The 54,843-nt window shown below is 44.7% G+C and carries 55 protein-coding genes and 1 pseudogene (1 of these 56 cut by a window edge); 28 read left to right on the top strand and 28 right to left on the bottom strand.

What is annotated here, in order from left to right; translation table 11 throughout:
• Nucleotides 1-163 precede the first annotated feature (163 nt).
• Both ACGTNI_RS05720 and ACGTNI_RS05715 read right to left on the bottom strand, forming a co-directional pair.
• Nucleotides 164-535, bottom strand: coding sequence for a YbaN family protein (locus ACGTNI_RS05720; RefSeq protein ID WP_394460662.1), 372 nt, complete (start codon nt 533-535; stop codon nt 164-166).
• Between the two features lie 44 nt (nt 536-579).
• Nucleotides 580-1,929 carry a dipeptidase gene (locus ACGTNI_RS05715; RefSeq protein WP_394460660.1) on the bottom strand — a complete coding sequence of 450 codons (1,350 nt, stop codon included), beginning with the start codon at nt 1,927-1,929 and terminating at the stop codon, nt 580-582.
• 189 nt (nt 1,930-2,118) lie between these two features.
• Here ACGTNI_RS05715 and ACGTNI_RS05710 point away from each other — a divergent pair, with 189 nt between their 5' ends.
• The 5 genes from ACGTNI_RS05710 to ACGTNI_RS05690 all read left to right on the top strand — a co-directional run bounded on the left by ACGTNI_RS05710 (nt 2,119) and on the right by ACGTNI_RS05690 (nt 6,403).
• Nucleotides 2,119-2,766, top strand: a complete 648-nt coding sequence (locus ACGTNI_RS05710; RefSeq protein ID WP_394460658.1) for a YdhK family protein — start codon at nt 2,119-2,121, stop codon at nt 2,764-2,766.
• 134 nt (nt 2,767-2,900) lie between these two features.
• On the top strand, nt 2,901-4,022 hold the full coding sequence (locus tag ACGTNI_RS05705; RefSeq protein ID WP_394460656.1) for a M14 family metallopeptidase: 1,122 nt from the start codon (nt 2,901-2,903) through the stop codon (nt 4,020-4,022).
• 113 nt (nt 4,023-4,135) lie between these two features.
• The gene (locus ACGTNI_RS05700; RefSeq protein ID WP_394460654.1) at nt 4,136-5,458 is read left to right on the top strand and encodes an APC family permease; all 1,323 of its coding nucleotides are present in this window, start codon (nt 4,136-4,138) and stop codon (nt 5,456-5,458) included.
• Nucleotides 5,459-5,518: 60 nt separating this feature from the next.
• A complete protein-coding gene (locus tag ACGTNI_RS05695) occupies nt 5,519-5,869 on the top strand; it encodes a DoxX family protein (protein WP_394460651.1) in 351 nt (116 codons plus the stop codon).
• A gap of 228 nt (nt 5,870-6,097) precedes the next feature.
• Nucleotides 6,098-6,403 carry a MerR family transcriptional regulator gene (locus tag ACGTNI_RS05690; protein ID WP_394460649.1) on the top strand — a complete coding sequence of 102 codons (306 nt, stop codon included), beginning with the start codon at nt 6,098-6,100 and terminating at the stop codon, nt 6,401-6,403.
• 221 nt (nt 6,404-6,624) lie between these two features.
• Here ACGTNI_RS05690 and ACGTNI_RS05685 read toward each other — a convergent pair whose 3' ends face one another.
• The 4 genes from ACGTNI_RS05685 to ACGTNI_RS05670 all read right to left on the bottom strand — a co-directional run bounded on the left by ACGTNI_RS05685 (nt 6,625) and on the right by ACGTNI_RS05670 (nt 11,997).
• Nucleotides 6,625-7,791, bottom strand: a complete 1,167-nt coding sequence (locus tag ACGTNI_RS05685) for a lactate 2-monooxygenase (protein WP_394460647.1) — start codon at nt 7,789-7,791, stop codon at nt 6,625-6,627.
• Nucleotides 7,792-8,016: 225 nt separating this feature from the next.
• Nucleotides 8,017-9,939, bottom strand: a complete 1,923-nt coding sequence (locus ACGTNI_RS05680) for an endonuclease MutS2 (RefSeq protein WP_394460645.1) — start codon at nt 9,937-9,939, stop codon at nt 8,017-8,019.
• Between the two features lie 416 nt (nt 9,940-10,355).
• Nucleotides 10,356-10,550, bottom strand: a complete 195-nt coding sequence (locus ACGTNI_RS05675; RefSeq protein WP_394460643.1) for a DUF378 domain-containing protein — start codon at nt 10,548-10,550, stop codon at nt 10,356-10,358.
• 355 nt (nt 10,551-10,905) lie between these two features.
• On the bottom strand, nt 10,906-11,997 hold the full coding sequence (locus ACGTNI_RS05670) for an NAD(P)/FAD-dependent oxidoreductase (RefSeq protein WP_394460641.1): 1,092 nt from the start codon (nt 11,995-11,997) through the stop codon (nt 10,906-10,908).
• A 205-nt stretch (nt 11,998-12,202) separates the two neighbouring features.
• Here ACGTNI_RS05670 and ACGTNI_RS05665 point away from each other — a divergent pair, with 205 nt between their 5' ends.
• From ACGTNI_RS05665 to ACGTNI_RS05650, 4 genes are all read left to right on the top strand, one after another.
• On the top strand, nt 12,203-12,526 hold the full coding sequence (locus tag ACGTNI_RS05665; protein WP_394460639.1) for a DMT family transporter: 324 nt from the start codon (nt 12,203-12,205) through the stop codon (nt 12,524-12,526).
• A gap of 18 nt (nt 12,527-12,544) precedes the next feature.
• The gene (locus ACGTNI_RS05660; RefSeq protein WP_394460637.1) at nt 12,545-12,892 is read left to right on the top strand and encodes a DMT family transporter; all 348 of its coding nucleotides are present in this window, start codon (nt 12,545-12,547) and stop codon (nt 12,890-12,892) included.
• Between the two features lie 76 nt (nt 12,893-12,968).
• Nucleotides 12,969-13,169: a hypothetical protein gene (locus ACGTNI_RS05655; protein WP_394460635.1), complete on the top strand. Its 201-nt coding sequence runs from the start codon at nt 12,969-12,971 to the stop codon at nt 13,167-13,169.
• The gene (locus ACGTNI_RS05650; protein WP_394460633.1) at nt 13,166-13,291 is read left to right on the top strand and encodes a DUF6254 family protein; all 126 of its coding nucleotides are present in this window, start codon (nt 13,166-13,168) and stop codon (nt 13,289-13,291) included. Before ACGTNI_RS05655 ends, ACGTNI_RS05650 begins: the two co-directional genes overlap by 4 nt.
• 490 nt (nt 13,292-13,781) lie before the next feature.
• Here the strand turns inward: ACGTNI_RS05650 and ACGTNI_RS05645 are convergent, their stop codons facing one another.
• Nucleotides 13,782-15,035: an MFS transporter gene (locus ACGTNI_RS05645; protein ID WP_394460631.1), complete on the bottom strand. Its 1,254-nt coding sequence runs from the start codon at nt 15,033-15,035 to the stop codon at nt 13,782-13,784.
• Nucleotides 15,036-15,272: 237 nt separating this feature from the next.
• Here ACGTNI_RS05645 and ACGTNI_RS05640 point away from each other — a divergent pair, with 237 nt between their 5' ends.
• Complete coding sequence (locus ACGTNI_RS05640; RefSeq protein WP_394460629.1) at nt 15,273-16,163, top strand: fructose bisphosphate aldolase; 891 nt, start codon at nt 15,273-15,275, stop codon at nt 16,161-16,163.
• A 173-nt stretch (nt 16,164-16,336) separates the two neighbouring features.
• Here ACGTNI_RS05640 and ppsA read toward each other — a convergent pair whose 3' ends face one another.
• On the bottom strand, nt 16,337-18,694 hold the full coding sequence (ppsA, locus tag ACGTNI_RS05635; RefSeq protein ID WP_394460627.1) for a phosphoenolpyruvate synthase: 2,358 nt from the start codon (nt 18,692-18,694) through the stop codon (nt 16,337-16,339).
• Nucleotides 18,695-18,907: 213 nt separating this feature from the next.
• Between ppsA and ACGTNI_RS05630 the strand changes: the two genes are divergently transcribed.
• Nucleotides 18,908-19,477: a biotin transporter BioY gene (locus tag ACGTNI_RS05630; protein ID WP_394460625.1), complete on the top strand. Its 570-nt coding sequence runs from the start codon at nt 18,908-18,910 to the stop codon at nt 19,475-19,477.
• Nucleotides 19,478-19,625: 148 nt separating this feature from the next.
• On the opposite strand, the gene ACGTNI_RS05625 is transcribed toward ACGTNI_RS05630, so the two are convergent.
• The 4 genes from ACGTNI_RS05625 to ACGTNI_RS05610 form a co-directional block, all read right to left on the bottom strand.
• Complete coding sequence (locus tag ACGTNI_RS05625) at nt 19,626-19,895, bottom strand: OsmC family protein (RefSeq protein WP_082411970.1); 270 nt, start codon at nt 19,893-19,895, stop codon at nt 19,626-19,628.
• Entirely contained in the window at nt 19,896-20,090 is a 195-nt protein-coding gene (locus ACGTNI_RS05620; protein WP_394460623.1) for a hypothetical protein, read from the bottom strand.
• Nucleotides 20,091-20,280: 190 nt separating this feature from the next.
• Nucleotides 20,281-20,874: a hypothetical protein gene (locus ACGTNI_RS05615; RefSeq protein ID WP_394460621.1), complete on the bottom strand. Its 594-nt coding sequence runs from the start codon at nt 20,872-20,874 to the stop codon at nt 20,281-20,283.
• Between the two features lie 75 nt (nt 20,875-20,949).
• Nucleotides 20,950-22,188: a GNAT family N-acetyltransferase gene (locus ACGTNI_RS05610; protein WP_394460619.1), complete on the bottom strand. Its 1,239-nt coding sequence runs from the start codon at nt 22,186-22,188 to the stop codon at nt 20,950-20,952.
• Between the two features lie 179 nt (nt 22,189-22,367).
• Between ACGTNI_RS05610 and ACGTNI_RS05605 the strand changes: the two genes are divergently transcribed.
• Nucleotides 22,368-24,302: a DNA/RNA helicase domain-containing protein gene (locus ACGTNI_RS05605; protein WP_394460617.1), complete on the top strand. Its 1,935-nt coding sequence runs from the start codon at nt 22,368-22,370 to the stop codon at nt 24,300-24,302.
• Between the two features lie 63 nt (nt 24,303-24,365).
• Here the strand turns inward: ACGTNI_RS05605 and ACGTNI_RS05600 are convergent, their stop codons facing one another.
• Together ACGTNI_RS05600 and ACGTNI_RS05595 are read right to left on the bottom strand one after the other, a co-directional pair.
• Nucleotides 24,366-24,833 carry a hypothetical protein gene (locus ACGTNI_RS05600; protein ID WP_394460615.1) on the bottom strand — a complete coding sequence of 156 codons (468 nt, stop codon included), beginning with the start codon at nt 24,831-24,833 and terminating at the stop codon, nt 24,366-24,368.
• The gene (locus ACGTNI_RS05595) at nt 24,830-25,039 is read right to left on the bottom strand and encodes a helix-turn-helix transcriptional regulator (protein WP_085506754.1); all 210 of its coding nucleotides are present in this window, start codon (nt 25,037-25,039) and stop codon (nt 24,830-24,832) included. The genes ACGTNI_RS05600 and ACGTNI_RS05595 overlap by 4 nt, the downstream gene beginning before the upstream one ends.
• Nucleotides 25,040-25,216: 177 nt before the next feature.
• Here ACGTNI_RS05595 and ACGTNI_RS05590 point away from each other — a divergent pair, with 177 nt between their 5' ends.
• The 6 genes from ACGTNI_RS05590 to ACGTNI_RS05565 all read left to right on the top strand — a co-directional run bounded on the left by ACGTNI_RS05590 (nt 25,217) and on the right by ACGTNI_RS05565 (nt 30,372).
• Entirely contained in the window at nt 25,217-26,389 is a 1,173-nt protein-coding gene (locus ACGTNI_RS05590) for a thermonuclease family protein (RefSeq protein ID WP_394460613.1), read from the top strand.
• A gap of 95 nt (nt 26,390-26,484) precedes the next feature.
• Nucleotides 26,485-27,198, top strand: a complete 714-nt coding sequence (locus ACGTNI_RS05585) for an alpha/beta fold hydrolase (protein WP_394460611.1) — start codon at nt 26,485-26,487, stop codon at nt 27,196-27,198.
• A gap of 31 nt (nt 27,199-27,229) precedes the next feature.
• Nucleotides 27,230-27,484, top strand: a complete 255-nt coding sequence (locus ACGTNI_RS05580; RefSeq protein ID WP_394460609.1) for a hypothetical protein — start codon at nt 27,230-27,232, stop codon at nt 27,482-27,484.
• A gap of 301 nt (nt 27,485-27,785) precedes the next feature.
• Nucleotides 27,786-28,397 carry an NAD(P)H:quinone oxidoreductase type IV gene (gene wrbA / locus ACGTNI_RS05575; protein WP_394460606.1) on the top strand — a complete coding sequence of 204 codons (612 nt, stop codon included), beginning with the start codon at nt 27,786-27,788 and terminating at the stop codon, nt 28,395-28,397.
• Nucleotides 28,398-28,543: 146 nt separating this feature from the next.
• Nucleotides 28,544-29,314 (top strand): SDR family NAD(P)-dependent oxidoreductase, encoded by a 771-nt coding sequence (locus ACGTNI_RS05570; RefSeq protein ID WP_394460604.1) that lies wholly within the window; start codon nt 28,544-28,546, stop codon nt 29,312-29,314.
• Nucleotides 29,315-29,781: 467 nt separating this feature from the next.
• Nucleotides 29,782-30,372 (top strand): hypothetical protein, encoded by a 591-nt coding sequence (locus tag ACGTNI_RS05565; protein ID WP_394460602.1) that lies wholly within the window; start codon nt 29,782-29,784, stop codon nt 30,370-30,372.
• 179 nt (nt 30,373-30,551) lie between these two features.
• Here ACGTNI_RS05565 and ACGTNI_RS05560 read toward each other — a convergent pair whose 3' ends face one another.
• The 4 genes from ACGTNI_RS05560 to ACGTNI_RS05545 form a co-directional block, all read right to left on the bottom strand.
• The gene (locus ACGTNI_RS05560; RefSeq protein WP_394460600.1) at nt 30,552-31,541 is read right to left on the bottom strand and encodes a LacI family DNA-binding transcriptional regulator; all 990 of its coding nucleotides are present in this window, start codon (nt 31,539-31,541) and stop codon (nt 30,552-30,554) included.
• 67 nt (nt 31,542-31,608) lie between these two features.
• On the bottom strand, nt 31,609-32,439 hold the full coding sequence (locus tag ACGTNI_RS05555) for a carbohydrate ABC transporter permease (protein WP_394460598.1): 831 nt from the start codon (nt 32,437-32,439) through the stop codon (nt 31,609-31,611).
• Nucleotides 32,440-32,457: 18 nt separating this feature from the next.
• Nucleotides 32,458-33,345, bottom strand: coding sequence for a carbohydrate ABC transporter permease (locus ACGTNI_RS05550; protein ID WP_394460596.1), 888 nt, complete (start codon nt 33,343-33,345; stop codon nt 32,458-32,460).
• An 82-nt stretch (nt 33,346-33,427) separates the two neighbouring features.
• Entirely contained in the window at nt 33,428-34,657 is a 1,230-nt protein-coding gene (locus ACGTNI_RS05545) for a sugar ABC transporter substrate-binding protein (protein WP_394460594.1), read from the bottom strand.
• Nucleotides 34,658-34,883: 226 nt separating this feature from the next.
• On the opposite strand from ACGTNI_RS05545, the gene bglX reads away from it, so the two are divergent.
• Nucleotides 34,884-37,046, top strand: coding sequence for a beta-glucosidase BglX (gene bglX / locus ACGTNI_RS05540; RefSeq protein WP_394460592.1), 2,163 nt, complete (start codon nt 34,884-34,886; stop codon nt 37,044-37,046).
• Between the two features lie 222 nt (nt 37,047-37,268).
• A pseudogene (locus tag ACGTNI_RS05535) lies at nt 37,269-37,713 on the top strand (VOC family protein).
• Nucleotides 37,714-37,770: 57 nt separating this feature from the next.
• Here ACGTNI_RS05535 and ACGTNI_RS05530 read toward each other — a convergent pair.
• Nucleotides 37,771-38,397, bottom strand: coding sequence for an NUDIX hydrolase (locus ACGTNI_RS05530; RefSeq protein WP_394460590.1), 627 nt, complete (start codon nt 38,395-38,397; stop codon nt 37,771-37,773).
• Between the two features lie 337 nt (nt 38,398-38,734).
• Between ACGTNI_RS05530 and ACGTNI_RS05525 the strand changes: the two genes are divergently transcribed.
• The gene (locus ACGTNI_RS05525; protein ID WP_394460588.1) at nt 38,735-40,033 is read left to right on the top strand and encodes an MFS transporter; all 1,299 of its coding nucleotides are present in this window, start codon (nt 38,735-38,737) and stop codon (nt 40,031-40,033) included.
• A gap of 118 nt (nt 40,034-40,151) precedes the next feature.
• The gene (locus ACGTNI_RS05520) at nt 40,152-40,793 is read left to right on the top strand and encodes an acetylglutamate kinase (protein ID WP_394460586.1); all 642 of its coding nucleotides are present in this window, start codon (nt 40,152-40,154) and stop codon (nt 40,791-40,793) included.
• A 29-nt stretch (nt 40,794-40,822) separates the two neighbouring features.
• Here ACGTNI_RS05520 and ACGTNI_RS05515 read toward each other — a convergent pair whose 3' ends face one another.
• Entirely contained in the window at nt 40,823-41,011 is a 189-nt protein-coding gene (locus tag ACGTNI_RS05515; protein ID WP_394460584.1) for a hypothetical protein, read from the bottom strand.
• A gap of 122 nt (nt 41,012-41,133) precedes the next feature.
• Nucleotides 41,134-41,754, bottom strand: coding sequence for a DUF3298 and DUF4163 domain-containing protein (locus ACGTNI_RS05510; RefSeq protein WP_394460582.1), 621 nt, complete (start codon nt 41,752-41,754; stop codon nt 41,134-41,136).
• 196 nt (nt 41,755-41,950) lie between these two features.
• Here ACGTNI_RS05510 and ACGTNI_RS05505 point away from each other — a divergent pair, with 196 nt between their 5' ends.
• On the top strand, nt 41,951-42,439 hold the full coding sequence (locus tag ACGTNI_RS05505) for a hypothetical protein (protein WP_394460580.1): 489 nt from the start codon (nt 41,951-41,953) through the stop codon (nt 42,437-42,439).
• Nucleotides 42,440-42,486: 47 nt separating this feature from the next.
• Here ACGTNI_RS05505 and ACGTNI_RS05500 read toward each other — a convergent pair whose 3' ends face one another.
• Nucleotides 42,487-44,880: a S8 family serine peptidase gene (locus ACGTNI_RS05500; protein WP_394460578.1), complete on the bottom strand. Its 2,394-nt coding sequence runs from the start codon at nt 44,878-44,880 to the stop codon at nt 42,487-42,489.
• 442 nt (nt 44,881-45,322) lie between these two features.
• Between ACGTNI_RS05500 and ACGTNI_RS05495 the strand changes: the two genes are divergently transcribed.
• Nucleotides 45,323-45,778, top strand: a complete 456-nt coding sequence (locus ACGTNI_RS05495) for a staygreen family protein (RefSeq protein WP_394460576.1) — start codon at nt 45,323-45,325, stop codon at nt 45,776-45,778.
• Here the strand turns inward: ACGTNI_RS05495 and ACGTNI_RS05490 are convergent.
• From ACGTNI_RS05490 to ACGTNI_RS05480, 3 genes are all read right to left on the bottom strand, one after another.
• Nucleotides 45,720-46,016, bottom strand: a complete 297-nt coding sequence (locus ACGTNI_RS05490) for a hypothetical protein (protein WP_394460574.1) — start codon at nt 46,014-46,016, stop codon at nt 45,720-45,722. The two genes, ACGTNI_RS05495 and ACGTNI_RS05490, sit on opposite strands and share 59 nt — an antisense overlap.
• A 324-nt stretch (nt 46,017-46,340) precedes the next feature.
• Entirely contained in the window at nt 46,341-46,466 is a 126-nt protein-coding gene (locus ACGTNI_RS05485) for a hypothetical protein (RefSeq protein ID WP_394460571.1), read from the bottom strand.
• 69 nt (nt 46,467-46,535) lie between these two features.
• On the bottom strand, nt 46,536-48,044 hold the full coding sequence (locus tag ACGTNI_RS05480) for a malate:quinone oxidoreductase (protein ID WP_394460569.1): 1,509 nt from the start codon (nt 48,042-48,044) through the stop codon (nt 46,536-46,538).
• Nucleotides 48,045-48,357: 313 nt separating this feature from the next.
• Here ACGTNI_RS05480 and modA point away from each other — a divergent pair, with 313 nt between their 5' ends.
• The 4 genes from modA to ACGTNI_RS05460 are packed head-to-tail and all read left to right on the top strand — an operon-like array spanning nt 48,358 to nt 51,554.
• Nucleotides 48,358-49,137: a molybdate ABC transporter substrate-binding protein gene (modA, locus tag ACGTNI_RS05475; RefSeq protein ID WP_394460567.1), complete on the top strand. Its 780-nt coding sequence runs from the start codon at nt 48,358-48,360 to the stop codon at nt 49,135-49,137.
• The gene (gene modB, locus ACGTNI_RS05470; protein ID WP_394460565.1) at nt 49,138-49,821 is read left to right on the top strand and encodes a molybdate ABC transporter permease subunit; all 684 of its coding nucleotides are present in this window, start codon (nt 49,138-49,140) and stop codon (nt 49,819-49,821) included.
• Nucleotides 49,818-50,888: a sulfate/molybdate ABC transporter ATP-binding protein gene (locus ACGTNI_RS05465; RefSeq protein WP_394460563.1), complete on the top strand. Its 1,071-nt coding sequence runs from the start codon at nt 49,818-49,820 to the stop codon at nt 50,886-50,888. The genes modB and ACGTNI_RS05465 overlap by 4 nt, the downstream gene beginning before the upstream one ends.
• Before the next feature lie 45 nt (nt 50,889-50,933).
• Nucleotides 50,934-51,554: a nuclease-related domain-containing protein gene (locus ACGTNI_RS05460; RefSeq protein WP_394460561.1), complete on the top strand. Its 621-nt coding sequence runs from the start codon at nt 50,934-50,936 to the stop codon at nt 51,552-51,554.
• Nucleotides 51,555-52,220: 666 nt separating this feature from the next.
• Here the strand turns inward: ACGTNI_RS05460 and rlmH are convergent.
• From rlmH to ACGTNI_RS05445, 3 genes are all read right to left on the bottom strand, one after another.
• Nucleotides 52,221-52,700: a 23S rRNA (pseudouridine(1915)-N(3))-methyltransferase RlmH gene (rlmH, locus tag ACGTNI_RS05455; RefSeq protein WP_394460559.1), complete on the bottom strand. Its 480-nt coding sequence runs from the start codon at nt 52,698-52,700 to the stop codon at nt 52,221-52,223.
• A 160-nt stretch (nt 52,701-52,860) separates the two neighbouring features.
• Nucleotides 52,861-54,114: a S8 family serine peptidase gene (locus ACGTNI_RS05450; RefSeq protein ID WP_394460557.1), complete on the bottom strand. Its 1,254-nt coding sequence runs from the start codon at nt 54,112-54,114 to the stop codon at nt 52,861-52,863.
• Between the two features lie 143 nt (nt 54,115-54,257).
• Nucleotides 54,258-54,843, bottom strand: partial view of a S8 family peptidase gene (locus tag ACGTNI_RS05445; protein ID WP_394460555.1) — the 3' end only. 665 nt of this gene lie beyond the right edge of the window; only the last 586 of its 1,251 coding nucleotides appear in the window; its start codon lies beyond the right edge, outside the window; it ends in the stop codon at nt 54,258-54,260.

Below are 54,843 nucleotides of genomic sequence, written 5' to 3'. Positions count from 1 at the left end.
GGAGATTTGCCTCCAGCTTCCTTCAGATTCCAGGTCGTCCCAGACACCCTTGCCTTCAGCTAACGGTTACAATGACCTTCACCGCTCGGGACTTGAACCCTAAAGCGTGCGCACATGCCGGGCACACACAAAAAACAAACGTAAACAGCAACGTTTACGTTTGTTATCTCAATGTTTTGAATGACAGCATCACATAAGTGAAAAAGGCTCCAATCAGAATCATCAATATCCGGATCACCCAGAGATCGACGAAAAAGAAGGCGGAAGAAAGCATCGATACCCACAAAACAGTCACCCCGATAACTTTTGCTTTCAGCGGGATGCCTCGTTTTTCACGGAAATCACGAATATACTTGCCGAACCATTTATTGGTGATCAGCCAGTGATACAGCCGGTCGGAGCTCCGGACAAAACAGGCGGCCGACAGCAATAAAAATGGTGTCGTTGGCAACAGCGGAAGTACAATGCCGAGAATGCCAAGGAACAGGGTAATAAATCCGGAAACGATGAGAGTGATACGTAAAATCATATGCATGGCTACGACACGCCTTTAGAAGAGATTCTGTATTAGTACAGTGATTAGAAAGATTGCAGGTATTCGCAGATCGTCTCGATCCCTTTTTCAAAATTGTCGAGGTGGAAATGTTCATTCGGCGCATGGAGGTTTTCCGTTGGGAGACCAAATCCCATCAGGACAACCGGCGCTTCCAACACCCGGGCGAAAACTTCGACGATCGGAATCGAACCGCCTTCTTTCGGGAACAGCGGACGGATGCCATACACTTTTTCATAGGCATCGGCTGCTTTTTGAATCATCGGATTTTGGGAATCAAGGGCTACCGGCTTCGCCTGGATGAACTGCTTGGTCGATATTTTGGCACCAGCGGGTTTGTGTTCCTCCAGGTGCTCTTCAATTAATTCGTATACGCGTTGCGGATCCTGGTCACCGACAAGCCGGCAGCTGATTTTGGCACTCGCTTCTTTAGGAATAATCGTTTTGATGCCTTCCCCTTGATAACCCCCGGTCACCCCGTTGATCTCCAGTGTCGGGCGGATGCCGGTTTGTTCATGGAAGGTGAACCCGGACTCACCGAATAATGCATCAAGACCCAATTCCTGCTTCATCTGTTCTTCGTCAAAAGGAATTTCCGCTACTTCTTTCCGCAGTTGCTCTGTCGGTTCCGGCACCCCTTCATAAAAGCCTTCGACCGAAATTTTCCCATCTGCTTCATGGAGGGAATCAAGCAAGCGTACCAGCGCATGTACAGCATTAGGAACCGCTCCTCCGTAAGCACCGGAGTGAAGATCAGAATTGGCGGTCTTCACCTCGACTTCCATAGCAAGCGCACCGCGCAGGGAAGTACAAATCGCAGGCTGACCTTTTTCTATAAAGGATGTATCCGAAACGAGTACAGCATCAGCAGCAAGCTTATCCGCATTTGCGTCGATGAATGGACCGAGGTTCGGGCTCGCGATCTCCTCCTCCCCTTCAATACAGAATTTCACATTCACCGGGAAGGTGCCATTCTCTTTTTTCAATAGTTCCAACGCTTTGATGTGCAGGAACAGCTGGCCTTTATCATCAGTCGCCCCGCGTGCAAAAATTTTGCCATCACGAATCACCGGCTCGAACGGCGGCGTCTCCCATAATTCTAATGGTTCAGGTGGCTGGACATCATAGTGGCCGTAGATGAGAACCGTCGGACGCCCCTCTGCATGGAGCCAGTCGCCATAAACGATTGGATGCCCGTCTGTTTCAATGATTTCGACATGCTCCATGCCGATATTTTTAAGTGCACCTGCTACCCATTCGGCCCCTTTTTTCACATCGTCCTTATGAGCTTCAACCGCAGAGACACTCGGAATTTTTAAAAACTCTTCCAGTTCATGCAAAAATGCTTCTTTATGTAACTGTACCTTCTCCTTCACTGTATAACCTCCTTGCGTTATCATTAATCCCATTATAAGCAATGCTTGATATGCCATTCCACTTTTTCCCCCTAAAGATGGCCTATTCCTGATGGGAAAATGGTTGGAATTAAAATAAAATCAGCATCTTTTTCTGAAAATAAGGGAATGCCACCATGATGTAAAGATAAAAAAGGAGGACAAAAAAGGATGAAAAATTATACTGGGTTATCGATGATGTTTCTATCTCTTTTTCTGCTGCTGGCAGCTTGTGGAGGAGACGAATCCAATAATAATGATTCCACTAATGAAGAAACGACTCAGGAAGAACAGACGGAGGGCGATTCTTCTAAGGAGAATGGCCAACCAGAAGATGATGATAATTCAACGCAGGGAGGTCATGGCGGACACCATATGTCCAGTGATGGAGATGTTCCGGAAGAGTTGAAAGTTGCAGAAGACCCTGCCTTTAATGAAGGAGATACCGTCATTATCGAAGCGGAACATTCAGAAGGCGGAGAAACGATGATGAAAGGAGCTGAAGCAACGGTAACAGGAGCTTTTAACACGACGGCTTATGCCGTATCTTTCACTCCCACGGATGGCGGCGAACCGGTAACGAATCATAAATGGGTTATCCATGAGGAATTGGAAGATCCGGGTGAAGCTCCTCTAGAAGAAGGAACGGAGGTTACACTAAATGCGGATCATATGGAAGGCATGAATGGCGCCAAGGCTACAATTGATACAGCTGAAGACACAACTGTCTACATGCTCGACTTCACCACTGTCCATGGTGATCAGGAAGTGACCGACCATAAATGGGTCACCGAAGATGAATTGAGTGCTGCTGAGTAATCAAAGGGAGCAGCGTTACTATATAACACGCTCGGATATAATCTGAGCGTGTTTTCATGCTTGATAGACAAATAGTTTGATATCCCTCAAATGTGGAATGAATAAAGAAAAACGCCTGAAAGGATGGAAAGCGTATGAGCGAACCTTTACACTATTTCCCGAAAAGCTATGAAGAATCCCGCGCTGCATTCCGCAGCCATCTCGATAAAATTAAAGAAAAGTGGCCGGAAGCTGAACTGATTAGCGAAACCATCAGCGCCGGAGAAGATAATACCATCGATATGATCTATGCGAATGCCCGCAAATCCAAGGAAAAGGTGCTTTTTTTCACCTCCGGTGAGCACGGGATTGAGGGATATGCCGGGGCAGCGGTCATTAACTTATTTGTAGATGAGTATTTGGAGCAAATGGACCCTGACACGACGGGTATCTGCGTGATTCATGGACTCAACCCCTGGGGAATGCGGAACTTCCGCCGCGTTAACGAAAACAACGTCGACTTGAACCGTAACCAACTCTATGATGAGGGTTCCGTCCCCGAAGACGTCAACAAATATTATGAAAAAGAAAGTGAACTCTTTTTACCAAACGGAGCAATCACCGATCTAACAAGAGATAAAAATGAGCTGCACGCCCAGCTGACAAAAGCATTAGCCAAGGAAGGCTACAGTGCCATCAAAGAAGCGAAGGGCATGGGGCAGTTCGAATTTGAAAAAGGCGTCTATTACGGCGGAAATAAAGAAGAAGAATCGGCAGTCTTCCTAAAAAAGATGCAGCACAGGTTATTGTCGGAGTACTCAAAAGTCATTCACATGGACTGGCATACCGCACTCGGTCCGACCAATGAAATTACGATGGTCGCTTCAGAACTAGAAGAACGCGATGAAGATGAACTGAAATCCTTCTATGGCATGAAAAATATCCAGAAGTTCACACCGAAAAAAGTAAAAGGGGATTCCACCAATCATTTTCATAAACTCAGGAAAGAAGAATATCCAGACACGAAGCTTTTCTCTGCACTATTCGAATTCGGCACCTTTGGCGAAGGGAAAAAAGCAGAATTACGGGAGTTTACGACGATCGTTCTCGAAAATCGGCTATACTGGGAAGGTGCCGAAAAAGAAGAAGACCGGCAGTGGATCCTTGATGAGTTCAAAGCGATGTTCTATCCACAAGAGCAAGAGTGGCGGGAAGCTGTTTTAAAAGAGGGCCGCTTCGGCATCGAAGCAGTTTTGAAAAAGGAAGAGATTATCTAACAGACAGAGCTGGCGCCAGCTCTGTTTTTTTGTATGTGCATAAAATCTGCATATTTTCCGGGTAAGCATCTTAAACAGGCGAATCCTAACAGTAACATTCGGAGGTGTTATCCATGTCTGATTATAGAGATAACAGCTTATCCTTGATTGGTACGGTAGGCCTCGGCACAGGTGTCATGATCAGTGCCGGGATTTTTGCACTGCTCGGTCAGGTGGCCGAACTTTCCGGCTCCTGGTTTCCCCTCATTTTTATCATAGGGGGCATCGTTACAGGTTTCAGCGCTTATTCTTATGTGAAAATGAGCACGGAATTTCCATCGGCCGGCGGTATTGGCATGTTTTTAGTAAAAGCGTACGGGAAAGGAACGTTGACAGCTGCCGCTGCTTTGCTGATGGCTTTTTCCATGGTGATCAACCAAAGCCTGGTGGCAAGGACGTTCGGGACTTACACGCTGCAATTATTCGGCATCGACGCGTCAAGTTTTCTTGTCCCGTTGTTGGGTGTTGGGTTACTGACGTTTGCTTTCCTGGTCAATATATCAGGGAATGAATTCATTCAGACGTTTACTTCGATCGTGTCTCTACTAAAAATTGTCGGGCTTGCGATTTTTGCGATTGGCGGTCTATGGGTTGCCGGTTTTTCTTTCTCCCCCGCTGAGGGTGGAGGGGAGACCCCGCAGACGACCATCGTCACCATCATCGCTTCAGTCGCATTGACCATTCTGTCGTTCAAAGGGTTTACGACGATTACCAATAGTGGATCAGAAATCGTCAATCCGAAGAAAAACATTGGCCGGGCGATTATCATTTCGATACTAATCAGTCTGGTTATTTACTTGCTATTAGCCTGGGCGGTGTCGAGCAATCTTCCACTCCACCGGATCATTGAAGCGAAAGATTACGCTCTGGCTGAAGCAGCACGACCTGCTTTCGGCAGTCTCGGGTTATGGTTTACAGTTATTATCGCCATTATCGCTACCATTTCCGGTATCATAGCGAGCGTATTTGCCGTTTCCCGTATGTTGGCGATGTTGACAGATATGAAGCTTATCCCGCATAAGCATTTCGGGATGCCTGGAAGAATTCAGAAACACACGCTTGTCTATACGATTGTCTTTGCGATGGTACTGACGATATTTTTCGACCTAAGCAGGATCGCATCGATGGGAGCTATCCTTTATCTCGTTATGGATATGATTGTTCACTGGGGCGTGTACAAGCATTTACGAGAAAAAGTGAATGCCAGCACAGGGGTTGTTTTAACCGCGCTAATTCTTGATGCAATTGTGTTAGGCGCCTTTTTGTGGGTGAAATTGACAACAGACCTGCTGGTTGTTGCCGTTTCTGTTGGGTTTATCATACTAATCTTTATTGGGGAAAGGTGGTTCCTTAACAATGCCGCTCCCGAGGAAGAGGGTACCGGCCACGACCATTAAACAAATGTCTGTCATTGTCTGTCCCCCGTTTGCATAGTCTCTTACAAAGGGGGACAGGCGATGACGACAATGAAACTGATCCGTTATTTAGTTGCTTTTGTATTCCTGATATCCGCATTGATGAAGCTGCTGAACTCAGAGATGGGGAGTGTGTTTATAAACCTTGGACTGCCGAGCCCTCTCCAATTGATGTACGCGGTTGCTACGGCAGAATTAATTGCCGGAATTCTATTGATTATGGGAAGATATATTAAATACGCAGCGATGGTTTTACTGTTCATCATTACTGCCGCCATTATATTGACCAAAATCCCCGCTTTGCATGGCGGGTTTGTACATGCTTTGTTCAGTGCCAGGCTGGATGTTCTCCTGTTGGGTTTACTGGTTATCCTTTACCGCAATCATCCATAAGAACAACCTTAAGTCCCTCTCCAGGGACTTTTTTTATGTAGCAAATTAAAGTTTGTGAGATTTTCTTACAATAACGATGATATAATTACTATTATCCTCTACAATCAACATATTAAAAAGGTATACCAGCATACACAAACCCTATAAACCTCGCATATAATAGAATATGTAAACTTTCCTTACATGAAATGGAACAGAAATGATTACGGTTTGGGGGTGTCATTCGCTTTGACTTCTTATAAAGATAAAAAAGTAATAACGATCGGTGTTGTCCATGAGCTCACCGGGCTATCGGAACGACAAATCCGCTATTACGAAGAACGCGGGCTGGTCTTCCCTGATCGCAGCAAAAAAGGGACGAGAAAATATTCCTTCAACGACGTGGAACTGCTGATGGATATTGCCAACAAGCGCGAAGAAGGCGTACAGACATATGAAATCAGACAGGATATGAAAAAAGAAGAGAAAAAACGCCAGGTACGCGAAGAAATGCTCCGCGGCCAGTTGAATGCCCACTTTAACATGCGTAAGTAATTACAAAAGCGCAAGCGCCTTGCTCACCCCCGACAAGCTTAAGACAAGACTCGGCGTGACGGTCTTTGTCACAGAGAGGATTGACTTAAGACCTCGAGGGGGTAGGCGCTGGAGCTGGATGTAACCCACCACGTAAAGTTAAAAAAAATGTTTTATAATTTCCTAGACATTAAGAAGAAGGCTGACACAAAACAGTCCTGCCATTTTGTATCAGCCTTCGGTTAGTCTGCTTTTTTGAGGATGGACGAGTCCATTTCCCGCACTGAACTCTCCCCTGTCAAAGCCAGGGTGATGTCCAAATCTGCAATCATATTCTGCAGCACTTCTTTTACGCCTTGCTGTCCCGCCGCTGCCAAACCATACATACACGGCCTTCCTACAAGAACGGCTTTCGCTCCTAAGGCCATCGCTTTGATAATGTCAGAACCTCGCCTGATGCCACTGTCCATCAGGACGGGAATCTTATCCTGGATAACTCCGCAGACTCCAGGCAATGCATCCAGCGCTCCTATTGCCCCGTCTACCTGGCGGCCGCCATGGTTGGATACAATGACGCCATCCGCTCCATATTCTAACGCCTGTTTCGCATCATCCGGATGCAAAATCCCTTTTAGAATAATTGGCAGGTTTGTATTCGCCTTCAAAAAGGCAATATCCTCCCACGTTAAGCCAGCGTTGCCGAACACCTGTGTCCAGAGCATGATGGCGGCTTCCGGGTCTTCTTTTGGATGTTTCTCCAGCTTGGAACAAAATGCCGGATCCGTAAAATAATTTCCGACCCCTTCTCCTAATAAAAACGGCAGGTATACATTTTTCAAATCCTTTTCCCGCCAGGCCATCATAGGCGTATCCAGTGTCACAACGATGGCCGAGTATCCGGAAGCTTCGGCTCGTTTCAAAAAGCTGGCCGCGATATCCGGGTCATTGCTCCAGTATAATTGAAACCACCGCGGAGCATCCCCCATCTCTTCGGCAATTTTCTCCATAGGCGTCGTCGAAGCACTACTCGCAATGAAAGGCACACCAAGTTCCGCACAAGCCCTTGCCGATCCCAAATCCCCGTCTTCATGAATGATCGACTGCACCCCGATTGGTGCATGAAGAACTGGAAACGGGTATGTATCACCAATTAATTGAACATGTAAATCACGCTTTTCTACATTTCGGAGCATCCTCGGTACAAGCTCCCAACGATCAAAGGCGTTAAGGTTGGCCTGCATGGTTTTACCCGCACCGGCGCCGGCTGCTACATAATCGTAAGGACCATCATCCAGTGCTTCTCTTGCCTTTTCTTCCCATTCCTCGCAAACAACCGGAAGACGATTGGGGTCAGGCTGCTGCATCGTCTGATATAAACGAAACTGTACTTGATTTCCAAAGTTCTGCATGCATACACTCCTTTTTTAAATTGCGGTTCACATTTATGTCTGATTATTCTGTCTATTTTTAGCATACCGATTATGTGAAAAAATGGCAACTACGTATAAACCAGCACACATATCCGCATAAAGAAAACTTCAGTGAAAGGATCTCCTCACTGGTAAAAAAAGACCCTTCCCATCATCAGAAAGGGGCAGTAGTCATTCCAACTCTTAAATTAACAACATTTAGTTTTAGAAATCATCTTCGGTCTCAATTATCAGACCTTCCACATGTTTACGATCAAGCTCCTTGGTAACTTTGCGGTATTCCTTAGATTGAAAGATGATATCAAAATCGTAATCAGGGGGATATAGATCCTGAGCTTTAATGTACAGCTCCAGTCTCTTATGATTTATTTTCAGCTTGTTATCCTGCTGCTGTACGATATAATTTCCATTTTCATCTGGACCTTTATAAACAATGGCTGTTTCCCCTGTTGCTTTTATCTTCACATTATCACCCATTTTAAAACGGGAGAATGTTAACTCTCGCTTAGGAGCAGCGTTCTTTTTCTTGTAGCGTGGAACGTTTATCTGTTGTTTCATTTCATTAGAATTGAGCACTTCTTGATCTAGCCTATACTCCTTTGTTTCGTGATAGGTAACTTCATGGGCACGCCGGATGATGGAAGGGTGAAGACCCAGCTTTAATGCAATTTGAAATGCCTGACTATCCCCCGATTCCCCGATCACCAATCGATAGGTCGGTTGTAATGTCTCCAAATCAAAGGACATAGAACCATTAATAAAATCATTACGCTGATGAGCGAGCTCTTTCATCTCTGTAAAATGAGTCGTAACCATTAGTTTCGCTTTCTTGGCCACCAACTGTTCCAAAATAGCCTGAGCAAGACCCATCCCTTCATTAGGCTCTGTGCCTGAACCGATTTCATCAATTAATGCCAAGGTTCCCGGTCGAGCATGTTGTAAGATGTCAATAATATTGACAAGTCTTGAACTAAAAGTACTTAAGTTGGCCTCAATGCTTTGTCCATCGCCAATATCACAAAAAATATCATCAAATATCATCACCTGGGATTCTGGTCTGGCTGGAATCCATAAGCCTGCCTGGGCCATCATCGTTAATAGACCAGTCGTTTTAAGGGTCACGGTTTTCCCACCAGTATTAGGACCGGTAATCATCAACGCTTGTTCCTCGGGTTTCATTTCGATGGTCAATGGTACAGCTTCCTTCCCCAAGTGGGGATGACGGGCCTCAATCAGGGAGATCTGATTATCTCTATTTAGCCTTGGCATATCAGCCTCTATATGAATAGCGTATTTAGCCTTTGCGAAAATGACGTCATACTGATGCATGACATCAATTGCTAAAAGGATTTCCTGCTTGTATTCTAGGACAGCCCCCGTCAGGTAGTACAATATTTGTTCAACTTCATGCTGTTCAGACAGTTTCATATATTCAATCATTTCTTGCCGCTCTGTCAGTTCCTTTGGTTCTATGAATACGGTTGCGCCTGAAGAGGAGGTATCAATTACGGAACCCTTTACTTTCTGGCGATATTCACGCTTGACCGGAAGAGTAAGTCGACCATTTTTCTCTATAATCATATGTTCTTGCAACAAAGAAGATTGTTTTTTCAGCACTTCCTGGGCGCGGTTTTTTAGCTTTGTCTGTTCTGTCTGTATATCACGCCTGACTTTCAATAGTGCTTTGGATGCGTAGTCATCAATTCTTCCATTTTTCAAGCACCTTCGTAATTCCTCCTCCAGGAAGGTTAAGTCTGACATGGAATCGACGTAGACGGAAATCGTCGGGGCAATATATCCTTTATCATCCATAAACCGCTTCAGCTTGCGACAATGATCCAAAAACTCAATAATCCCTTGAAGGGAACCGACTGGAAGGTAACGTCCTTTCTCTCCTTCTTCCAGGGAACGGATAACGGAATCCAAAGAATGAATTGGGACACTGGAATTAAGGCGCAATACCGCGATAGCCTCACCAATTTCCTGGAAAGAACGTTCAATGTGTCTTTTATCTACCATAGGTGTTAATTCACGTATCGTCTGCTTTCCTTTGTGTGTCAGTGCGTAAGAAGCAATCTCTTCGATAATTTGATTAAATCCTAAATCATTCATCGCTTTTTTATTCACTATCCATAAGCTCCTTTATTAATTAGTTAAAGATATAAAAAGCCATCGCAGGCTGTACTTCCCCCGCGATGGCTTTCACACTTACCATTCTGCATGCAGATATAAAGAAAGAGCTACGACAGGCCCGTCATAGCTCTTTCTAAAACCTTTGGGTATGCCTGTTCTTAACTACCCCTGGTAAATCCAGCACAAATAACACCTTTGAGAAGGCGATTTTGCCAAAACCAGGGATTATACGATTCGTATTAGTTAAGAACAGCCACACTCATAAAAATGTCTCCTTTTTTCCTACCATATTTGCAGAATGGTATAGATTTAAGATATGCCACTCTTTCCTTAATGTCAATAGTTGATTAAAAATGCCTGCCCCCTCTGCTGTAACGTGTATACAGAGGATGCAGGCACGTTTCTACCTATTACTTGACCTTTTTCAAAATCGTTAGAGAATAGATGGCTGCAATACCAACCAGGATGTAGACAATTCGTGCAACCGGACTGTCCATTCCTCCGAAAATTCCACCAACCAGATCCCACTGGAATAAGCCAAATAATAGCCAGTTCAAGCCGCCTACAATAATAAGAATAAGTGCAACCATGTCTAAACCTTTCATTACATCTACCACCTTTCAATTTTTGTTTAATATTTGTATAGTTATTGTATAACCATTTTATGAGTTTGTAAAACCTTTTATTACCTAAAACAATAGAAAAAATTTCATTTCTAAAAAAAGCCTGGGATAAAAGTATTTCAACCAAAAAAATCCCCGACCACTACTTTGTTGGTCGGGGTCTATTTGTCCAAAGATCCATGGCCACATCCATCGCATTCCGGCGAGAAGGAGTGTGGCCTGTACATTACTTATACAGCCGTCGCTCTGTTTCTACAGGTCTTCACTCTTCCGGATTGTAGAAAGAATCACCTGTTCCAACTGAATAATCAGGAAGTGTCGGCTGTTCTTTTAAATTTTATTTAGTTGAGATAAACGGCTTCAATAAGTGGCTGAGTCCTTTCAGCACACTCATATTCGGCTGGGTGACCACCTTCTTTACCATTGAGTTGTGCAGGGACTTGGTCACTAAATCCAATTGATGATTGCTCAGACCCTCAATCGCGCGTCGTAACACGAGGGAATCATCATAATCCTTATAGAGCGGTTTACAAAGTGTTTCATAATCACCGAGCCCGCAAATGTCCTGTGCCGCATAAATACCACTCAGAATAGATCCTGTCTGCCCAAACCCTAAGAATGGGGTGATTCCCCCGAAACAGTTGCCTGCAAAGAATGTATTACCTATACGCGGATAATTGCACCTGCCAACCATATAATCTGTTATCGCAAATCCTTCTTTAATCGTTATTTCCTGGTTCAGTGTTCGTGAAGATTGGGAAACAAACATCTCCCAAAACTCACTCCGTTTTTCCACCGATTCCTGTTCATATTGAGGATAGACGATTACCAGTGTCGCTTCCGTTTTCGAGTGGGGGAGCAAGTAGCCCATACCTTTTGGCGCAAAATGGTTGTTGAACCAGGTATGGACCTCGTTTCGTACGAAATTCCCCCTGACGATTGCTCCTGCAAAACAGGACTTGAGCGCTATTTCATAGGGCTGGATTTGCTGGGTGTCCTGTGGGTCGCCTGTCGCTAACACCACATGCGTATATTCTTTGGCTATGTCATCGTATGTCACATGGCTGTCCGTATGAAGCTTACTGTGCACCAGCTGCTCCGCCAATTGTTTTTCATAAGCATCCTCGTGACTGCCGCGCATATTGATAAAGCCGATATTCCCTTCTACATAAGCAGAATCATTCTCAGAATGGACATAAATTTTTTGGACATTGTAGGCAGGCTTTAAATGGATATCGTGTTTTTCGGAAAAATACTGAACAGCATCATCGATAGGAGCGTGAAGTATGGGAGTCATCAATTCTGCAATTGTATATCCAAAACCCACTTCCTTGCGCTGTTCAAAGATGTCCACGGTATGTCCGTGTTTTTCCAGGGTCAAGGCACAGGAAAGACCGGCAAGACCTGCTCCGATTATCGCTATTTTCAAAAGAGTTCCTCCTTTTTTCCTAGTGTCTGTAAGGAGGGGAAATTTATGCTTACAGGGAACAGCTTCTCTGGGACCTTACCGCCAGCCTCCTTCCTTATTATCTTCCTCTCGAAAAAAGGTATTGTACTTTCTAGATGATTAAATTTTTCAGATAAAGGAATAGCGGAAATTAGCAGGAGTGGAAGGCAAGAGAGGAGTGAGGGTAATGTATGCGTATGGATTATTAATGCTTGCAATCGTTTCGGAGGTTTTCGGCAGTGCGATGCTGAAGGCTTCGAATGGATTTAAAAATAAATTGGCTGCCATTGGTGTATTGGCGGGATATGGCTTGGCTTTTTATTGCCTGGCTTTATCGCTCAACACTCTGCCGCTCAGTGTCGCATATGCGATATGGGCAGGGCTGGGGACTGCGCTGACAGCCCTGATAGGAATTACGATATATAAAGAAAAATTCAACCGTAAAAATGTTGCCGGATTAATGCTGATCATCATTGGGGTCACGCTGTTGAATATGGCAGGATCTCATTAAGGGATGGAGGGGGTTATTATGAAAGGTTATCTATTGTTAGCGATCGCTATTATCGCTGAAGTGTTTGGAGTAACGATGATGAAACTGTCTCAAGGTTTTACCGTCTTGTTTCCTTCCGTCGGTGTAATTGCTGGTTATTTGTTGTCCTTTTACTTATTTTCGTTAGCGCTCAAAACCATACCACTGAGTTTTGCCTACGCCATTTGGTCCGGATCGGGAACCGCATTCTCTGCTTTGTTGGGTGTATGGATATGGGGAGAGGCGTTTACCATGCTCACGTTCTCCGGCATCACGCTGATCATTGGTGGAATCGTCTTATTGAATATGTCGGGCCACCGAGGTACAGCAAAGGAAGTATCTTCATAATGGTTGTTTTTACTAAGGGGTGGTCAGCATATTGTCCTTCTTTTTCTTCATACTAAACAAAAAAGGAGGCAAACCGATGGCAAAACGTACAAAGAAAAACGACCCGCAGCAAAAAAATAAACAAGGCTTTGATTCCAGCAAATCGGACACAGAATTCTCCAAGGAATTCGGCAGCGCCAAAGCAAATCAGGCGCATAAAGAAAAAGCCAAGCGAGCAAGAAAGTCTAATAAAGTAAGCAACGATCTTAATATAGAACAGGAGCAGCCAAGACAATGACCAAATCCAAACGACAACAGGAGCGGGAATGGAAAGCAAGAAAGCACGCCCAGAATCCCCACGGAAAAATTCGTTCGTTCGATGAAATAGCAGACGACGCAAAGAAAAATGACCCGAAATAAAATGCGAGGCCCGGACATCTTCATTGTCTGGGCCCAACTTTTGTACAAGCATGGAAAATATCCTTATTTTTCCTTATAATAAAACCTAACTAAAAGGGGGAATTTCATGCGACCCGCACAAGTTACAGCTTCACTTATAGTCATAATCCTTTATGGAATATTATCCACTTTTCTTCCTGATTTTAAGCTTACAATAGGATGGCCAGAAATTCTTATCTTCTTACTGTTCCTCATACATATCCTATTCGGGCAAATGACAATGAAAGAGGTTAAGAAATATGTGATCCTTCTCCCCTTACTTCTAGTTGCATCCAATGTAATCATTAGCTGGATTTTTTAAAAGATAGGGAGGAGCCGGCCGCAAAAACATGCGAGTAGTTGTTGGACAGAGTTTGGCTGTATCGGGTTTTGGTTTCCGAACAAGCGATGTATGAGGACAGCTTTCTCGACTCATCCTGCCCGAAAAAACGCTTCGCCCCTATCATTCGATTCAATAACTTTCACCTTTTTGCTCCACAGCTCTTACCTCCGTAAGATCCTCAACCTCACCTTCGTTACCCACCTGCTGCAACATCAAAATTGAAAATACCCCTAATGCAATCATATAAAAGCCGATGAAATAACCAGCTGTGATGACACTGGTAGTATCGATCAATAATCCGATTAAAAATAATCCAGGCAGGCTTGCTCCTTTCATCAGCAACGTATAGAAGCTTGCGACTCTGGCGTAGTAACTTTGGGAAGTGACCTCCTGCAAATAGGAGTTGAGAAAAGTCAAAAATACGCCCTGAGCAATCCCGCCGGTCATCAATAGCAGCAATAGGATCATAAGCGGCAATTTCAACGCATAACCGAGGATAACGAAGCCGAACAAAAAGCTGGGTACATAAAATCCGATTTTTTTATTCATCGTTTCATATAGCTTCGGTGCCAAAAATGATCCAATAATTATTCCCCCCAAAGAAAAAGTGGTAATCAAGTAAAGGTCTTCTGTCCCCTTTCCTAACACATCATTCAAGTACGAGATTAAAAACACATCGATGGAGGAACCCACAATCCAGGCCAATCCGAACACGATGAAAAGATTTTTAATAATGGTCGTGTTCTTAATAAAAGTCAGCCCTTCTGTCACCATTTGAAGCGTTTTTGTAGTTTTATCCGTGTTGTTCATTACTGCCGGGCGGATAAACAGGATGAGTACAATCGATAGAGCAAAAGCAGCTATGACCATGAATAAAAGTGAAGTTAGCTCAAACCCGGCTTTTATTAAGTATGCACCTAACGTAAACGAAAGCAGCTTACCCGTCATCATCGCTATTTGCAATTGACCATTTGCTTGAGGTCTTAGCTTTTCAGGAACGACCCAGCGTAGCAAAGATTGACTGGCCGGAAGAAAGAACATGTCATTGATTGTGATTAAAAACAACAATATGTAGATAAAAAGCGGCGCTACTGTTGTAAAATAGCCGACCATAATAAATAGAAAAACTAATAGCGCTCGGATGGCATCTGTGGTAATCATTGTCCGCTGCAGGTTACTCCGTTCCACAAACGCCCCGGCTGGGATCGCAAACAGAAAAGCAGGGATACCTGCAGCTAAATAAAGAATAGAAATGCCCATGCTGCCCGCTCCCTGCAATTCAAGCATTTTAAGCAGTGTGATAAAAAGGATACCATCCCCTATCAGAGCGATGAATCGGGCAAAAAATAAGTGTAGAAACTTTTTATTTTTCCATATCTTCACATGTTTTCACCTCATGAATTTTTAGTTATAGCATCTTTCAATACCATTTATTTCCTGATGTTAGTTTACAGTAAATAAATTTTTCTGAAAAGTTTATAATCCAATTCACTATGAAAACAATAGAGGGTCTTACATGTTAAAATAAAAACAGCGCATCCATCCTGTGTTATACATGACCGGATTAAGGGAAGAGTATAGGTGGATGTTTTTCGACACTATTAAAAAGGAGTGGTAAGCATGAACAACACCCATTTTGACAAAATCAAAAACGGAAAAGGATTTATCGCGGCACTTGATCAAAGCGGCGGAAGTACCCCGAAAGCACTGGCAGCATACGGTGTACCGGAGGATTCTTATTCCGGCGAAGATGAGATGTTCGACCTTGTCCATGAGATGCGGACGCGTATTATCACGTCCCCTGCTTTCAGTTCTGAAAAGATTCTCGGCGCTATTCTGTTCGAACAGACAATGGACCGTGAAATCGAAGGCCAGTACACGGCTGATTACCTTGCCAGCAAAGGCGTTGTGCCATTTTTAAAAGTAGATAAAGGACTTGCCGATAAAGAAAATGGCGTTCAGTTGATGAAGCCGATCCACGACCTTGATGAAACTTTACGTCGTGCCAATGAGCGCAACATTTTCGGTACAAAAATGCGCTCGGTTGTCCATGAACCGAACGAAAAAGCGATTAAAACAGTCGTGGATCAACAGTTTGATATCGGAAAACAAATTATTTCTGCTGGCCTAATTCCAATCATTGAACCAGAAGTGGACATTAACAGTGCCGATAAGGTGAAAAGCGAGGAAATTCTGAAGAACGAAATTCTGAAGCAGCTGGACGCACTGACAGATGATCAAAACGTGATGCTGAAGTTGACGATCCCTACCAACGCTAACACGTATAAAGAACTGATCGATCACCCGCGCGTGCTTCGTGTTGTTGCCCTGTCCGGCGGTTATTCCCGTGATGAAGCCAACGAAAAACTGAAAGAGAACGACGGCCTGATTGCCAGCTTCTCCCGCGCTCTTGCCGCTGACTTGAACGCCAATCAGTCAGACGAAGAGTTTAACGAAAAGCTGCAGCAAGCAGTCGACAGCATCTATGATGCTTCCGTTAATAAGAAATAAAAACAAAAGCGCAAGCGCCTTGTTCACCCCCGACAAGCTTAAGACAAGCCTCGGCGTGACGATCTTTGTCACAGAGAGGATTGACTTAAGACCTCGAGGGGGTAGGCGCTGGAGCTGGAAGTGGCCTACCACTAAAAAAGTGCCTGCCCCAAACCGGGACAGGCACTTTTCGTTTATTTAGAGTTGCGTACGGAGTTTAAAATTAACCGTTGTTCTACAGAAGCGACGAGTCTTCTAGTATCGGCCACGGTATCCGGATTGATGCTGACACTATCAATTCCTTCCTGGATTAGGAACTCGGTGAATTCTGGATATAGGGATGGTCCCTGCCCGCAAATCGACACCGTTTTATCATGCTTATGGGCGGCATGAATCAGCGTTTTGATTGCCTGTTTGACAGCCGGGTTGCGTTCATCAAAGTAGCCCATCGTGTTCAGAATGCCGGAGTCGCGGTCTGAACCAAGGATCAACTGGGTAAGGTCGTTGCTGCCAATACTGAACCCGTCGACCAATTGAGCGAAGTCTTCAGCCTGGAAGACGACGGATGGAACTTCGGCCATGATCCAGATTTTAAACTGCTGGTCCTGCTTCAATCCTTCTTCTGCCATGATCTCTTTGACGCGTTCGACTTCCCACGTGGTACGCACAAACGGAAGCATCGTCCAAACGTTGATTAAGCCGTATTCTTCCCGCACTTTTTTAATCGCACGGCATTCGAGTCGGAAACCTTCCTCGTATTCCGGGGAAATGTAGCGGGAAACTCCGCGCCAGCCAATCATAGGGTTCGCTTCGATCGGTTCTACTTCTTCTCCGCCTTTCAACCCACGGAATTCATTGGAACGGAAGTCACTTAGCCGGACGACAATCGGTTTTGGATAAATGTCCTGTGCTACCTTAGTAATTCCTTCTGCCATTTTTTCGATAAAAAATTGTTCTTCGCCATTTTTCAACAGGTACATCGGATGGGCACCGACCAGGTGAGTAAAAATGAACTCGGTACGCATTAAGCCAATCCCGTCAAACGGGAGATCTTTGTACTTGCCGATTAAATCTGGCTCACCAAGATTCATGTACACTTTTGTACCTGTGATTGGCGCCAGCTGGTGAAGGTTGATTTGTTCAATAGCAGAGGGTTCTGCTTTCTTTGTCTCTTCCTGCTTATCTTCCAAAATCCCCTGGTAAACCACGCCGCGAGTGGCATCGACGGTCACTTCCATTCCTTCAGACAGCACTTCCGTTGCGTTGTTGGATCCGACGATACAAGGAATACCGAATTCACGGGAAACAATTGCCGCGTGACACGTACGCCCACCTTCGTTTGTAACCACGGCTGCTGCCTTTTTCATCGCTGGCATCATATCGGGGTTTGTCATAATAGTAACGAGGATATCCCCCTCTTCCACCTTCGAGACTTCCGTAATATCTTTAATTTTTCTTACCTTTCCGCTTCCTGTACCTGGGGATGCCGGGAGACCGCGGACCAGTGACACACGGCTGGTTTCTTTTTGAGCTTCTTCAATCACGTTTGGTTCCTCCTTAGTTAATGTCGTAATCGGCCTTGCCTGTAGAATGTAAAGTTCATTGGTATCAGTATCAATCGCCCATTCAATATCCTGCGGGGAATTGTAAAGTTCTTCGATACGAAGCGCATCGGTGGAAAGCTGATTGATTTCAGTTTCAGTCAGGCACTGTTCGGTTACAAGGTCTTCGCCTAAAAACTCTTTGACAGCGACTTTAGTCGTTCCTACAGCCTTTTCATTTTTGACAATCAAAAAATTCTTGGTAGCAATATGCTTTTCTATGACGCTGTTGTCCCTTTTATCGACGATGTATTCATCCGGGGAGACCATCCCGGACACCACGGATTCTCCAAGGCCCCAGCTGGCATTGATCATCATTTGATTATGATCTTCATTAATAGGATTGGAAGTAAATAGAACGCCTGCTTTTTTGCTGTTTACCATCTTTTGCACAACAGCCGATAGTGACACATCAAAATGGTTGAAGTCCTGTTGTTCACGATAATAAATCGCGCGTGCCGTCCAAAGTGATGCCCAGCATTTTTTAATATGGTGAATGACCTCTTCCACGCCTTCAATTTCAAGGTAGGTATCCTGTTGGCCGGCAAAGGATGCTTCCGGTAAATCTTCCGCTGTTGCGGAACTCCGCACAGCTACATACAGGTCATCGACTTGAAGGTTACGCTGGAATTGTGCGTAAGCCTCGCGAATTTCTTTATCAATCGGCTCGAGAATATCTGTGTCCATGATCACGCTTCTGATTTCTGCACTTGTCTGCTGAAGCTGATAATTGTTGTCGATATCGAGGCCGTTGATCGACTCGAGTATGTACTTATCCAAGTTACTCTCCTCGATAAAATCACTGTATGCTTTTGCAGTTACACAAAAACCAGGTGGGACTTTCACGCCTCCGTTTATAAGCTCACCCAGATTGGCCCCTTTCCCGCCTACCAATGGGATGTCTTCTTTATGAATTTCTTCAAACCAACGAATATAAGGATGTTTCGACAATCTCGATCTCCTCCTTACTAGATTTGCAATATAATATAACACATATTTTCAATTATGTCATACTTAATATTTAATAATGTTATACTATATAAAAAATAATTGGGTTTTGTGTAGGTCATTAAAGAATTTTTTTATAGAAAATGCATCTACCCTTCTGGCAAACTATATGTTAACCTTAATTTCACAAAGGTTTACATATAGGAGGATAAAAAGATGAACAGTCAAAGCAAAAAACTGAGAGTGATCATTAATTGCGCTATTTTCGCAGCTATTACCGCCATTTTTGCCCAGATTGAAATTCCCTTGCCAGTGGTTCCAATCAGCGGCCAGACACTGGCTGTCGGCTTGACGGCAACAATTTTAGGCAGCAGGCAAGGCGCTATTGCTATGGTCTGTTATGCTGCTTTAGGTGCGGTAGGTATTCCTGTCTTCGCAGGATTCAAAGGGGGCGCACAGGTGCTAGTGGGGCCAACAGGTGGTTATATTATTGGTTTCGTGGCAGCCGCATTCATTACTGGATATATCCTGGAACGGACAAAATTCAACCTTACGATGGCCATGATCGCCAACACAGCAGGAATGATTGTTACCCTGCTATTTGGTATGGTGCAATTGAAACTTGTCCTTGATTTAGGTTGGGGAGAGGCTTTAGCTATAGGGGTTTATCCATTTATCGTGGTAGGCTTGATCAAAGCATTTCTTGCTAGCTGGATCGGTATCACCGTAAGAAAACGCCTTGTGCAGGCAAGTCTGATTCATCCAACCAGAAGATCAGCTGCTTAAATTAACGCTGGGATTATAATCGAAGCTTTCATTTGCAGGACCATTTGCAACACTAATCCATGGCATACTGTCATGTAACCAAAAAAATAATCCACCCTTGAGCTGAGGACTCGGGTGGATTATTTATCGTAGAGAGAAATATTAATTTTTATTCTTCTTCGATTTCCCAGTCGTGGGTGAAGTGGACACAACCTTTTAATGTTTGAGCCACAGGACAGCTGCGTTCAAATATGTGCAAGGCACGTTCAGCAGCTTCCCGTTTGCCTTTTGGAATCTTCAACTTATAGAAACAGCGAATCTCCGTAATCTTCAATACTTTTTCAGGTGCTTCGATCACACCTTCGAACTCCCCTTGCAGCTTATTCGGAAACGTCGGTATATCACGCGCCTCCAGCGCGCCAGATAAGGTACCGGTCAGTCAGCCACCTGCTGCAGAAACGATATGGTCCAAGGTAGACGGATGCTCTTCTTCCGGGACGGCTTTATAAAATACTTTTACTCCCCCGTGAACACCATATTGGACCGGTTCCTCAAAGTCGGCAATATAAGCGCGACGGTTTGGTCTCTCATCCTGGAAAATCTTTATCTTAGAAATTTCAATCGGCTTACTCATTTTCTCCCTCCTAATCGTCTTTGTTTCCACTTTTATCCTGTATTCCCTTTATAGATAGTAAAAAACTCAACTTGATGGATACTTCCAGGTGAGAAATTACAAAAAACCCGCTACACCTAATTAGGCAAGTTCTACTTTTTAATTTTCACCGCTAAATTCCACTAATATCTAAAGTATGACATAAATTACTTTATTTTAATTTCCGCACCAGCCCTTCTACTGTAGGCCGGTCGACGACATGTTCTTTTCTCCCCCACATCGTTAGCGTATAGCCTAATAACAATGTCATCAAAGCCACGATTGAGCCGATAAATGTATAGATGCCTGTAGTATGAGATGGAAAGTAGTGGCTGGCAATGAATGCATAGACTCCCAACACCAGCATATTGACGACAAGATAAAGCGATTTTTCTCCTAGCGAAAGCGGTTTGGTATTCCGGCCAGCCCCGAGGAACATACTCCAAAAAAGAAACGAACTAGCGAACAGGAATAACTCTAAGACAGGAAGGACCCATACTACAGTGCTGGTGAACACGAGCAAGTCATATCCTAGGGTTAACACCAAGAACAGCATGGATATAAACAAGGGATGATTACACCAGCGCCATGTTTTTTGAATATAATGATGAAACCAGTAGTGATTTTTATTGATCCAGTAAATAGCGGCAAGTGGCAGAAGCAGTTGTATGATCAGCTTGTTCATTAAGCTCAAATCCGGAAACCAGACCAACAGAATTCCTGCTATGGAAGCAGCAAGCATCACTCCGAAGAACAGTTTTCGCATCCAATTCCACTCCCATATGTTTTTTTCCCAATCACACGTGCATGTTCCTTTTCTCTTTTGAATATTCCCGTTTATTTATTTTTTACCCGCGGCTTTCGATTGCTTATACACCTTGTTCTTCTCTACAACCGTGCAGCCATTCGCTTCAAAGGTTTTGAGCATCGGAACATTATTCCGACTCGTGGAGCCGATGTAATAACTGGCCCGAAACTGTTGTTTTAATATGCCAAGCGCCTGACGATGCAGCTGTTTGCTTTTACCTTTGCCTCGCCCTTCCGGAACGAGACCGAAATAAAACAACCTTCCTTCATCGGCGGTACCTGGTTCGATGTGGGGCATCACAATCCCAATTGGTTCGTCGTTCTCATAAGCAACCAGGCAGCATTTGCGATAATCTTCGCCAAGTTCTCCTTTGACACTTTGCATGTGCCCGTCCATGTCCAGCGAAGATGGTGCGTTCAAAGAATCGGTCATCGCTTTTTCCCAAATACGCTTGAACGCTTCTTCCGAATTTTCATGGAGGGAAGCTATCTCAAAATAGTCTGCTGGCGTCACTTTCTCGCTCAGCAATTTTTTCACCGTGATATTTTCATCGTGCAGTTGAAACCCATGCTCTGTTAAAAACTCTTCGATGCCTTCACTGAATTTATGGTGGACAAGGAGTGCCCTGTCCTTGGAACGGAAAGCTGGATCGTTCAGCAAGTGCATGACAAGGCCTTTCATCTCATCATCAGTCAATTTACTGGTATCTTCCACGGTCACATATTGCTCCCCTTCGACAAACTTAACTTTATTGTAAATTTCCAGCCTTTCCGTCAGTCTCTGGTAGGCAGAACCCTCCAATACTTCGGTCAGGAAAGCGGCCTTGGCCTTCCGGTACGCTTCCATGTCGGCTCCTTCATACCGTTCTTTCAACGCATTATACTGAGCCGTGTAGGATGGGTTTTCCTTGAAAAATCGCGTCACCTGGTAAAAATGGTCACCCGGAGTACCTTTTACCGTCAATTGGACACCCACCGGCAGCACATCTTCTTCATACTCAAAGGCACAGAAATAAGACGTTTGATCGCTGCCCGTATTCACGGGATATAAATCCAGCAGGGCATTTCTCGCTTTTTCAAAGTCTTTCTGGGCGACGCGCACTTGGAGGTCAACATCTCCTTTTGTCAGCGAACCCCTAACGGCTGTGCTGCCAATATGATAGATTTCCGCTTCCGGCAATTTATCTATAATGATATTTTTATGCTTATTAAAAACTTTCTCCGCCCTCTCGCGAAAGACTTTTTCCGGGGAGAAGTTTACTATTTCATTCATTTAAAAAAACCTCCTGAGTTAGTAAATCCGCTGGCTGAACTCAGTTAATCACATGTCTATCACCACTTTGTTTGGATTTGTTTTTCTACAATCAAGTGGGAAAATAAGGTAAGCTGAATATATAACTCTTTCTATGCAGGAAATTAATTACCTTTATTTTTTATAAGGAGATGATTCACATGATCATATACGAAGCAACAAAAACAGAATTCATCTCGGACGTCACCAATGAACTACTGGTAGAACGCCTCTATAACTCCTATCAGGAAAAAATCGGCCGGACATCAAAAAGTGAGATTCTGTCATGGGAAAATTCCCTGCAGCGTATGTCCAATGTTATGCAGGATAGAGATATTCCGAAGGATTCTTCGGTTGCCATTGAATTTAACATTCCAAACACATCCAAGCGAGTGGATTTTCTCGTCGCAGGAAGTAGCGGATCCAAGGACCATGTCGTCATTGTTGAGTTGAAGCAATGGTCTGAAGTAGAAAAAGTCGAAGGAAAAGACGCGTTAATCGATACATATCTGGGCGGGGGAAAAAGATCGGTCACCCACCCTTCTTATCAAGCTTGGTCTTATGCAGCCTTAATTGAAGGCTTCAACGAAAATGTTCAGGAACAGCACATAACCCTAAACCCGTGTGCCTACCTTCATAATTATCGAAAAGTAATCGATGATCCGCTTACGGACGCTCATTACGAGGAGCACCTGGCAAAAGCTCCGGTTTTTACAAAAGGGGAAATCCAGAAACTACGAAATTTCATTAAAAAATACATACGCAAAGGCGATGAAAATCAATTAATCTATCAGATTGAACATGGAAGAATCCGGCCGTCCAAATCATTGCAGGATTCCCTTAGCAGCATGCTGGAGGGAAATGAAGAATTTCTTATGATTGATGAGCAGAAGGTATTTTACGAGCAAGCTTATCACCTGGCATTAGATGCAGTTAATGAAGGTAAAAAGCAGGTGATGGTCATCGAAGGCGGTCCCGGTACGGGAAAATCCGTCATGGCTGTCCATCTGCTGGTTAACCTGATTAATCAGGATTTGATGACCCTTTATGTTTCCAAAAATTCTGCTCCACGAGAAGTCTACGCCTCTAAACTGAAAGGTACGTTGAAGAAAACAGAAATCGATAACCTATTTAAAGGATCCGGGAGCTTCACCAACTCTGATTTAAACGAATTCGACGTTATCGTCGTTGATGAAGCACACCGGCTAAATGAAAAATCGGGGTTCTACGGAAACCAAGGCGAAAACCAAGTCAAAGAGCTGATTCAAGCATCTAAGTTCACCCTGTTCTTCATTGATGAAAAGCAGCGGGTGACATTGAAAGATATCGGCAGCATGGATTTAATAAAAAAACACGCCGAGGAGTTTGATGCGGAGTTAATAACAGGTAAGCTGATGTCCCAATTCCGGTGTGACGGCTCTGATGCTTATATTGCCTGGCTGGAGGACGTCCTGCAAATTCGCCAAACAGCCAACCCCCATGACTATGGGGTCGACTACGACTTTCAAGTTTTCGATGATCCCCACCGGATGCTCGAGAAAATTGAGGAACTCAATAAAATAAATAATAAATCCCGCATGCTGGCAGGATACTGCTGGGAATGGCCGACAAAGGAACGAAGAAACACTGAATTCAAAGACATCACCATTCCAGAGCATGATTTTGAAATTAGCTGGAACCTGCAGGATAGCATCTGGGCGATTGACCAGAATTCCGTCAGTGAAGCAGGCTGTATCCATACCGCTCAAGGACTGGAATTCGATTATGTCGGAGTCATCATCGGGCCGGATTTATATTATGAAGAGGGATACGTCAAAACCGATTACACTAAACGCGCCCGCTCTGATCAGTCGTTAAAAGGGATTAAGAAAATGGCTAAAGAAGACCCAGTCAAAGCTCAGACTATTGCCGACGAAATTATAAGGAATACTTACCGAACATTAATGACGCGTGGACAGAAGGGTTGTTTTATTTACTGTGTCGATCCAGCGTTGAATGAGTATTTTAAGTCGCGTTTGAAGAAAACCGTGCTTTATAATGACTTGTCGCCTAGTAGTTTTGGGAAGGTTGCTGAGGACAGAGAACAATATAAATAAAACCATAGTATTTAAAATGCCTGCCCTACTGCTAGCTTTAGTAGGGGGAGGCATTTTTTCAATTTAGAAGTTCTTTTTCCACGAAACGGTATAAGTGATGATTTGAGTGATGGGAAGCAAGGCAAATACCAGGATTGGATAGTAAGGCAGCGTGTCTGATACGAATGGATACAGAAGCAGCAATGCACTGATAACGGGGAATGAATACCACATGCTGATGTAGGCGGAGCGGCAGGCCTGTGCGGTGAGCTGCTTTTCCCGTTCATCTGACTCTTCAAATTCATCCGGGAGTAAAAATACCTTTTTCCATGATTGGTACTTCCGCTTTTTTCGGATGGATATAAAAGCCAGCCAGCCACCAATAAGGAAGAATGCCACAAACGGAATAAGCTTGATCTCAAACATATACTCGCGCTCCGGATCTTGTAGAAACTTCGATATATCAATGGATGCCGAATAAAACTCAACTAATGCCCAGCTAAACAAACCCAGTACCGCCAAAGAAATCCATACACTCTTCATGATCTTCATGAATCCTCCCCCTCTATACTGAAAATCTCCTCTACTGGCAACTCGAATGTCCGTGCGATGTTCATCGCAAGCAGCAGCGATGGAACGTAACTTCCTTTTTCCAGGGCGACGATGGTCTGCCTGGTTACATGGACCCTCTCTGCCAGTGCGCCTTGCGTCAGCCCGTCTCTCGCTCTCAATTCTTTGACTCGATTTTTTATTTCCATACTTATACTCCCTCTACTTTCTTCCATTTCTATTGTATGGTTAACTATACATTTTGTAAAGTTAATTTTACATATTAATGCCTTCCTTCTCCTCATTCCCATTGATATCCTCTTGAAAAATCCAGCATTTTCCTTAGAATAGTAGTGTAAGATTTTACTAGGGAGAGGTTTAATACAGTGGATACATTATTTGCGTTACTTGCCTTCGCAACCCTGATTCTCATGATCGTCGGAATATTTTCACCGAAACGTGCGTTATTCTGGTCAAACAAAAAGCCGACCAGGAAGCGCGTGCTTCTCATTTACTCCCTCGCCTTCATCATCAGTATGACGCTGTTCGATATGACATACAGCGAAGAAAATGAGACGACAGAAGAAGCCAACGAAGAACAGGTGGAAGAAACCGAAGAGCCCCAGGAAGACAAGGACACAGACGATAAAGAAGAAAAAGATTCGTCTAAACCTCAAGAGGATTCATCAAACGAATCTGATAGTGAAAAAACAGATGAATCAAAGGATGACGGTTCGGCAACAGAAGATCGTAACGATGATTCCGAAAATCAATCCGAAAAGAAAGATAGCACCAGTCAGGAAGAAAAAAAGAATCCTTCTGACGATAAACAAGAAGATACCTCAAAGCAGGATGAAACTCCGGACACGAATGCTACGGTCACCCGCGTAGTCGATGGCGATACGATTGAAATTAACTACAACGGTGAGACAGAAAGCGTCCGGCTGCTGCTCGTCGATACACCGGAAGTGCACGGCGGTACGCAGAAGTACGGTCCGGAAGCATCTGCTTTTGCCAAAGAAATGCTCAAGCCGGGGACAGAAGTGCAATATGAATCGGACGGACCGAAGCGCGACCATTATGGCCGACTGCTCGGCTATCTTTGGGTGAACGGGGAACTATTCAATGAAAAACTGCTCGAGAATGGTCTCGCCCGATATGCCTATGTGTACGACCCGCCATATAAATATCAGGTTCGCCTGAAACAGGCGGAAGCGCGGGCCCGCAACAAGGGAATCGGCATTTGGAGTATGGACGGCTACGTCACCAGTGACGGGTTCGCCTCAGGAGCGACTTCTTCCGGAGGATCAAATGGCTCATTCAGCGGCTCGGATTCTGGTAATGACTCTGGTAGTTCTGACAGTTCATCTTCCAGTGATTCCGGCAGTGGTTCTGCAGCTTTAAAATACGACCCCAACGGACCGGACCGCGACTGTGGCGACTTCGACACCCAGAAAGAAGCCCAGGCGTTTTATGAAGCAGCCGGAGGACCTGAGTCTGACCCTCACCGGCTCGACGGTAACGATAAAGACGGTGTCGTTTGTGAAAGTTTACCTTAATAAAAAGAGCCTGTCCTTGCTGCGTATGTTGCAGTACGAGGCACAGGCGCGCCTGATGGATGCACGTGATTTAAGCCAATGAAGGAGGAAATATTTTGATTTTACATACGGAACTAGTCGGTGAAGGGGAACCTATTTTGTTCTTGCACACTGGATTACAGACCGGTATGACGGATTTCGAATACCAGACAGATTATTTTAAAGCAAACTATCAAGTGATTCTTCCGGATTTACGTGGACATGGGAAATCAGAATCAGGCGATCTTAACAATTTTTTTGAGGAATCGGCAACAGATATTGCCGAGACACTCGACCATTTGGGAGTGGCGTCTGCTCATATTGTCGGATGTTCGTTAGGCGCATTGGCGGGTTTGTTTTTTGCAAAAAAGTTCCCGGATCAAGTGAGGAGTTTTACCCTCTCAGGAATCATGGCGGAAAAGCCGGACAACTGGCTGGAGCTGCAAAAAGAAGATATCGAACACCAGTCACAATTGTTAAAAAACGAGGAGGCTGTCCGGTACTTTAACAACTTGCACCGATCAAATTGGAAACAGTTCCTTGAAATGGCGAAAGACGAAAACTGGTATCCATTTGATATGACAAAAGATCTGGATGGGATCACCGCTCCCATTCTTTATATGGTTGGCGAAGGGAATAAAGCAGAAACAAAAGGCGCAAACATTTATCCATCCATGAAAGCGAATATTCACGTTGCCATTATTCCGTTCGCATCTCACCTGGTACATACGCATCAGCCGGAGATCTATACGAAAATATTAGAACAATTTTTAAACGAGGTTCATAAATAATTAGAAATCAAATCCCATACTGAGGTGACTTATGGAGATTCTGTTCACAATCATCACGGCAACCGCTCTTATGGTTTCTACCATATTGGTATTACGGAAAAGAAAACAGCTTGGCATCACTGGGATAAAGAGCATGCTGACTCCTATATCTTTCTTTTTGATCGCGATAATCAACGTCTTTGCTTACTGGTTTGTTTTTCTAAGGGTGTGGAGCTGGCTGCTCGCGATCGGACTACTGATGGCAGGAGCTTATTTCACAAAATACATGCCAGTCACTTCAAATTGACCAACAAAAAACTACAGAGTTAATCGAAAAATAACAGCAGTTGACTTTATCTCAAATTCGAGATATAATCATCTTGAATCTGAGATAAAGTGCCACCTTTGACCAGGTGTTTTATTTTTGTTGTATATCTCGAATTCGAAATAAATTCCTTTAAATAATCTGCTTCCATTAGGGCATAAGAAGAAAAGCGTATTTGTTTATATGGAGGTGGTTTTAAAGGTTCAGTTCAAGTACAGGCAGGAAGGTGTTACACATGGGACTACTAGATAAACTATTCGGAAAACAAAAGGAGATGGAAGAAATGTCAAACGTAAAATTAGCTGTGATTTTCTACACTATGAGCGGGACGAACTACCAAATGGCCAAGTGGGCGGAAGAAGGAGCAAAAGAAGCCGGCGCAGAAGTGAAAGTGTTGAAAGCCGAGGAACTGGCACCACAATCCGTTATCGAAGCGAACGAGGCATGGAAAGCAACCGTCGAAAAAACGAAAGACGTACCGGTAGCGACTTCCGCTGACCTCGAATGGGCAGACGCCATTATTTTCAGCATCCCGACACGTTTTGGCAACATGCCATCACAAATGAAACAATTCCTTGATACACAGGGCGGTCTGTGGGCAAGCGGCAAAACAATTAACAAAGTCGTAAGCGGTATGACTTCCGCACAAAACCCGCACGGTGGACAGGAAGCAACCTTGCTTTCTCTTTACACTTCTATGATGCACTGGGGCGCGATTATCGTTCCTCCAGGTTACACCGATGAAGTGCTGTTCGGTGCCGGAGGGAACCCATATGGCACAAGCGTCACCGTGGACCAGGACGGCAATATGGTTGATGACGTAGAAGGCGCCGTCAAACATCAGGCGAAACGTACCGTCACGGTTGCTGTCTGGGTGAAAAAAGGAAATCAATAATTTAAGGTTACAGAGCCGATCCTCACTTGGATCGGCTTTTTACATATTGTTTGGTTCGTTGTCACAATGTTCTCTTTGGGCAGTGAGATTTTGGAATATAATGAATGAGTAAGCTGTAAATTTCATATCTGTCAGGAGGTTTTATGATGAGTTTTCAAGGTAAAGTCGTTGTGATTTCCGGTGCTGCTGGCGGGATTGGTAAGGAAGCTGTTAAGACCTTTTCGGATGATGGAGCAAAAGTAGTGTTAGTTGACCTGAATCAGGAAGATTTAGATCATGTGGTTACAGAGCTGGATCTGAAAGAAGGAGAATACGTAACGGTCCAGGCTGATGTATCCCAGGAAGACCAGGTCAGGAATTATGTCGAGAAAGCTACAGAAGCTTTTGGTACCATTGATGTGCTTTTTAATAACGCAGGGATAGAAGGCAAGGTGCTTCCGATTCCTGAATATCCTTCCGAAGTTTTTGATCAAGTACTGGATGTCAATGTGAAGGGTGTCTTTTACGGGATGAAATACGCCATGTCTATTATGAAAGAAAAGAAATCGGGGACAATCATCAACACAGCGTCAGTTGCCGGACTCGGCGGAACGGCGGGAGTATCTGCGTACATTGCTTCCAAGCACGCGGTCATCGGATTGACAAAAACAGCCGCCTTAGAAGGCGCACCGGATGGAATTCGAGTAAATGCGGTCTGCCCTTCTCCTGTTAATAATCGAATGATGCGTTCATTAGAGAGTGGATTCAGCCCGGAAAACGCAGCAGCAGCTCGGGAAAACTTTGCAGCAGCTATTCCTCTTGGCAGATATGCGGAAAATAGTGACATTGTTAATCTAGTCTATTTCCTGGCCTCAGAGAAAGCCAATTTTATCACAGGTGCTATTTACCCAATCGATGGTGGTATGCGGGCACTATAATTCTTATGGAAGACAAGCCTACCTTTTAAAAGAAAGACCAAACCCAAACTGGTCTTTCTTTTTTCTTTATAATGGCCATTTCCGCTGTGCTCTCCTCTACTATTAGTCTTTAACCCTTTTATAAAGACCGTTAAAGATGAACGCCTCTAAGTGGACAGTCTTTATATACGTGATAATGACCGTTAAGTCAGAGACATCCCCTTCGCGTGGTCTTTATACCTACTCTAAAGACCGTCAACTCTCGTTTGTAATCCCACAACGGTCTTTATCTATGCTTTAATGACCGTTAAACCAGTACCGCTCCCTCCTTATGGTTCTAATGAGATATTCTTCGCTGATAGATTCCTTGCCTTCAAAAGCAGGAAAACCAGCGCCCTTTATGGAAATTATTAGGATGTTACCGAATAGAACTTAAATACCGCCATAGATATACAACATAAGATGCATGGAAGTGGGGTCTTTATTCAGTGAAAAAATACTTGAACTTTAATACGTTATATATTGTTATGGGAATCATCGCCGTTAGCTCTTTTCTGATACCACAAGCCATTGACATATACCACCTCCAGGCTCAAGGAATCAATCACATTGCCGAGGATGCCGAGCGTTATATGAATAATGCCCATACTATGGAAGGTGACTATACGGTAACGATTGATTTAATTGATCCGGAGAGCAATGAAGGAAAATCTCTTTTTGAGGATGGGGAAGGAAATAAAATATATGTTTCGAAAATTGTTGAAAATGAATCAGGTTATGAGGTGATCTTCCGGTCCAGCGGAACTTATAGCCGTGGGGGTGCGACTTTAGTTTCGGGCATCGAACACTACCGTAACATCAACGGCTACACCCATGAGCTAAAAGCAGAAGCCCATGCCACGTATAACGACGATACGTTTAAATTAACACCTTCTTCCTCTTCAGCATTACACTCCCTTAGCGGTGATGAGTTCGGCTTTTATTTATTTCCACCAGCTATAGATGTTGATTTAGAAAAAGAATCAACCATTGAAGTGACCCTTACAAATCTGCAGTTGAATTTATGGGCAAAGTTTTAATCAGAAACTTTCTCGGCTACTACCGTTTCGCTATACATCGTCTGTTATCGCTTAAATAACTTTTAACGCTCCATTTCGAGCGCCCTGCACCTAAATTACAGAGCGGAAACATCAAACCAATATAAAAAAGCCTGGGTCCTCCGCTGCTACATACAGCGCCATAGGAACCAGGCGTTTTTTTATCTTCCTCTAACAGAATCACGTTCAACAAACTCCGTTGCAAGTTTATACGTCTGATCGACTGATTCACCGGCAAGCATTTGGAAAATCAGATGGACGGCGAGAGATCCGGCTTCGTATTTCGGCTGCCTTACCGTCGTGAGTGGCGGATTCACATATTCCGCCAGTTGAATATCATCAAACCCGATAACCGAAATATCTTCCGGCACGCGTATCCCTTTTTCGGAGAATGCCTGCAGCCCGCCGATCGCCATTTCATCGTTGGCATAGAAAATGGCATCCGGCATATTTTTTTGGGCAATCAATGTGCGGGTTGCCCGGTAGCCGCCTTCCCTTGTGAAATCACCGTTGATTTTCCAGCGGGAATGGTATGGGACTTCGGAAGCGGCTAACGCAGCTTGATAGCCTTTGAACCGCTCCTTGTTGTCATGGGAATCTAATGGTCCGCTGACATAAGCAATCGAGCGATGACCTTTATAGAGCAAGTGTTTCGTCGCATCATAACCGCCCTGCTCGTTATCGACTTCCACGTGGATTACATGAGGATTATCTACTTCCCGATCAAGCACAACAATCGGAAAATCTTTCCTCGCCGAAGCTGCAATCACTTCACTACTGATATTCGTCGCGAGAACGATCGCTCCATCGACCCGTTTTTCACGCAAAAATTTCGTAGCGGTCGATTTGTCACCACCGACGGAACTGCAGGCGATCAGGTCGTATCCGTTCGACGTGGTGACGTCCTGGACTCCTTTGATTAGTTCCGAGTAATACGGCCCGGATAGGTCACTCAATATCAAAGCAATCGTATTCGTCTTCGTCCGTTTCAGGTCAGAAGCGATGCCGTTCTTTTGATAATTCAGCTCCTGTGCAGCTTTCAGCACTTTATCGACGGTCGCCTGACTGACTTTATTTATTCCATTAAGGGCGTAGGATGCTGTCGACACAGCAACTCCCGCCCGTTTTGCAACATCTTTGATCGTTGCCATCTTACGCCCCCCCATTCACGCAGCACTGTCTAGCTCAATTGTAAGCGATTCAGTCGCTGCCATACACTCATTTGATTCCAGACATTGTAAAACCTTCGACAATGTATTTCTGGAAAAAAGCAAAAATTATGATGATCGGCACAACCATGAACGCTGCCCCGGCCATTTGCAGTGCGAAGTTATTCGCATATTGTCCCTGCAGCAAGGACAGGCCGACCGATAATGTATACAAGCTTTCATCATTTGCGATAATCAATGGCCATAGGAAGCTGTTCCATCCGGCGATAAACGTCAGGATCCCCTGTACAGCAAAAATCGGTTTCGCGATCGGGATGATCAGCCGGAAGAAGATGTAGAATTCACCCGCGCCATCGAGTCTGGCCGCTTCAATCAGGTCATCCGGAATCGTCATCATGAACTGGCGGAACAGGAAGATGCTGAACGCCACTGCAAGCCCTGGCAAAATGATTCCAGTCATCGTGTTCGTCAGTCCCATGGAGTTTAAAATCAAGTACACCGGAATCATTGTAACCTGGCCAGGAATCATCATCGTGGCCAACACCAAATAGAAGATTCTTTCCCGGCCCTTGAATTCATATTTAGCAAATCCATACCCTGCCATAGCATTGAATAACAGGCCAAGGAATGAGAAAAGAACGATGATAATCGTATTACGTAAATACACCGTAAAGTTCATGCTTGTAAATAGATTGATATAATTTTCTATCGTCGGGTTATCCGGAATGATGGTCGGCGGAATCGCCAGCACTTCATTTTCCGGCTTGAATGAACTGGAAATCATCCATAAAAACGGAAGGGAAACCAGCACGCCCCCGATAATCAGGAGCAAGATGACAAGCGATTTTTCCGCCTTGCTCCGCTTCGTAGCTGTAGCCATATCCTCCACTCCTCTCTATTATAAGTCCGTGTCTTTTTTCTGCAGCTTGAACTGGAAGACCGTAACGATAATAATCATCGCAAACAGGATGAACGAACCTGCAGCCGCATAACCAAACTCACTATAACGGAAGCCTTCCTGGTAAATAAAGAGCGCAATCGATATCGTTCCGTCCAAAGGTCCGCCATCGGTCATGACGAATGGTTCTTCGAAGAACTGCATCCAGCCGATCAGCGTCGTCACGGTTACAAAGAACGTTGCATAACGCAGCAATGGCAGCGTGATATGAAACAATACCTGCAGCCTGCTGGCCCCATCCATCTCAGCTGCTTCATAGTAAGACTTCGGAATCCCTTGAAGTGCTGCGAGGAAAATGATCATATTGATCCCAATTCCTTTCCAGACAGCGAGGATGATCAAGGATATTTTCGCAATTGTCGGTTCCTCGAGCCAAGGAATGTTATCCACGGTAAGCAGAGAAAGTAAGTAGTTGAACAGCCCATATTCCGTGTTATATAAGTACCCCCAGATGACGGCTACCGCAATGATATTGGTAATTGACGGCATATAATAGACCGCACGGAATGTATTGAAAATCCAGCTGGTGCCATAATTCAATAACAAGGCAATCGATAACGATGCAATAATGACAAGGGGTACGCCGATAATGACATAGAAAAAGGTGTTGAAGACCGATTTAATGAATGTCGCATCGGAAAAAAGGTCTTTATAATTTTCCAGTCCAATAAAGGAGATCGCCGACCAGTTGGCCAGCCCTTTCAAATTCATATCTGTAAAACTGATGACCAGCGCGACAATGATCGGGATAACGCTGAACAACGTCAGCAAAATGACGGCCGGAGCAATAAACATGTATGGATGCCGGTTATTCAGTAATTGTTTCAATGGAACCACCTACCTATCCTTGATAAACAGAAAAGGGAATGAAAGCTAGTTCCATCCCCTTCTCCCTTCAACATCAAAGCTATTATTTTTCCAGAAGGCTTTTTGCCTCTTCATTGAATGATTCTAACTCTTTGTCCAAATCAGCACCGCCCTGGGTGATTCGTTCAATCGAGCCAAGGAGTTCTTGTGCGATCCGTTCAAACTGTTCGGTCTGCAAACCTGGTTTCGCATCTTCCATTTGCTTACCGAATGTTGCGAACATCTCGTCATCTTTAAGCATTGGATCTTCCCATGCTTCGGTACGGGAAGGCAGCGTGTTGGAAGTTTCTGCCCAATCCAATTGGGTTTCAGTTTCTGTCATGTAAGAAATGAATTCCATGCCACCTTCAGGGTTGTCGGCACTTTCAAAAACAGACAGCACCGATCCGCCCATGCTGGATGTATTGGATTCTTTTTTCGGCATGACGGCAGTTGCCCAATCCCCTTCGATATCGGGAGCCTGGTCGTTGATGATGTTGACCATCCAAGGACCACTGAAGAACATCGGCTTTGAACCATCCGCAAATGCCTGCGTAATATCTTTTCCTTGCTGAGTCTGACTGATGCCTTCTTCAAAATAACTGGTGTAATATTCGATGGCTTCTTTGAATTCTGGTGTATCAAAGTTCAGTTCATTGTTTTCCAGGTTCGCCTCATACCCATTTTGCCAAGCGAAAATGAATGGAGTGATCTGGTCATTACGGTCAATATCAAGTCCATACATATCATCACCGCGGTCAGCAAGCTGGCTTGCCGCATCCTTCAACTCATCCCAAGTCTTCGGTGCTTCATCATACCCAACTTCTTCTAAAAGATCAGTACGGTAGAACAATACGCGTGTATCGACATACCAAGGAATACCGACGACCTGATCATCATATTCCATGGAAGCCACCGCACCATCAAAGAAATTCTCTTTGGCAAATGAATCATAGTCCTCTGTGTACTCTGAGAGATCCTTCAATGCACCGGCTTCTGCGAACTCAGGGACCCATGTGGTTCCCAGCTGCACCACGTCCGGCCCGTTTCCAGAAGCTACGGCCGTCAGCAGTTTATCATGTGCCTGATCCCACGGAATCGCCTGCACATCAACCTTGTAATCCGAATTCTCTTCAAATCCTTTGCTGAAATCTTTCAATAGCTTACCTTCTTCTCCCATCGCCCATACAGTCACTTCGTTTTTATCTCCGTTGGATTCGGAATCCCCACCGGAACAGCCGACCAGAACAGCGGACAGAACCACGATAAGCAGCATCATTAATTTACCCTTCACTACCAAGCACCCCTTTATTTAGTGAAATTTGTTGAAACGTTTCGATAACTGCATTATAATTTAATTTGAATCCGCTTTCAAGTGGTTTTCTAACTTTTTCGAAAAGTTATTTAAAAACTGCCTAAATATGGTTTTATCCGTATTGACTTTAAAAACAGCCGCGTTTATACTGCAACTATTATCAAAATCGAAACGTTTCAATTAATTATTTATAGGAGGATGTCATATGTCCGAAAATAAGATGGAACAACTGCTTGAACAAATGACGATAGAAGAAAAGGTCGGCCAGCTGGTTCAATTGGCTACCCCATTTTTCCGGGGAGCTACCGATCGTGGGGAGATCACAGGCCCAATGGTAAACATGAACATCGATGAAGAAGATATCAAAAATACCGGATCGGTGCTGGGCGCTTCAGGAGCTAAAGAAACAAACAATATCCAGAAAGTACATATGGAAGAAAGCCGGTTAGGCATTCCATTGTTATTTATGTCGGATATCATTCATGGCTTCCGTACCATCTTTCCTGTACCACTGGCGATCGGGTGCTCGTTTGATACCGAACTGGCAGAAAAAAGTGCCGCGATTGCAGCAAAAGAGGCGGCAGTATCCGGCGTTCATGTCACATTCGCTCCGATGGTCGATCTCAGCCGGGACCCACGCTGGGGACGGGTGATGGAGTCCACTGGTGAAGATAAGTATTTGAACAGTGAATTTGCCCGTGCCTTTGTCCGTGGCTTCCAGGGGGATCTCGATAATGAAAAATATAAAGTAGCTTCCTGTGTGAAGCACTTTGCCGCTTACGGTGCTCCAGAAGGCGGCCGGGACTACAATACCGTTGATATGTCAGAGTGGATGCTGCGCGAAAACTACTTGCCGGCCTATAAAGCAGCACTCGACGAAGGCTGTGAAATGGTGATGACGGCCTTCAACATTTTAAACGGCATCCCATCCACAGGAAATGAACCATTGATGCGGGACCTCCTGCGGGACGAATGGGGGTTTGACGGTGTCATGATTTCCGATTGGGGTGCAGTGAAAGAATTGATTCCTCATGGTGTCGCAGAAAATCAAAAACAGGCTGCCGAACAAGCATTGAAAGCTGGCGTCGACATCGAAATGATGACCTCCTGCTACGTCAATCATGTAGAAGAATTGATAAAAGAAGGAACATTAGAGGAAAATCTTCTCGATGAAGCGGTGCTTAGGATTTTGAAATTGAAAGAGAAGCTTGGCCTGTTCGAGAACCCGTACCGTTTTGCCAATGAAGCGGAAGAGGAGGAATTCATTCTTTCTGAAGACCACCGCCAGGCTTCCCGGGAACTGGCTTCCAAATCCATCGTTTTGTTAAAAAATGATGACCTGCTTCCATTATCCGCAGATAAAAAAATGGCACTCGTCGGTCCGTTTGCTGACAGCACCGATATTTTGGGGCCTTGGTCCTGGGGCGGTCGCGCAAAAGATACGACCACCGTAGATTCTGCATTAAAAGCACATGTTTCTGATGACAACCTGCTTGTTGCAAATGGTACCGGAATCGAAGAAGGCACAGAAAAACAACTGGAAGAAGCTTTGCAGGCAGCGGAACAAGCCGAAGTCGTCGTTCTGGCACTTGGCGAAGATTCTGATATGAGCGGGGAAGCCGGCTGCCGTGCCGACATCCGCCTGCCGGAAGTACAGCTCGATCTATTGAAAGAAGTACGGTCACTTGGCAAACCGGTTGTCGCTGTCTTGTTCAATGGCAGACCACTCGATTTACGAGAAGTCACCGAGAATGCGGATGCGGTGGTAGAAGCATGGTACCCAGGTACCGAAGGCGGACATGCTGTTGCTGACATCCTGCTTGGAAACGTCAACCCTTCCGCTAAGCTGGCCATGTCGATGCCTTATTCCGTTGGTCAGGTTCCTGTTTACTACAACAGCTATAACACCGGACGTCCGCAAAATGCGCCAGACGCACAGGAACGTTATGTTTCTCAATACCTGGACATCCCGAATGAGCCACTGTTCCCATTTGGCTACGGACTTAGCTACAGCCAGTTCGAATACTCAGATTTACAGTTATCCAGTGACACCCTGACAGGTGCTGATAGCTTGTCCGTTTCTGTCACCGTGACCAATACGAGCGACCTGACCGGTGAAGAAGTCGTGCAACTGTATATCCGCGATCACGTAGGACAAGTCGTGCGCCCGTTGAAAGAACTGAAAGCCTTTGAACGGATTTCGCTGGAAGCAGGCAAATCGCAAACGGTAACTTTCGCGATTACGGAAGAACAACTGCGCTACTATCACGCCAACATGGAACATAAAAGTGATGCTGGAGAATTTACTGTTTTTGTCGGACCCAACAGTGAAGATGTCCTGGCCAAAAGCTTCCGTTTAGAGAAATAAATAGGATTACTAGACCAAATCGCAAATTGATTTGGTCTATTTTTTTACACTTTAAGAAAGTTTAATTTTGTTAAAGGATTAAAGTATAAGAAACACTTAGGCTTTCGCCATAAGGACTTGGCGATAAGCCAAGTTTTTCTAATATCAAAGGAGAATTGTAATTTTATGACGAACTTAATAAGAACACGCAAAGGTCAAATTTTTTAAAAGGAGAAAAAAGTGATGAACCGATTAAATCTTATTACGCTGGGTACTAAGAACATCGTCAAAGCACATCAGTTTTTTTAAGGAGCTTGGGTTTGATACTTCCATTAGAGGGACAGAGACAAACCCTGTCATTATTTTCTTTCGGAATGAGGGAACAAGGATAGCCTTATACCCTTTAGAAGAGCTTGCGAAAGATATCAACGAAGACAATCCTCCCTCTCTATCGGATGGATTCCCCGGCATCACACTGGCTTACAATGCCAAGTCAATGGAAGAGGTCGATCACGTATTGAAGAAAGCAGAAGCAGCTGGTGCTACTATTCAAAAGGAGGCTAAAAAGACGGATTGGGGAGGTTATGGCGGCTATTTCACCGACCTTGACGGTTATTATTGGGAAGTTGCCTATGGAGAAGATTGGGAATTTGACGCAGGCAATATGTTAATTATTGAAGATCAATAAGATCAACCCTGTGCCTGCAAAAACGCCTGGTTACCATTCCAGGCGTTTTTTATTATACTATCCAGTTTCCTCCCGCAGAATATCGATGAAATGATAAAGCACCCGAGCGGTAAGGCCCCAGATCACTTTTTCTCCATAGATATAAAAATACTCCTCCATCTGTCGCGGCCGCCAGTTATAATTCCTGCCATTTGGAATAAGCTCATATGGAAAGTCGTCTGCCGGCTTCACTTCTAAGGTTACATAGTGCACTTCCGGTTCATGGTTGAGGAAAAAAGAAAGCGGCACGGTGAACACTTCCCCGACTTCATCCGGGTTCGGGACAATCGCGTTTAATGGGCGATTAATAAAGCCAACATACGTATTGACACGCATGTCCATGGAACCAATCAGTTGGCCTAACGGAAATACCTGCTCGATATCCTGATCGTCCACTCCCAGCTCTTCCATCGACTCACGGACAGCTGTGTCCTTATCATGCTTGTCTTCCGCATCTTTTTTTCCTCCTGGAAAACAAACCTCGCCCGGCTGCCTGATGTTATGAGAACGCACCTCGAAAAGCAGATGCAGCTCGCCGTCTTTTTCTATCAATGGGAGCAATATGGAAAATGGCTTCAACCGTTGCTTGCCTAGAATGCTTGGCGTATGATTTTTCATTTTAGTCATGATGGCATCGAGATTCATTGCTTCACCCCATCTAACTTTTACTTATACCTACTATATCAGATTTAATTATATACGTAGCAGATTATGCCCTTTCTTATACAGTGCACGTTACTCCTACTTTTAAAACCTTTTGCTAGTTTAATAGGATACAGAAGGACCAGGTTTTTCTTATATTTTAAGAATATTCACCTTTGTTAGAGGTTTAAAGTATAAGAAAACACTTAGGCTTTCGCCATAAGTCCGACGACAAGCCAAGTTTTTCTTATGGTAAAATGAGGCGATTAGCGTTACAATGAAGGAGTGTTTATACCGTTAAGGGTATTTGGATTTGAGTTTGTAGAAAGGAAGAATAGCGATGTCTGAAAAAGCTATGAAAATAGATGAAACAAACAGCCAGCCTGCCTGGCTGCAAAGTTATATAGATTCAACGGAAAAACAACAAAACCTGTATCGTCGTACACTAATCATCGTCATCATTGCACAAATTTTTGGCGGGGCCGGACTGGCCGCTGGTATTACCGTCGGAGCACTGCTAGCAGAAGATATGCTTGGTACCAACAGCTTCGCAGGACTGCCAGTGGCGCTGTTTACCCTTGGTTCTGCCGGAGCGGCGATGATTGTCGGGCGGCTGTCGCAAAGGTTTGGAAGGCGTCCGGGCCTCACTATCGGGTTTGTAGCCGGTGGTCTCGGAGCGATCGGGGTTATTTTTGCTGCTATCTTCAATAGTGTCATTTTATTATTCCTTTCCCTATTAATCTATGGAGCCGGGACAGCTACCAACCTGCAGGCTCGCTACGCCGGAACCGATATGGCGAATACGAAGCAGCGGGCTACCGCTGTCAGTATGGCGATGGTTTCGACCACGTTTGGTGCGGTCGCAGGACCGAACTTAGTTGGTGTCATGGGGAACTTCGCTACATCCATCAGCGTTCCTGCGTTAGCCGGGCCATTCATTCTGGCAGCCGCTGCCTACATCCTTGCCGGGTTGGCGATTTTCATCCTGATGCGTCCAGATCCATTTTTAGTTTCCAAAGCACTGGCTGCTGTCCAGGCTGTCGATGACAATGCTGCCTCAGGGGTGACCCTGCCCGCATCCTGGAATAAACGCGGCGTCATCATCGGTGCAACGGTCATGATTCTGAGTCAAATCGTCATGGTAGCCATCATGACGATGACACCGGTACACATGGGGGCACACGGCCACGGACTGAACGCCGTCGGTCTCATCATAGGTATCCATATCGGAGCCATGTACCTGCCATCGCCAATCACTGGTATTCTTGTTGATAAGGTCGGACGATTCACCATGGCGATCGCCTCAGGTGTAACGTTGCTTGCTTCCGGAATTCTTGCCGCTGCCTCACCAGGCGAATCGATGGTCGGCTTGACGATTGCGCTGGCCCTGCTCGGCATCGGGTGGAACTTCGGACTGATCAGTGGTACGGCAATCATCGTTGACGCGACTACCCCTGATAATCGTGCCAAAACACAGGGAAGCGTCGATGTCTTCATCGCGCTGGCCGGTGCGTCAGGCGGTGCAGTGTCCGGTGTGATCGTAGCACTATCGAACTTCCCTACACTTTCAGTTATCGGAGGAGCTGTCTCGATCTTACTTGTACCATTTATAATTTTATATCGTAGAAAATCCAAATGAGGTAGATAACGTTTTGTTATCTACCCCTCTTTTTTTCATTACATGAGTGTAACCGACCAGGCGTCATCGAATATCATAGCTGTAGATTGCTTAAAAGTGTGAAGAAAAGAGGGGTTACATGAATCGTTACTACTGGCAAAATTCTGCCCATCCCTGGCCAGTCCCATATTACTTCTATCCTAATCCGGCTTTTTCAGCCGTACGTCCTGCCAAGTGTATCAGTCCAGCAGAGGTTAAGCTCAAGAGTGACATGCGGAGCCTGTGGGAAGAACACGTTGCCTGGACGCGCATGACCATTATCAGCTTAACGTTTAAGCTGCCAGATGTGGATGAAGTGATCACGAGATTGCTGCAAAATGCAACCGATATGGGGAATGCACTCAGACCGCTGTATGGAGACCAGGTCGGCGACAAGTTTGGAGAGTTGATAAAAGAGCACTTGCTTATTGCCGCTGATCTCGTCAAAGCAGCTCTTGCAGGCGATCAACAGGCAGCCGCAGAGGCGGAAAGAAAGTGGTATGCCAACGCAGACGAAATTGCTGTTTTCTTAAGTACGATTAACCCTTTCCTAACGGAAGAAGCCGTACGCGAGATGTTCTATAAACATCTGGAGCTTACAAAAATGGAAGCAGTCTTTATGATTCAGATGGATTATAAGAAAGACATTGCCATCTACGATGAAATTGAGGAACAGGCGTTAGAAATGTCCGATGCCATTACAGATGCCATCGTAAAGCAATTTCCAAGTGTATTTGGGTAAAGGCAGCTTCTTTTCTTAGAAGCTGTTTTTTATTTGCTTTTTAGGTCTTTGACTTCCTTTTCCAACCGCTCGACTCTAGCCTGTAATCCAGGGTCAGCCTCTACACGTTGGACCTTTCTCCGCTTTCTGACGGTAATGACTATGGCTAACACCACCGTTATGATACTGACGAAAAATAAAAACAGTATAATTAAAGGCATCAGTTCTTGAAGTGTCATTCGACCCCTCCCTTTTTGTAAAATGTTCCCATGTTATTGAATACGACCACCATACTTAAAAGTTTCATAGAAAAAGCAGTTCCATTTAAGGATACTTCCTTAAACAGAACTGCTTGCCATAATCAATTATTCTGGGCCAGACGCCCGAGTGGCCCTTCTTTATCGATGATATCCTGGATGGCATACACAGAAATCGGGAACATCGGGAAACCGAAAGCGTACGAAGTAATTTCATAGAGTTGGAAGTAGATCACAAGCGCCTTATCTGCAATGTAGAAAGCCTGGTCAGGACTAATCTTTACAGGACTATCGAATGTCTGGATATCCCTTTGCCTTATTTGCTCATTGATCAAGGAAGAAAGCCTCGCAACATAATCACTCCCCGGCTTAAACAAATCCTTCAGCTGACACTGCTTCCCTTTCTGGAGATCGAATGTCAACGACTTAATATACGTCATGCCGTGGGCTGCCTGATAGTGGTACGTATAATTGGAGAGGGACAGACTGAGCACATTCCGCTGATTGTTTTTGATTTCATACAGTCCAAGCATCTCTACCACTGTCGATGGCATATTCCCCACCTGTTCCTGGATCAGCTGCTGGGTCTGACGGACAATCGCCATATTGATCATCCGCTCAAGCGAAGTCTTTTGCATCCTTACTACTCGGGGATAATAAACGATTTTATTCGGTCCGCCACTGATTTGCTCTGTTCTTATTGTTACCGGAAACGCATTGACCATGATCATCACCCTCTGTCATGTAATACACACATGCTCATACCTATTAAAAATAGAGCGGAATTATTACGAACGGGTGAACCATGCTCGGGAGTTACGCAGCTATTTATCACCAACCAGGCAGCCTGACATAGCTTAATAGCATATACATGTGGCTTCTGCCCAGGGTGAGGTTGAGGCGCGTTATGGAGGGATCAGGATGGTTCAATTTAATGCTTTTCGGGGAACTGTGACGATGATTCAAGACTTTATCACCGGGGTGAATGAAGAAGAAGGATGTTATAAAATAATTTCCGTTGAAAATGAAACCGGCGCAATGGTAAATTTCGTAGTAGCTCCGACTACTTATTTTATAGATCAGGCAATTGTGACCGTGGGCGACAGGGTGACCGGCTATTATGATCGGAATGCTCCCGTACCTTTCATTTACCCGCCCCAATACCGGGCGCTTGTTATGGTAAAAGAGAGCCCTTATCAAAACGTAAAGGTGGATTATTTCGACGATCAGCTGGTGAGCAGTGATGGTTTTTTGAGATTGAACCTTGCTCCTAACACGCCGATCTTATTGGCAAACGGGCAGCCTTTTTCTGCGAGTCCTGCAAGCAGGAATTTGATTGTAATCTATGGAGCTGCGACAAAAAGTATCCCTGCTCAGACTACGCCTTATAGAGTGATTGTTTGGTGTTGAAGATAAAAAGGATTCCAGCTGCATAAGCTGAAATCCTTTTTAAAAATTTATTCTTTGGTTACTAGATATGCTTTATGTTCCGTAACTCCGGCTTGTTCCACATATATCCCCAATGCCCAGTCTCCGTTTGGAAGATTAATTCCGTTTTGAACTGTACCATCCCATAGGAATTCATGGTATGGGACTGGGGCATTTGTAAATGATCCGATATTATCTACCAAACCAGCAATTCCACCATTTTCATTTAAAGCATAAATCTCATATTTTAAGACCTCAGCACCTCCCGGAAGATAAGATCCAACATAGTAGGAACCATCATCTACTTTATCCATGAACGCTCCGGTTACACGTGGATAATCAGGCTCTCCTACAAATAAAATGGTTGGAACTTTAATGGTTTTTGTACCTTCACTCACCGAAACCGTACCTTCATAATAACCAGGCTCTAATTTAGAAGCATCAACTTGGACATTGAAGTTCACCTTTTGAGATTTTCCTGCATTAACTTTCAAGTTTTTACTTGTCATCACTTTAATACCAGCTGGATCTCCGGCAAACTCAACATTGAAACTATAACTCTTCTTTTTATCAGAGAGATTCCTGATTTCAAAACTTTGCTTTTCTACTTGCTTTCCTTTATTTTTAATAAACTTACCAAACGAGTGACTGCCAGTACCGACAAGCGTTTCTGTATTTAACGCATCAACGATACGGATACTGCCCGCTCCTTGCGTATTATGCGCATAAGCTTCATCAGTAGCCGGATTAATGACATCGACTGCTGTGTTCATTAGAGCAGCTTTTACATCATTCGTTTTCCAACCTGAATTTTTCTCTAAAAGCAGTGCCGCTCCACCTGCTACGTGAGGAGATGACATGCTCGTCCCTTGCAGAGCTGCATAACCATTACCAGGGAAAGTACTGACGATATTTACACCAGGCGCAGACACGTCCGGCTTGATCATCCACGTATGTGTTACCGGCCCGCGGGATGAGAAGTCTGCCATTGTTTCCCCTACTTCTTGAGCAAATTCTATATCAAATGAAATGGTGTTATTTCCTGCTTCCAATTCGGCAAGCAGTTTTTGACCATCTGTAAATTCTGTTTTTATCGTCGGGATTGCCATTCCCGGAACATCAGCGTGTTCACCTTCTACATTATTGAAAATGACCGCCCCTACCGCTCCTGCATCTTTAGCATTTTCAGCCTTATCTACAAATGCAAAATCACCACGACTGATCAATGCAATTTTTCCTGTAAAGTCTTTTCCTTCAAAATCTTCCGGGTAACCTAAGCCGGCATATGCAAACTCATATTCACCTTCATTCAATTCAAGTAACTCTTCATCTGACGGAAAGCCCATCACCTTTGCGGTAGGATACTCGACATCTTCAGAAGTGGATAGATCTACTGTATATTCATTGTAAGGAAGACGTGTCGCTCCTACAGAAATAGCATCACGAGAAGTCCCCGGGGACCCTACTGTCCAGTTATTAGGACCAGCGTTCCCGTTTGAAGTTACAGCCACTACACCTTCCGCCATCGCCCAATCTAAAGCGATTGATGTCGCCCAGTCCGGGTTGTTCAAAGAGTTTCCTAACGATAGGTTCATAACATCAGCGCCATCTTGGACGGCAAGCTCAACACCTGCAACTACATCTTCTGTTGTACCTCCATTCGGACCCAGTACACGGTACCCCAGTAAGCTGGCTTCTGGAGCCACACCTTTAATCGCTCCATTCGCAGCCACTGTACCAGAGACATGCGTCCCGTGGTATTGGCCGGCACCTTCTTGTGGATCATTATCATCGTCTACAAAATCGTAGCCTTTATAATCTCCGAACGCATGAGCTAAGTCCGGGTGTGTATAGTCAACCCCAGTATCGATAACTGCTACCGTAACTCCTTCACCGGTAAACCCTAAATCCCAGGCGTCATTGGCACCGATGAACGGCGCACTGTCCATCATTTCCGGACTGAATTCTTCCTCGGAAATCTCTTCTTTCGAAATGACTTCCGCTGTATAGTGAACATTCGGATAGATCGCTTTTACACCATCGACCGATGCTAGTTTCATAATTTCATTAGCCGGCAGTTTTACAGAAAATCCAGAGAACACGTAGTCGTATTCCCGATTGACATCCGCATCTTTCACTGCCTTTTTCAGTTCATTAATGACTTTTCCTCGTTCGGTCTTCAAGTTCGCTTTAGTCTGTTTTTTCCCTTTGTGCTTTGCTTCTACAATCGACTCCGCTTCCAGTTCGACGATGACCGATGTCGGTCGTTCCGATCCTAATTCAAGGTCTCCGAATATTTCCGCGGTATCCAATTCCGTAAGTTGGGTTCTGCTTTCATTTGCCCCGGCATTAAAGTTGAATGCCGAAAAGATTAATACAAATGCTAGCAGGCTGAATAACACTCTAGATAAATTTCTCTTCATGTGTGTCTTACTCCCTCTCTCAAAGTTTAATGTGGATGATTTGTTTTACTTGCCGAAAGTTATGTATGGATACTCTCTGCCCACTCCTTTTCACAAAAAGTTTTATACGAAATAACGAACAGATTCGTATACTTGATAATTGGCTATATATGCGTGTTTTCCTTTAATTTTCGTTCGCCATTTTCCCTTAAAAAGCTTCAGGGAAAAGGCTGATTTTGTCGTATCAAATATTAGGCAGGATACATGATGGCTTGATTATCAGATGGTTTCACCTATATATCGACGCTTACCACTCAAATATCAGCACTCATCGCCTGATTTTCAGCTCATTCCGCTCAAACAGCCCCTCGGAACACCCAATTATGTCGCCCGGCAATAGGCATTTTCCTTCCACCAAGGGAATAATTTGGGCTAAGAAGATTTTTTCGAGAGGAGTGGGGATTTGAAAAAATTAGATCCTCAGAAACTTTCCGTGGAGTTCCGTGAAGGAGTCACCGCGACCACACCTACGCTGCCGAGGCGTTATACCCTTACGCATTCGGACATCACTGCTGAGCTTTTTTTAACCATTGGACGAAATTATGCCTACGATGCCATCAACCCGATTAGGGATGAAGTGCTTGGCGAGTGGATCAATACGGGAGAAGGCTGCTACTATCAGGCGTATGTATTTGTAGACGGTTCCGGGCCATTTAACCAGGCTGCCGCTGCTCTGCGCAACACGATATTCAGGCGGGAACTGCCACTTGCTCTGCAGGCGATTCGCTATGGCGATCAAAAGTTCTTTGCCAGCCATCCTGCATTAAATCACGCACCGCTTTTCGTTCATTTTATTTCTGTCAGTCCACAATATAATCGAAATGAATTGTGGGGAACGTTTTCCGACTACGAAATTTGAAATTCCCTAATGCCCGCTTCCCTGCCAATTTTGTCGGCCCTCTAATCTCCACAAAACTGTTTTCGTGAGCAAAACCGGCAACCACTTCTGTGCGTGCTATTAATTTTTCACCAATCCTGCCTCCGTCATTGAACCAGCTACTGTCATAGCTTCCTAATGCCAACTTGACCACTTTGACAAACGGTAACAGCCCTGCCAGCAGCACAAACCCCAACACAACACTTAATAAATTATCCACCCAATCCCTCCTAAAATAAATTTGGTTATACTAGCTTATTGGCTAAAAAACTTCCATTTCCTTTAATTTCCGTTCATCAAATTCACTGAAAAACCTACAGCAGCACGCCTATTTTTGCCACATGATGTCCGTGTTTTTGAGAAAAGGAAGAAGTTCGTCACGTTAAGTCAGAAGGTGGTGCCGTTAGGGAAGAAGTTATCGGAGTTAGGGCAGAACATAGCTGAGTTAAGGCAGAAGCTCCTGAAGTTAGGGTAGAACATCGCAATAAAAAATGCCCGGTCCCACACTGCAATCATGCAGGGGCCAGGCATTCAGTCCTCTAAATCAATCTTCTTTTTTCAAAGATTCAGGCAGCATCCGGTAGCCTAAACCTTTATATTTGATATCCAATAACGCGGCAGCCACAAAAGCTATACCAGCGAGTATCCACCAACAGCGACTCTCTTTCATTTTTTCCTCTCCTTCCACATAAAAAAAGGAAGCATAGATCATGCGACTATGCTTCCTCTTGGCTATCTATTAAATCGTATCTGCTAATTTTTGATCTTCTACAAGCTTCAATGTCCGGTCGGTTGTCGTATTCACTTCATCCAGCAGCTCTGGATTCTCCGATAGCAGCACGCCGTAGGAAGGAATCATTTCCTTAATTTTTGGTTGCCATTCTTTTACATGCTGCGGGAAGCATCTTTCAAGTACTTCCAGCATGACGGATACTGCCGTGGAAGCACCTGGAGAAGCACCCAAGAGAGCTGCGATGGAGCCATCTTCTGAAGTGACTACTTCGGTACCGAATTGCAGGGTCCCTTTTCCGCCGGCTTCGGTATCTTTAATCACCTGCACGCGCTGGCCTGCTACCACAAGATCCCAATCCTCGCTTTTCGCATCTGGAATAAACTTACGCAATTCTTCCATGCGTTGTTCCTTCGATTGGATCACCTGCTCAATCAGGTATTTGGTCAGGGAAGCATTTTTAACTCCTGCTGCCAACATGGTAATAAGGTTATCCGATCGTACGGAAGAGACTAAATCCATCAGTGAACCTTGTTTCAGGAACTTTGGCGAAAAGCCGGCAAATGGGCCAAATAATAGCGCTCTTTTCCCATCAATAAATCGCGTATCGAGATGCGGCACTGACATTGGCGGAGCGCCTACTTCCGCTTTGCCGTATACTTTTGCCAAATGCTGGTCGGCAACTTCCGGGTTCTTACACACCATAAACTGACCGCTTACCGGGAAGCCGCCGATGTGTTTCGATTCAGGAATACCTGTCTTTTGAAGGAGATGCAGGCTCCCGCCGCCGCCGCCAATGAAGACGAAGTTTGCCGTATGGTATTCGATTTTATCGTTAGCGTGATCAAGCACTTTCACTTCCCAGGAGCCATCGCTGGTACGTGTAATATCTTCCACGCTATGCTTGTAGTTAACCTCAACATCATTTTGTTCAAGGTGGTCAAATATTTTTCGTGTTAACGCGCCAAAATTGACATCTGTGCCGCCATCGATTTTTGTAGCGGCAATCGCTTCATCCGTTGGTCGGTTTTTCATGACCAGCGGCATCCATTGCTTCAGCTTTTTCGGATCATCGGAGAATTCCATGTCCCGGAACAATGGATTATTGGACATCGTCTGGAAACGCCTTTTCAAAAATTCCACATTTTCTTTCCCTCTGACCAGACTCATGTGCGGCAGAGGTACAATGAAATCGCGTGGATTACGAATCAGATTACTGTTTACCAGGTGAGACCAAAATTGCTTGGAAACCTGGAATTGTTCATTAACTTTGATTGCTTTCTGAATATCAATGGAGCCGTCCGGCTTTTCATGCGTATAATTCAGCTCGCACAGCGCTGCATGCCCGGTACCCGCATTATTCCATACGTTCGAGCTTTCCTCTCCTGCACTTTCGAGCTTTTCAAACACGCGAACCTTCCAATCCGGCACCAATTCTTTCAATAGTGACCCTAATGTTGCACTCATGATTCCAGCACCAATTAAGATAACATTTGTTTCCGTATGTTTTTCGCTCATTGTCTTTCAAACTCCCTAAGTTTGCAGAAAAGATGCAGCCAATCCGGCTGATTCCTTCCAGCTGGACAAAGTTTGAGCTGATTCTACATCTTTTCCAAATATTTTTAATCCATTATTAGTGTATCATTATTATCACGCAATTTAAATATTTACCGCTTACATATAGTACTAACTGGAAATAACTTTCCCCTCTTCCATTACATTCATTCTTCCCTATAGAAATAGCGTTATAACATATATCATTGTATATCTTATTACATCAGCTTTATAATGATAATCAGTTATGAAATTTTCTTTGAAATAGGAGTAGACCATGATAAAACGCATCGCTTTTTTTATGATTCCTTTTATATTAATAGTCGCTGGATGCAGTAATAGTGATACAAAAGAAAAACAGGAGCCGACTGAAATCAAAATTGCTGCTGCATCCGATTTAGTACTGGCATTCAAAGAAGCAGGCGAGCTGTTTGAGGAAGAAACCGGCACCAAAGTTACGTTCTCTTTTGGTTCAACGGGGCAGCTGGCAGAGCAGATCAGAAACGGGGCTCCTTTTGACGTGTTTGCTGCAGCAGACGTGAAATTTGTGGACACCTTGAATGATAGCGGCCTGATTATTCCTGAAACGCAAACAACCTACGCGTTCGGAAGGATTGGAATTACCACTTTAACGGATCCGTCGGTATCGGTTCAGACACTGGATGACCTATTGAAACCAGAGGTGAAAAAAGTGGCTATCGCCAATCCTGAGCATGCACCCTATGGCCTTGCAGCCAAGCAGGCACTTGAAAATGCCGGGGTTTGGGAGCAAATTGAGGACAAGCTCATATACGGACGGAACATTTCCGATACGCTTGCTTATGTGGAATCAGGAAATGCGGAAGCGGGAATCGTTGCTCTGTCCTTATACCAGGAAGATAAAATGGAATTTGAGATGATCGATGATGAACTGCATGCACCACTTGAACAGTCGGTTGCTGTGCTGGAACAAACGGACGAAGAGGAAGCGGCCAAACAATTCCTCGATTTCATCAAAGGACCTAAAGGACAGCCAATCATGGAGCGTTACGGTTTTATTGTACCGGAGGGAAAGTAAATGGCTGAAGGCATCAATTTATTTCCATTATTTTTATCATTTCGTGTAGCTATCACAGCGACACTGCTCGCCTTTATCATCGGTATTCCAATCGCCTATTATCTGAACCGCTCCAATGGCAGAATAGCCGATATCATCGATACTTTTCTTACGTTACCGATTGTCCTGCCACCAACCGTACTCGGTTATTACCTGCTTGTATTACTTGGACGGCAAAGCTCAATCGGGAGAATGCTGGAAGAGAAATTCGATATTACTATTGTATTCACGCCAACCGGTGCGGTCATAGCTGCATTGGTTGTTTCGATTCCTTTTTTAATTAAATCAGCGAGATCCGCATTCGCAGGGATCGATCCGGCTCTATTGAACGCGGCAAGAGTTTTAGGAAGAACAGAATTTAATATATTTTTGACCATCATCCTTCCGCTCGCATGGCGGGGAATCGCTGCCGGCATCACGCTTTCATTCGCACGGGCGCTCGGGGACTTTGGGGCGACGTTGATGGTGGCTGGAAGTATTCCCAACGAAACGATGACCATGCCTATTGCCATCTACGACGCATTACTGGCAGGTAACCGGGATTTGGTGAATATTCTCGTCCTGATTATGACGGTCGTATCAATCGCCGTTCTCTATATTATTAACCGGCTGGAAAAGAAACTGAACAAGGGGCAACCACAATGACTGATTCCACCCTGAAAGTTGCGATTACGAAAAAACTGAACCATTTTCAATTGAATGTAGATTTTGAAGTAAATAGCGGCGTCACCGGCATTATCGGACCGTCCGGGTGCGGAAAAAGTATGACCTTGCAATGTCTCGCCGGCCTGCAAACGCCGGATAGCGGGGAAATCCGGCTGGATGATCAGATCCTTTATCATTCCGGTGACCAGATCAATGTGAAACCAAAAGACCGCAAGATCGGGTATGTATTTCAGAATTATGCATTGTTCCCACATATGACGGTGGAAGAGAATATCACTTATGGGCTAAAGGGAAAATCCCACGAGGAGAAAAAACAAAGAGCTGACGATATGATTGAGAAAGTCCAGCTTGCCGGCCTGGAAGACCACTTTCCGGAACAACTCTCCGGCGGCCAGCAGCAGCGGGTCGCCCTCGCTCGGACGTTGGTGACCGAACCGGAATTACTTTTATTAGACGAACCATTTTCTGCTTTGGATTATCATGTCAAGCATATTCTCGAGCAGGAACTCATCCGCATTCTGGAGGAATATTACACTGGCACGGTGCTGCTTGTCACCCACAATATGGAAGAAGCCTATCGTCTGTGTGACCACCTGATTCTGTATGATCAAGGTCAAATCGTCCAATCCGGGAAAAAAGAAGACGTATTCCAGCGGCCTGCTACTGTTAGTGCGGCACGAGTCATCGGCTGCCAGAACATCTTTCCCGTCCAATCTGTTACCGAAGCCGGCGACCACCTGGCCTGCAAGATAGGTGATCTCAATCTGCAAATCCCGAACCAGCCAGTCCCGGAAGCTGTTGACCATATGGGCATTTACGCCGAGAATATTCATTTTAGAAAAGCAGACGGCCATACCGCTAACCTGTTTGATTTTACGATTGCCGAAAGTCTAAAAGGCATCCATCGTACAAGCGTCACGATCCACGTGGAAAACTCGGTATCCCTGACCGCTTCTGTTCCCAATGAAGAAGTAGCCAGCTTGTTACATGAGGGTGTGAAAGTCGAACTTCCGCCCAGTCACTTGTTTCTGTTAGCAAATAGATAGCTTATTTTATAGAATGAAAGTAACGTATAAGAAAGGAAGTGAGATATGTTTTTGAAGAGGAGAGTAGAATCCGATGAATTATTGGCCATGCGTTATTTACACACACGGATGAAGTTAACAGAAAAAGAGCTGTATTATTATCATAGACTTGAAAAAGGTTATCGAGGAGAAGTGACGTTTGACCGCTTGACCGAAAACTTTCAAAAAGAAAGGTATATAATTAATGATCTGCTGCTGGAAATAAATCAATCTTATTTTCAAATAGATACCATCATTATTTCCCAGGGGACTATTCTTCTTCTCGATATAAAGAATTTTGAAGGCGATTATTACATAGAGTCCGATAAGTTCTTTAGCGTGACATCCGGTCGGGAATTGAAAAACCCCGTAGACCAGTTAAAAAGAAGTACCATCCTGTTTCGTCAACTCCTGCAAGACCTCAATCTCGACTACCTTGTTGAAGCCTTTGTAATTTTCCTCAACCCGGAATTCTCTCTGTATCAAGCCCCATTAGACCAGCCCATCATTCTGCCCACCCAAGTAAACCGCTTTTTGAAAGAATTAAATCAAAAACCATCTCACTTAAATGCCAGACAAAAAAAGCATGCTCAACAATTAATTTCATTACACCAGACCAAAAACCCATTCACTGCCTTGCCTGACTAATAATTATCATACGGTGCAAAAGGGGATATATTGCAGTTCCTGCCACTCGTTTGAGGTTTCTACCAGGAATTATGACTTAGTGTGTGAAAAGTGCAGACAGTTGGAACCCCTGGAACAAGCGGTAGTAAGAAGTGTGAAAGAGTTTAAGCTGTTATTTCCTGAACAAAAAATAACCAACCCAAGAGTTTATGAGTGGTGTAAAGTTGATGTATCGCAAAAAACGATCTATCGTATCTTAAAGAAAAACTTCACCATAACCGGAAGTGGAAGAGGAGCGTATTATAAATAACAGATGCGGACAGTTTTGCGAGTTTCCTGACTCATCCTGTCTACTTCTACCTGCTTTGAGGACAGCTTTTCCCTGTTCTTGCCTTATCCTGTCCGCTTCTACCTGCTTTGAGGACAACTTTTCTCTTTTCCTGACTCATCCTGTCCGCTTCTACATGCTTTGAGGACAGCTTTCTCTGTTTCTTGCCTCATCCTGTCCGCTTCTACCTGCTTTGAGGACAGCTTTTCCCTGTTCTTGCCTCATCCTGTCCACTTCTACCTGCTTTGAGGACAGCTTTCTCTGTTTCTTGCCTCATCCTGTCCGCATCACCCGGCTTTGAGGACAGCTTTCTCTGTTTCTTGCCCCATCCTGTCCACTTTCACCTTACTGAGGTAACCTTACTTATGATAAGGCTCATTCTTGTTGATTTTAAAAGCCCGATAGATCTGCTCGACCAAAATCAGGCGCATCAACTGATGGGGAAACGTCATTTTTGAAAACGACAATCCCAGGTCGCTCCTCCGTAAAACCTCGTCACTCAACCCAAGCGATCCGCCAATCACGAAAGCAACCTTGCTTTTTCCGTAGGTGGCGAGGTTGTCCAATTTCTTAGCAAGTTTCTCCGATGTCAGCATCTGGCCCTCAATCTCCAAAGTAATAACATAACTGTCCGGATTGATCTTAGCCAAAATGCGCTCGCCCTCTTTTTTCTTCACTTCTTCCATATCGGCTTCGCTCAAGTTTTCCGGTGCTTTTTCGTCAGCAACCTCAACTATTTCAACGGAAGCATAGGGCCCGAGGCGTTTGACGTATTCCTGGATGCCCTGCTTCAAGTATTTTTCCTTTAACTTTCCAACGGTGACAATGGTGATTTTCATAACAATAAATTCCTCCGGACAAAGTTGTTTCTTCTATACTACCATACTCGCCCACAACAAAAACGGACGCACCAAAGGCGTCCGTTTTTGCTCTCATGTATTGTAGGGGGTCACACAAGAATATCTACAAAGATGCTAGGGAAGCACCTTGTATACAAAATCAGTTAACTGTCGGGAAGCCAAAGCCGGACGCGTAATCGTCGCCGGAAGCTGCTCCGATTCCTCCAAGAATGTCATTAGCTGTTGCACGGCTTTGCAGCTCAGCACGCAGGTCAGCATTGCTTAGTCCAGGGTTTTCTGCCCAGACTTTTGCTGCCAGACCGGAAACGTGCGGTGTAGCCATGGATGTACCACTGATCGTGTTGTAGCCGCCATCATACCAGGTGGACTCGATTGCTGCACCTGGTGCGGATACTTCTACATCCAGACGCTGGATTTCATAGTCGCCGTCTGTATCAGGATTACCGCGGGAAGAGAAATCAGCTACACGGTAAGTACCGTTCTCTTGGGTATTTTCAAGGGCTGCTACTGCAACTGCTCCTTGCAATCCACCTGGGAAGCCGATCGTGTTAGCATCTGGACCGGAGTTTCCGGCAGCTGCTACAACCAGTGCACCTTGACTGTTTGCATAGTTGACAGCATCTGTAACCAGGCTGCTTTCAGAACTTGCACCAAGAGACATGGAAATGACAACATTTACACCTTGCGCCTGACCTTCATCTGCCGCATGTTCGATCGCATTTGCGATATCGTCCATGTAGCCAGATCCACGATCATTCAATACTTTGTATGCCCAAAGGTCAGCATCTGGAGCAACACCATAAACACCAAGTGCGTCAGTACCGCCATCCGCAAGCACCGTACCCGCTACGTGTGTACCATGGCCGTTTTTATCGTTACAAGTCCCGTCGATTAGAGGGGAACGCATTTGGCTGAAATCTTTACACTGCTCAAAGCTGTTAACCAAGTCCACATGTTCTGCAACTCCAGTATCAAGAACAGCTACGCGGATGTTGTCCCCGCCATCTGTTGTTGCGATGGAATCATCGTTATAGATGGCTTCCATGCCCCATGGAGTCTGGTCAGAAGGCGTTGCACTTCTTTCGCTTAAATCCACAGGCTTCGCTTCAAGGGAAACCTTTTCTACTTTGGATACTTCTATGTTTTTATTATTCTGCAAGGCTTCGAATTGCTTTTGATTGACGTTAGTCGTAAAGCCTTTTTCACCAAAAGCATGACGAACCCCGTACTTTTCCTTCGCATTTTCGTTGGCATTGTCGTTAACAGCATTGATCAATACACGAACTTGCTCCTGTGTCTTCGCTTTTTCGTCCGCTGGCTGCGCCAATGCACTGATTGCGAATAGAGACATCAGCAATAGTGCAGTTGTCACAGAAAAGAATAGTTTCTTCATCATCATCCGCCTTTTCTAAGTATTTTTTTAGATTGATAGTTTTACTTTCGGAATATTTTGATAGTTATAATTCTAGCATAGCCGCTTCCTGATTTTATTGAGCAGGAAGGTGCAATTAGCTAGGTAAAATCGTCTATTTTTCATTACTGAGCTAGTGGAAACCCAAATCCGGACGCATAGTCGTCGCCTTCTGCGGCACCTGTACCGCCCAGGATATCATTCGCTGTTGCACGGCTTTGTAATTCTGCACGAAGGTCCGTATTGCTCAACCCAGAGTTTTCTGCCCAGATTTTTGCAGCTAAACCGGAGACGTGCGGAGTCGCCATGGATGTACCGCTGATCGTGTTATAAGCCCCGTCATTCCAGGTGGAAGCAATCGCAGCTCCTGGAGCAGAAAGTTCTACATCGCGCTCCTGGATGACATAGTCACCAGCAGTAGCCGGGTTTCCGCGAGAGGAAAAGTCAGCAACACGATAGGTTCCGTTTTCCTGAACATCCTCTAATGCTGCAACTGCAATCGCATTTTCAACAGCTCCCGGGTAGCCGATAGTGTCTTCGCCATCGCCATCGTTGCCGGCAGCCGCTACAACAAGCGCTCCGTTATCATAGGCATAATCGACAGCTTCTGTAATCAGGCCATCTTCACCGCTTGACCCAAGTGACATAGAAATCACTACTTTCACACCTTGTTCCTGGCCTTGGTCAGCTGCATGACGGATCGCATTTGCG

Source organism: Thalassobacillus sp. B23F22_16 (assembly GCF_043496955.1).
Classification (GTDB): Bacteria; Bacillota; Bacilli; order Bacillales; family Halobacillaceae; genus Thalassobacillus; species Thalassobacillus devorans_A.
This window is presented reverse-complemented; position numbering and strand designations above follow the sequence as displayed.

What these genes read in the sequence shown, in the direction of transcription:
- ACGTNI_RS05560 (WP_394460600.1), bottom strand. Translation starts at nt 31,541, where the DNA reads ATGGCAACGATCAAAGATGTTGCAAAACGGGCGGGAGTTGCTGTGTCG.
- ACGTNI_RS05700 (WP_394460654.1), top strand. Translation starts at nt 4,136, where the DNA reads ATGTCTGATTATAGAGATAACAGCTTATCCTTGATTGGTACGGTAGGC.
- modB (WP_394460565.1), top strand. Translation starts at nt 49,138, where the DNA reads ATGGCTGAAGGCATCAATTTATTTCCATTATTTTTATCATTTCGTGTA.
- ACGTNI_RS05610 (WP_394460619.1), bottom strand. Translation starts at nt 22,188, where the DNA reads ATGAATGAAATAGTAAACTTCTCCCCGGAAAAAGTCTTTCGCGAGAGG.
- ACGTNI_RS05505 (WP_394460580.1), top strand. Translation starts at nt 41,951, where the DNA reads ATGGTTCAATTTAATGCTTTTCGGGGAACTGTGACGATGATTCAAGAC.
- ACGTNI_RS05465 (WP_394460563.1), top strand. Translation starts at nt 49,818, where the DNA reads ATGACTGATTCCACCCTGAAAGTTGCGATTACGAAAAAACTGAACCAT.
- ACGTNI_RS05650 (WP_394460633.1), top strand. Translation starts at nt 13,166, where the DNA reads ATGACCAAATCCAAACGACAACAGGAGCGGGAATGGAAAGCAAGAAAG.
- wrbA (WP_394460606.1), top strand. Translation starts at nt 27,786, where the DNA reads ATGTCAAACGTAAAATTAGCTGTGATTTTCTACACTATGAGCGGGACG.
- ACGTNI_RS05555 (WP_394460598.1), bottom strand. Translation starts at nt 32,439, where the DNA reads ATGGCTACAGCTACGAAGCGGAGCAAGGCGGAAAAATCGCTTGTCATC.
- ACGTNI_RS05570 (WP_394460604.1), top strand. Translation starts at nt 28,544, where the DNA reads ATGAGTTTTCAAGGTAAAGTCGTTGTGATTTCCGGTGCTGCTGGCGGG.
- ACGTNI_RS05685 (WP_394460647.1), bottom strand. Translation starts at nt 7,791, where the DNA reads ATGCAGAACTTTGGAAATCAAGTACAGTTTCGTTTATATCAGACGATG.
- ACGTNI_RS05530 (WP_394460590.1), bottom strand. Translation starts at nt 38,397, where the DNA reads ATGAATCTCGATGCCATCATGACTAAAATGAAAAATCATACGCCAAGC.
- ACGTNI_RS05500 (WP_394460578.1), bottom strand. Translation starts at nt 44,880, where the DNA reads ATGAAGAGAAATTTATCTAGAGTGTTATTCAGCCTGCTAGCATTTGTA.
- ACGTNI_RS05695 (WP_394460651.1), top strand. Translation starts at nt 5,519, where the DNA reads ATGACGACAATGAAACTGATCCGTTATTTAGTTGCTTTTGTATTCCTG.
- bglX (WP_394460592.1), top strand. Translation starts at nt 34,884, where the DNA reads ATGTCCGAAAATAAGATGGAACAACTGCTTGAACAAATGACGATAGAA.
- ACGTNI_RS05450 (WP_394460557.1), bottom strand. Translation starts at nt 54,114, where the DNA reads ATGAAGAAACTATTCTTTTCTGTGACAACTGCACTATTGCTGATGTCT.
- ACGTNI_RS05600 (WP_394460615.1), bottom strand. Translation starts at nt 24,833, where the DNA reads ATGAAGATCATGAAGAGTGTATGGATTTCTTTGGCGGTACTGGGTTTG.
- ACGTNI_RS05620 (WP_394460623.1), bottom strand. Translation starts at nt 20,090, where the DNA reads ATGAGTAAGCCGATTGAAATTTCTAAGATAAAGATTTTCCAGGATGAG.
- ACGTNI_RS05630 (WP_394460625.1), top strand. Translation starts at nt 18,908, where the DNA reads ATGAACAGTCAAAGCAAAAAACTGAGAGTGATCATTAATTGCGCTATT.
- ACGTNI_RS05580 (WP_394460609.1), top strand. Translation starts at nt 27,230, where the DNA reads ATGGAGATTCTGTTCACAATCATCACGGCAACCGCTCTTATGGTTTCT.
- ACGTNI_RS05480 (WP_394460569.1), bottom strand. Translation starts at nt 48,044, where the DNA reads ATGAGCGAAAAACATACGGAAACAAATGTTATCTTAATTGGTGCTGGA.
- rlmH (WP_394460559.1), bottom strand. Translation starts at nt 52,700, where the DNA reads ATGAAAATCACCATTGTCACCGTTGGAAAGTTAAAGGAAAAATACTTG.
- ACGTNI_RS05655 (WP_394460635.1), top strand. Translation starts at nt 12,969, where the DNA reads ATGGCAAAACGTACAAAGAAAAACGACCCGCAGCAAAAAAATAAACAA.
- ACGTNI_RS05665 (WP_394460639.1), top strand. Translation starts at nt 12,203, where the DNA reads ATGTATGCGTATGGATTATTAATGCTTGCAATCGTTTCGGAGGTTTTC.
- modA (WP_394460567.1), top strand. Translation starts at nt 48,358, where the DNA reads ATGATAAAACGCATCGCTTTTTTTATGATTCCTTTTATATTAATAGTC.
- ACGTNI_RS05525 (WP_394460588.1), top strand. Translation starts at nt 38,735, where the DNA reads ATGTCTGAAAAAGCTATGAAAATAGATGAAACAAACAGCCAGCCTGCC.
- ACGTNI_RS05460 (WP_394460561.1), top strand. Translation starts at nt 50,934, where the DNA reads ATGTTTTTGAAGAGGAGAGTAGAATCCGATGAATTATTGGCCATGCGT.
- ACGTNI_RS05720 (WP_394460662.1), bottom strand. Translation starts at nt 535, where the DNA reads ATGCATATGATTTTACGTATCACTCTCATCGTTTCCGGATTTATTACC.
- ACGTNI_RS05485 (WP_394460571.1), bottom strand. Translation starts at nt 46,466, where the DNA reads ATGAAAGAGAGTCGCTGTTGGTGGATACTCGCTGGTATAGCTTTTGTG.
- ACGTNI_RS05705 (WP_394460656.1), top strand. Translation starts at nt 2,901, where the DNA reads ATGAGCGAACCTTTACACTATTTCCCGAAAAGCTATGAAGAATCCCGC.
- ACGTNI_RS05660 (WP_394460637.1), top strand. Translation starts at nt 12,545, where the DNA reads ATGAAAGGTTATCTATTGTTAGCGATCGCTATTATCGCTGAAGTGTTT.
- ACGTNI_RS05615 (WP_394460621.1), bottom strand. Translation starts at nt 20,874, where the DNA reads ATGCGAAAACTGTTCTTCGGAGTGATGCTTGCTGCTTCCATAGCAGGA.
- ACGTNI_RS05640 (WP_394460629.1), top strand. Translation starts at nt 15,273, where the DNA reads ATGAACAACACCCATTTTGACAAAATCAAAAACGGAAAAGGATTTATC.
- ACGTNI_RS05675 (WP_394460643.1), bottom strand. Translation starts at nt 10,550, where the DNA reads ATGAAAGGTTTAGACATGGTTGCACTTATTCTTATTATTGTAGGCGGC.
- ACGTNI_RS05595 (WP_085506754.1), bottom strand. Translation starts at nt 25,039, where the DNA reads ATGGAAATAAAAAATCGAGTCAAAGAATTGAGAGCGAGAGACGGGCTG.
- ACGTNI_RS05510 (WP_394460582.1), bottom strand. Translation starts at nt 41,754, where the DNA reads ATGGTCAATGCGTTTCCGGTAACAATAAGAACAGAGCAAATCAGTGGC.
- ACGTNI_RS05520 (WP_394460586.1), top strand. Translation starts at nt 40,152, where the DNA reads ATGAATCGTTACTACTGGCAAAATTCTGCCCATCCCTGGCCAGTCCCA.
- ACGTNI_RS05710 (WP_394460658.1), top strand. Translation starts at nt 2,119, where the DNA reads ATGAAAAATTATACTGGGTTATCGATGATGTTTCTATCTCTTTTTCTG.
- ACGTNI_RS05515 (WP_394460584.1), bottom strand. Translation starts at nt 41,011, where the DNA reads ATGACACTTCAAGAACTGATGCCTTTAATTATACTGTTTTTATTTTTC.
- ACGTNI_RS05605 (WP_394460617.1), top strand. Translation starts at nt 22,368, where the DNA reads ATGATCATATACGAAGCAACAAAAACAGAATTCATCTCGGACGTCACC.